The organism is Citrobacter sp. Cf136 (genome assembly GCF_030333815.1).
Lineage (GTDB): Bacteria > Pseudomonadota > Gammaproteobacteria > Enterobacterales > Enterobacteriaceae > Citrobacter > Citrobacter freundii.
The window spans coordinates 1-57671 of record NZ_JAOWFE010000040.1; the positions used below are offsets into that span (position 1 = coordinate 1).

General features: G+C 52.5%; 51 protein-coding genes, 1 rRNA gene and 1 pseudogene (1 of these 53 running past the window's edge). 16 read left to right on the forward strand and 37 right to left on the reverse strand.

Annotated elements, in window-relative coordinates; translation table 11 throughout:
• Positions 1-76, reverse strand: a 16S ribosomal RNA gene (locus tag OGV98_RS19340); the annotation flags it as partial.
• A gap of 366 nt (positions 77-442) precedes the next feature.
• On the reverse strand, positions 443-1009 hold the full coding sequence (gmhB, locus tag OGV98_RS19345; protein WP_003829138.1) for a D-glycero-beta-D-manno-heptose 1,7-bisphosphate 7-phosphatase: 567 nt from the start codon (positions 1007-1009) through the stop codon (positions 443-445).
• 189 nt (positions 1010-1198) lie between these two features.
• Between gmhB and metN the strand changes: the two genes are divergently transcribed.
• The 6 genes from metN to proS all read left to right on the forward strand — a co-directional run bounded on the left by metN (position 1199) and on the right by proS (position 6793).
• Positions 1199-2230 (forward strand): methionine ABC transporter ATP-binding protein MetN, encoded by a 1032-nt coding sequence (gene metN / locus OGV98_RS19350; RefSeq protein WP_003018468.1) that lies wholly within the window; start codon positions 1199-1201, stop codon positions 2228-2230.
• Positions 2223-2876 (forward strand): methionine ABC transporter permease MetI, encoded by a 654-nt coding sequence (locus OGV98_RS19355; protein WP_003018471.1) that lies wholly within the window; start codon positions 2223-2225, stop codon positions 2874-2876. Before metN ends, OGV98_RS19355 begins: the two co-directional genes overlap by 8 nt.
• Before the next feature lie 44 nt (positions 2877-2920).
• On the forward strand, positions 2921-3736 hold the full coding sequence (metQ, locus tag OGV98_RS19360; RefSeq protein ID WP_003018474.1) for a methionine ABC transporter substrate-binding lipoprotein MetQ: 816 nt from the start codon (positions 2921-2923) through the stop codon (positions 3734-3736).
• 116 nt (positions 3737-3852) lie between these two features.
• The gene (gene rcsF, locus OGV98_RS19365) at positions 3853-4257 is read left to right on the forward strand and encodes an envelope stress sensor lipoprotein RcsF (RefSeq protein ID WP_003018477.1); all 405 of its coding nucleotides are present in this window, start codon (positions 3853-3855) and stop codon (positions 4255-4257) included.
• Entirely contained in the window at positions 4254-4961 is a 708-nt protein-coding gene (gene tsaA, locus OGV98_RS19370) for a tRNA (N6-threonylcarbamoyladenosine(37)-N6)-methyltransferase TrmO (RefSeq protein ID WP_139935115.1), read from the forward strand. Before rcsF ends, tsaA begins: the two co-directional genes overlap by 4 nt.
• 113 nt (positions 4962-5074) lie before the next feature.
• Positions 5075-6793 carry a proline--tRNA ligase gene (gene proS / locus OGV98_RS19375; protein ID WP_016149584.1) on the forward strand — a complete coding sequence of 573 codons (1719 nt, stop codon included), beginning with the start codon at positions 5075-5077 and terminating at the stop codon, positions 6791-6793.
• 44 nt (positions 6794-6837) lie between these two features.
• Here the strand turns inward: proS and nlpE are convergent, their stop codons facing one another.
• Genes nlpE through OGV98_RS19390 form a run of 3 tightly spaced genes read right to left on the reverse strand, consistent with a single transcriptional unit; the run spans position 6838 to position 8531 of the window.
• Positions 6838-7536 carry an envelope stress response activation lipoprotein NlpE gene (gene nlpE / locus OGV98_RS19380; protein ID WP_085951559.1) on the reverse strand — a complete coding sequence of 233 codons (699 nt, stop codon included), beginning with the start codon at positions 7534-7536 and terminating at the stop codon, positions 6838-6840.
• Between the two features lie 30 nt (positions 7537-7566).
• Complete coding sequence (gene arfB, locus OGV98_RS19385; RefSeq protein WP_003018489.1) at positions 7567-7989, reverse strand: alternative ribosome rescue aminoacyl-tRNA hydrolase ArfB; 423 nt, start codon at positions 7987-7989, stop codon at positions 7567-7569.
• The gene (locus tag OGV98_RS19390; RefSeq protein ID WP_003018497.1) at positions 7986-8531 is read right to left on the reverse strand and encodes a YaeQ family protein; all 546 of its coding nucleotides are present in this window, start codon (positions 8529-8531) and stop codon (positions 7986-7988) included. Before OGV98_RS19390 ends, arfB begins: the two co-directional genes overlap by 4 nt.
• Positions 8532-8719: 188 nt before the next feature.
• Between OGV98_RS19390 and OGV98_RS19395 the strand changes: the two genes are divergently transcribed.
• Together OGV98_RS19395 and rof are read left to right on the forward strand one after the other, a co-directional pair.
• Entirely contained in the window at positions 8720-8920 is a 201-nt protein-coding gene (locus tag OGV98_RS19395) for a YaeP family protein (RefSeq protein WP_003018499.1), read from the forward strand.
• A complete protein-coding gene (gene rof / locus OGV98_RS19400; protein WP_003018503.1) occupies positions 8907-9167 on the forward strand; it encodes a Rho-binding antiterminator in 261 nt (86 codons plus the stop codon). Before OGV98_RS19395 ends, rof begins: the two co-directional genes overlap by 14 nt.
• A gap of 63 nt (positions 9168-9230) precedes the next feature.
• Here rof and tilS read toward each other — a convergent pair whose 3' ends face one another.
• From tilS to rpsB, 20 genes are all read right to left on the reverse strand, one after another.
• Positions 9231-10523: a tRNA lysidine(34) synthetase TilS gene (gene tilS / locus OGV98_RS19405; protein ID WP_130715152.1), complete on the reverse strand. Its 1293-nt coding sequence runs from the start codon at positions 10521-10523 to the stop codon at positions 9231-9233.
• Between the two features lie 61 nt (positions 10524-10584).
• Complete coding sequence (locus OGV98_RS19410; protein WP_202580760.1) at positions 10585-10974, reverse strand: VOC family protein; 390 nt, start codon at positions 10972-10974, stop codon at positions 10585-10587.
• A gap of 66 nt (positions 10975-11040) precedes the next feature.
• The gene (gene ldcC / locus OGV98_RS19415; protein WP_003018509.1) at positions 11041-13179 is read right to left on the reverse strand and encodes a lysine decarboxylase LdcC; all 2139 of its coding nucleotides are present in this window, start codon (positions 13177-13179) and stop codon (positions 11041-11043) included.
• A gap of 99 nt (positions 13180-13278) precedes the next feature.
• Positions 13279-14238, reverse strand: coding sequence for an acetyl-CoA carboxylase carboxyl transferase subunit alpha (gene accA / locus OGV98_RS19420; RefSeq protein ID WP_003018513.1), 960 nt, complete (start codon positions 14236-14238; stop codon positions 13279-13281).
• 12 nt (positions 14239-14250) lie between these two features.
• Positions 14251-17733, reverse strand: a complete 3483-nt coding sequence (gene dnaE, locus OGV98_RS19425; protein WP_003845818.1) for a DNA polymerase III subunit alpha — start codon at positions 17731-17733, stop codon at positions 14251-14253.
• Between the two features lie 24 nt (positions 17734-17757).
• Complete coding sequence (rnhB, locus tag OGV98_RS19430) at positions 17758-18354, reverse strand: ribonuclease HII (protein WP_003018518.1); 597 nt, start codon at positions 18352-18354, stop codon at positions 17758-17760.
• Entirely contained in the window at positions 18351-19499 is a 1149-nt protein-coding gene (gene lpxB / locus OGV98_RS19435; RefSeq protein ID WP_003018522.1) for a lipid-A-disaccharide synthase, read from the reverse strand. Before lpxB ends, rnhB begins: the two co-directional genes overlap by 4 nt.
• Positions 19499-20287 (reverse strand): acyl-ACP--UDP-N-acetylglucosamine O-acyltransferase, encoded by a 789-nt coding sequence (gene lpxA / locus OGV98_RS19440; protein ID WP_003018525.1) that lies wholly within the window; start codon positions 20285-20287, stop codon positions 19499-19501. The genes lpxB and lpxA overlap by 1 nt, the downstream gene beginning before the upstream one ends.
• Before the next feature lie 3 nt (positions 20288-20290).
• Positions 20291-20746, reverse strand: coding sequence for a 3-hydroxyacyl-ACP dehydratase FabZ (gene fabZ, locus OGV98_RS19445; RefSeq protein WP_003018528.1), 456 nt, complete (start codon positions 20744-20746; stop codon positions 20291-20293).
• Positions 20747-20849: 103 nt separating this feature from the next.
• Positions 20850-21875 carry a UDP-3-O-(3-hydroxymyristoyl)glucosamine N-acyltransferase gene (gene lpxD, locus OGV98_RS19450; protein WP_003018531.1) on the reverse strand — a complete coding sequence of 342 codons (1026 nt, stop codon included), beginning with the start codon at positions 21873-21875 and terminating at the stop codon, positions 20850-20852.
• A gap of 3 nt (positions 21876-21878) precedes the next feature.
• A complete protein-coding gene (gene skp / locus OGV98_RS19455; protein ID WP_003018533.1) occupies positions 21879-22364 on the reverse strand; it encodes a molecular chaperone Skp in 486 nt (161 codons plus the stop codon).
• A gap of 122 nt (positions 22365-22486) precedes the next feature.
• Positions 22487-24910 (reverse strand): outer membrane protein assembly factor BamA, encoded by a 2424-nt coding sequence (gene bamA / locus OGV98_RS19460; protein WP_003018536.1) that lies wholly within the window; start codon positions 24908-24910, stop codon positions 22487-22489.
• A 29-nt stretch (positions 24911-24939) separates the two neighbouring features.
• The gene (rseP, locus tag OGV98_RS19465) at positions 24940-26292 is read right to left on the reverse strand and encodes a sigma E protease regulator RseP (RefSeq protein WP_044714937.1); all 1353 of its coding nucleotides are present in this window, start codon (positions 26290-26292) and stop codon (positions 24940-24942) included.
• An 11-nt stretch (positions 26293-26303) separates the two neighbouring features.
• A complete protein-coding gene (gene cdsA, locus OGV98_RS19470; RefSeq protein WP_006686786.1) occupies positions 26304-27161 on the reverse strand; it encodes a phosphatidate cytidylyltransferase in 858 nt (285 codons plus the stop codon).
• A 12-nt stretch (positions 27162-27173) separates the two neighbouring features.
• A complete protein-coding gene (gene ispU, locus OGV98_RS19475; protein ID WP_003018543.1) occupies positions 27174-27932 on the reverse strand; it encodes a (2E,6E)-farnesyl-diphosphate-specific ditrans,polycis-undecaprenyl-diphosphate synthase in 759 nt (252 codons plus the stop codon).
• A 187-nt stretch (positions 27933-28119) separates the two neighbouring features.
• Positions 28120-29316 carry a 1-deoxy-D-xylulose-5-phosphate reductoisomerase gene (gene ispC / locus OGV98_RS19480; protein WP_003845810.1) on the reverse strand — a complete coding sequence of 399 codons (1197 nt, stop codon included), beginning with the start codon at positions 29314-29316 and terminating at the stop codon, positions 28120-28122.
• A 110-nt stretch (positions 29317-29426) separates the two neighbouring features.
• The gene (gene frr / locus OGV98_RS19485) at positions 29427-29984 is read right to left on the reverse strand and encodes a ribosome recycling factor (RefSeq protein WP_003018547.1); all 558 of its coding nucleotides are present in this window, start codon (positions 29982-29984) and stop codon (positions 29427-29429) included.
• A 139-nt stretch (positions 29985-30123) separates the two neighbouring features.
• Entirely contained in the window at positions 30124-30849 is a 726-nt protein-coding gene (gene pyrH, locus OGV98_RS19490; RefSeq protein WP_003018549.1) for a UMP kinase, read from the reverse strand.
• A gap of 145 nt (positions 30850-30994) precedes the next feature.
• On the reverse strand, positions 30995-31846 hold the full coding sequence (gene tsf / locus OGV98_RS19495) for a translation elongation factor Ts (protein ID WP_003018551.1): 852 nt from the start codon (positions 31844-31846) through the stop codon (positions 30995-30997).
• A 136-nt stretch (positions 31847-31982) separates the two neighbouring features.
• A complete protein-coding gene (rpsB, locus tag OGV98_RS19500; protein ID WP_003018553.1) occupies positions 31983-32708 on the reverse strand; it encodes a 30S ribosomal protein S2 in 726 nt (241 codons plus the stop codon).
• Positions 32709-33032: 324 nt separating this feature from the next.
• Between rpsB and map the strand changes: the two genes are divergently transcribed.
• The 4 genes from map (at position 33033) to OGV98_RS19520 (ending at position 37965) form a co-directional block, all read left to right on the forward strand.
• Positions 33033-33827 carry a type I methionyl aminopeptidase gene (gene map / locus OGV98_RS19505; RefSeq protein ID WP_171862039.1) on the forward strand — a complete coding sequence of 265 codons (795 nt, stop codon included), beginning with the start codon at positions 33033-33035 and terminating at the stop codon, positions 33825-33827.
• 113 nt (positions 33828-33940) lie between these two features.
• Complete coding sequence (glnD, locus tag OGV98_RS19510; protein WP_003837534.1) at positions 33941-36613, forward strand: bifunctional uridylyltransferase/uridylyl-removing protein GlnD; 2673 nt, start codon at positions 33941-33943, stop codon at positions 36611-36613.
• Positions 36614-36644: 31 nt separating this feature from the next.
• Positions 36645-37469, forward strand: coding sequence for a 2,3,4,5-tetrahydropyridine-2,6-dicarboxylate N-succinyltransferase (gene dapD, locus OGV98_RS19515; protein WP_003837532.1), 825 nt, complete (start codon positions 36645-36647; stop codon positions 37467-37469).
• 109 nt (positions 37470-37578) lie between these two features.
• On the forward strand, positions 37579-37965 hold the full coding sequence (locus tag OGV98_RS19520; protein WP_003018562.1) for a DUF3461 family protein: 387 nt from the start codon (positions 37579-37581) through the stop codon (positions 37963-37965).
• 86 nt (positions 37966-38051) lie between these two features.
• Here the strand turns inward: OGV98_RS19520 and cdaR are convergent, their stop codons facing one another.
• From cdaR to dgt, 3 genes are all read right to left on the reverse strand, one after another.
• Entirely contained in the window at positions 38052-39209 is a 1158-nt protein-coding gene (gene cdaR / locus OGV98_RS19525; RefSeq protein ID WP_003018564.1) for a DNA-binding transcriptional regulator CdaR, read from the reverse strand.
• 147 nt (positions 39210-39356) lie between these two features.
• Positions 39357-40790, reverse strand: a complete 1434-nt coding sequence (gene degP / locus OGV98_RS19530; protein ID WP_003018567.1) for a serine endoprotease DegP — start codon at positions 40788-40790, stop codon at positions 39357-39359.
• Positions 40791-40919: 129 nt separating this feature from the next.
• The gene (dgt, locus tag OGV98_RS19535; protein ID WP_057102232.1) at positions 40920-42437 is read right to left on the reverse strand and encodes a dGTPase; all 1518 of its coding nucleotides are present in this window, start codon (positions 42435-42437) and stop codon (positions 40920-40922) included.
• Positions 42438-42520: 83 nt separating this feature from the next.
• On the opposite strand from dgt, the gene mtnN reads away from it, so the two are divergent.
• Genes mtnN through OGV98_RS19550 form a run of 3 tightly spaced genes read left to right on the forward strand, consistent with a single transcriptional unit; the run spans position 42521 to position 44673 of the window.
• Positions 42521-43219 (forward strand): 5'-methylthioadenosine/S-adenosylhomocysteine nucleosidase, encoded by a 699-nt coding sequence (gene mtnN, locus OGV98_RS19540; RefSeq protein ID WP_003018572.1) that lies wholly within the window; start codon positions 42521-42523, stop codon positions 43217-43219.
• Positions 43212-44012: a vitamin B12 ABC transporter substrate-binding protein BtuF gene (gene btuF, locus OGV98_RS19545; RefSeq protein ID WP_032948552.1), complete on the forward strand. Its 801-nt coding sequence runs from the start codon at positions 43212-43214 to the stop codon at positions 44010-44012. Before mtnN ends, btuF begins: the two co-directional genes overlap by 8 nt.
• A gap of 37 nt (positions 44013-44049) precedes the next feature.
• Positions 44050-44673: a TRIC cation channel family protein gene (locus tag OGV98_RS19550; RefSeq protein WP_003018578.1), complete on the forward strand. Its 624-nt coding sequence runs from the start codon at positions 44050-44052 to the stop codon at positions 44671-44673.
• A gap of 119 nt (positions 44674-44792) precedes the next feature.
• Here OGV98_RS19550 and erpA read toward each other — a convergent pair whose 3' ends face one another.
• From erpA to clcA, 3 genes and pseudogenes are all read right to left on the reverse strand, one after another.
• On the reverse strand, positions 44793-45137 hold the full coding sequence (erpA, locus tag OGV98_RS19555; protein ID WP_003018581.1) for an iron-sulfur cluster insertion protein ErpA: 345 nt from the start codon (positions 45135-45137) through the stop codon (positions 44793-44795).
• Positions 45130-45195, reverse strand: a pseudogene (gene yadW, locus OGV98_RS19560) (small protein YadW). The gene erpA and the pseudogene yadW overlap by 8 nt, the downstream one beginning before the upstream one ends.
• 23 nt (positions 45196-45218) lie before the next feature.
• On the reverse strand, positions 45219-46640 hold the full coding sequence (clcA, locus tag OGV98_RS19565) for a H(+)/Cl(-) exchange transporter ClcA (protein WP_202580763.1): 1422 nt from the start codon (positions 46638-46640) through the stop codon (positions 45219-45221).
• 168 nt (positions 46641-46808) lie between these two features.
• Between clcA and hemL the strand changes: the two genes are divergently transcribed.
• A complete protein-coding gene (hemL, locus tag OGV98_RS19570) occupies positions 46809-48089 on the forward strand; it encodes a glutamate-1-semialdehyde 2,1-aminomutase (protein WP_149911368.1) in 1281 nt (426 codons plus the stop codon).
• A gap of 73 nt (positions 48090-48162) precedes the next feature.
• On the opposite strand, the gene fhuB is transcribed toward hemL, so the two are convergent.
• From fhuB to OGV98_RS19600, 6 genes are all read right to left on the reverse strand, one after another.
• Positions 48163-50145, reverse strand: a complete 1983-nt coding sequence (gene fhuB, locus OGV98_RS19575) for a Fe(3+)-hydroxamate ABC transporter permease FhuB (protein ID WP_286551956.1) — start codon at positions 50143-50145, stop codon at positions 48163-48165.
• Positions 50142-51032, reverse strand: a complete 891-nt coding sequence (gene fhuD, locus OGV98_RS19580) for a Fe(3+)-hydroxamate ABC transporter substrate-binding protein FhuD (RefSeq protein ID WP_003837517.1) — start codon at positions 51030-51032, stop codon at positions 50142-50144. Before fhuD ends, fhuB begins: the two co-directional genes overlap by 4 nt.
• Entirely contained in the window at positions 51032-51829 is a 798-nt protein-coding gene (fhuC, locus tag OGV98_RS19585; protein WP_003845793.1) for a Fe3+-hydroxamate ABC transporter ATP-binding protein FhuC, read from the reverse strand. Before fhuC ends, fhuD begins: the two co-directional genes overlap by 1 nt.
• Before the next feature lie 46 nt (positions 51830-51875).
• Positions 51876-54125, reverse strand: a complete 2250-nt coding sequence (gene fhuA, locus OGV98_RS19590; protein WP_044714923.1) for a ferrichrome porin FhuA — start codon at positions 54123-54125, stop codon at positions 51876-51878.
• Positions 54126-54335: 210 nt separating this feature from the next.
• Entirely contained in the window at positions 54336-55337 is a 1002-nt protein-coding gene (locus OGV98_RS19595) for a fimbrial protein (protein WP_226796418.1), read from the reverse strand.
• Positions 55338-55372: 35 nt separating this feature from the next.
• Positions 55373-57671, reverse strand: partial view of a fimbria/pilus outer membrane usher protein gene (locus OGV98_RS19600; RefSeq protein WP_202580765.1) — the 3' portion only. Its footprint extends 185 nt past the window's final position; the window shows 2299 of its 2484 coding nt (coding positions 186-2484); its start codon lies off the right edge, out of view; its stop codon occupies positions 55373-55375.

A 57671-nucleotide genomic window follows, 5' to 3' on the forward strand; every position in this document is an offset into this window, starting at 1 on the left:
TGTGCTACCGTTCGACTTGCATGTGTTAGGCCTGCCGCCAGCGTTCAATCTGAGCCATGATCAAACTCTTCAATTTAAGTTTGATGCTCGTGAATTAAACTTCGTAATGAATTACGTATGTTCACTCAGAGACTTGGTATTCATTTTTCGTCTTGCGACGTTAAGAATCCGTATCTTCGAGTGCCCACACAGATTGTCTGATAAATTGTTAAAGAGCAGTTGCGACGCGCTTTAGCGCTCTGTCGCGAGGTGGCGTATATTACGCTTTCCTCTTTCAGAGTCAACCCTCATTTTCAGGTTTTTCTCTTCAACCTAACCGGCTGTTTGTGTGAAGTGATTCACATCCGCCGTGTCGATGGAGGCGCATTATAGGGAGTCGACTCAGGAAGACAAGCGGAAAAATGCATTTTTGTTTCAACCGCTCACCTTTTACCCACAACGCTTACTTTTGCTGCTTTTTTATCGCCATTGGCAGGTCTGCCAGACTATTTATGACTAAATCTGCCGCATTTTCTGCTTCCGGCGTGACGGGTTTGCCTGTGCGCACCAATACCTTCGTGCCAACATTTGCAGCTGCCGCCGCCTGCATATCTTCAATTTTGTCGCCTACCATATAAGAAGCGGCCATATCGATGTGCAAGAAGTCTCGGGCGGAGATAAACATGCCAGGATGCGGTTTACGACAGTCGCAGACCTGACGATACTCTTCCACGGTGCCCTGTGGGTGATGCGGGCAGTAGTAGATGCCATCCAGCTCAACATCGCGATCGGCCAGCGACCAGTCCATCCATTCGGTCAACGTTTCAAACTGCGCCTCAGTAAATTTACCACGCGCGATACCAGACTGGTTCGTCACAATAATGAGCGCGTAACCCATCTTTTTAAGTTCACGCATGGCATCAATAACGCCGTCGATAAACTCAAACTCGTCGATCTCATGTACATAACCGTGGTCCACATTAATGGTACCGTCACGGTCGAGAAAAATTGCGGGTACAGACTTTGCCACCTTTTATAGCTCCTGAATAAGGCATGTGGCTCTAGTATCGCATGTTTCAGCGGGCAAGAAAGTGCTCATCGCGCAAAGCCTGATTGATTTAGACGTCTGGATGCCTTAACATCCATCTTGTTGACGGCTTCGACCGTACCTGACAGACGAAAATGCCACGGCTAACTTAATTACGATAATAAATAACCAATGATTAAACTTTCGAATATCACCAAAGTGTTCCAGCAGGGGACTCGCACCATTCAGGCGTTAAATAACGTCAGCCTGCATGTTCCTGCCGGGCAGATTTATGGCGTTATTGGCGCCTCCGGTGCCGGTAAAAGTACGCTCATCCGCTGCGTTAACTTACTTGAACGCCCAACCGAAGGCAGCGTTCAGGTCGGCGGTCAGGAACTCACGACGCTTTCTGAGTCAGAGCTGACCAAAGCTCGCCGTCAAATCGGCATGATTTTCCAACACTTTAACCTGCTCTCTTCCCGCACCGTGTTTGGCAACGTCGCGCTGCCGCTGGAACTGGATAACACGCCAAAAGAAGAGATCAAACGCCGTGTAACAGAACTGTTGGATTTGGTTGGTCTTGGTGACAAGCACGATAGCTACCCGGCCAATCTTTCCGGTGGACAAAAACAGCGCGTGGCGATCGCCCGTGCGCTGGCAAGCAATCCCAAAGTGCTGCTGTGTGATGAAGCCACCAGCGCACTCGATCCGGCAACGACCCGCTCGATTCTGGAATTATTGAAAGACATTAACCGTCGTCTGGGACTTACCATTCTGCTGATTACCCATGAGATGGACGTTGTAAAACGTATTTGTGACTGCGTGGCAGTCATCAGTAATGGTGAACTGATTGAGCAAGACACCGTCAGCGAAGTGTTCTCACACCCGAAAACGCCGCTGGCACAGAAATTTATTCAGTCCACGCTGCACCTGGATATCCCGGAAGATTATCTGGAACGGTTAAAAGCCGAGCCAGAAGCAGACAGTGTGCCAATGCTGCGCATGGAATTCACCGGTCATTCCGTTGATGCGCCATTGCTCTCTGAGACGGCCCGTCGCTTTAACGTGAATAACAACATTATTAGCGCGCAGATGGATTACGCCGGCGGTGTGAAATTCGGTATCATGCTGACTGAAATGCACGGCACACAGGAAGATACACAAGCAGCCATCAACTGGTTGCAGGAACACCATGTAAAAGTAGAGGTACTGGGTTATGTCTGAGCCGATGATGTGGCTGCTGGTTCGCGGCGTATGGGAAACGCTGGCAATGACCTTTGTGTCCGGTTTTTTTGGTTTTGTAATCGGTCTGCCGGTTGGCGTGTTGCTGTACGTAACGCGTCCGGGGCAAATCATTGAGAACGCGAAGCTCTACCGTACGCTCTCTGCGCTGGTGAACATTTTCCGTTCCATCCCGTTCATCATCTTATTGGTTTGGATGATTCCGTTTACCCGCATGATCGTAGGCACCTCTATCGGACTGCAGGCCGCTATCGTCCCGCTGACCGTCGGCGCCGCGCCGTTTATCGCCCGTATGGTGGAAAACGCGCTGCTCGAAATCCCGACCGGGCTAATAGAAGCCTCTCGTGCGATGGGCGCCACGCCGCTGCAAATTGTACGTAAGGTATTACTGCCAGAAGCGCTGCCAGGACTGGTCAATGCGGCCACCATCACCCTTATCACGCTGGTTGGTTACTCCGCGATGGGTGGCGCCGTTGGTGCCGGTGGTCTTGGGCAGATTGGCTATCAGTACGGTTACATTGGCTACAACGCTACCGTAATGAATACAGTGCTGGTATTGCTCGTCGTTCTGGTTTATTTAATTCAGTTATCCGGCGATCGCATCGTCCGGGCTGTCACGCACAAATAACGTTGCACACAACACTAAAAACTCATTAAGAAAAGGAAATAAGCATGGCGTTCAAATTCAAAACCTTTGCGGCAGTTGGAGCCCTGATCGGTTCTCTGGCACTTGTGGGTTGCGGTCAGGATGAAAAAGATCCTAATCACATCAAAGTGGGCGTTATTGTTGGCGCAGAGCAGCAGGTTGCAGAAGTCGCGCAGAAAGTAGCTAAAGAAAAATACGGTCTGGACGTTGAGCTGGTCACGTTTAACGATTACGTTCTGCCTAACGAAGCGCTGAGCAAAGGCGATATCGATGCTAACGCCTTCCAGCACAAACCGTACCTGGATCAGCAGATCAAAGATCGCGGTTACAAGCTGGTTGCTGTAGGCAATACTTTTGTTTACCCGATTGCGGGCTATTCCAAAAAAATCAAATCACTGGATGAGCTGCAGGACGGTTCACAGGTCGCGATTCCAAACGACCCGACTAACCTTGGCCGTTCCTTGCTGCTGCTGCAAAAAGTGGGCTTAATCAAGCTGAAAGACGGTGTTGGCCTGCTGCCGACCGCGCTGGACGTGATTGAAAACCCGAAAAACCTGAAGCTGGTTGAACTGGAAGCGCCGCAGCTGCCGCGTTCTCTGGACGATGCTCAAATCGCACTGGCGGTCATCAACACCACCTACGCCAGCCAGATCGGCCTGACCCCGGCAAAAGACGGTATCTTTGTTGAAGATAAAGATTCTCCGTACGTAAACCTGATCGTGACTCGTGAAGACAACAAAGATGCTGAGAACGTGAAGAAATTCGTTCAGGCATACCAGTCTGATGAAGTGTACGAAGCAGCAAACAAAGTCTTCAACGGCGGTGCTGTTAAGGGCTGGTAATTTTAGGCTGTTTACAGAATATGTAATATCATCAGGACGGGCGCTTGCCCGTCTTGTCATTTATGCAAGCACCTGATTCAATATCTGACGTTTAGATCATTCATTGAGGAAATATTATGCGTGCTTTACCGATCTGTTTAGTAGCACTCTTGCTGAGCGGCTGTTCTATGTTAAGCAGATCCCCTGTTGAACCCGTTCAAAGCACCGCAACCCCGCCGAAAGCGGAGCCGGAAAAACCGAAAGCACCGCGCGCGACGCCGGTAAGAATCATTACTAACGCTGAAGATTTAGTAGGCAAGCCGTTCCGCGATCTTGGCGAAGTTAGCGGTGAATCCTGCCAGGCATCCAACCAGGATTCCCCTCCGAGCATTCCAACCGCGCGCAAACGCATGCAGATTAACGCATCAAAAATGAAAGCTAATGCGGTATTGCTGCACAGTTGCGAAGTGACCAGCGGAACGCCGGGTTGCTATCGTCAGGCGGTTTGCATCGGTTCTGCACTGAACATTTCGGCGAAATGAGCCATTTTCAGTTCGAGCAAATAGGCGTTATCCGCTCACCATATAAAGAAAAGTTCGCCGTTCCACGCCAGCCAGGTCTGGTGAAAAGCGCCTGCGGTGAACTGCATTTGCTCGCACCTTACAACCAGGCCGATGCTATTCGTGGCCTGGAAGCCTTCAGTCATTTGTGGGTGATTTTTGTTTTTCACCAGACAATGGAAGGTGGATGGCGTCCGACCGTGCGCCCTCCCCGTCTTGGTGGCAACGCCAGAATGGGTGTCTTTGCCACACGTTCAACGTTTCGTCCTAACCCTGTTGGCATGTCGTTGGTTGAGTTGCGGGGCACCCGCTGCCATAAAGAGCACGTAATCCTCGAACTCGGTGGACTGGACCTTGTTGACGGAACGCCAGTAGTGGATATTAAGCCGTATCTGCCGTTTGCCGAATCGCTGCCTGATGCTCGTGCCAGCTATGCCCAGGACGCCCCTCAGGCCAGCGTCGAGGTGACGTTCAGTGAAGATCTCGCGGAGCAGCTACTGAAGCTCGAACAACGTTACCCGCGTCTTCGTCAGTTTATTACCGAAGTGCTGGCGCAGGATCCGCGTCCTGCCTACCGTAAAAATGAGGAAGAAGGCAAAACCTACGCCGTCTGGCTGCTGGACTTTAACGTCCGCTGGCGCGTCACACCGTCAGGATTTGAGGTCTTTGCTCTGGAGGCCCGCTAATTTGCGTCGCGTACTCTTTTGACATCCCTTTCTCGCTGGTAAACTAAACCACTTTTGTTTTGTGCCAGGCTCGTTTTGAGCCTGTTCGATCGTTCAACTGGAACCGTAACAACATGCGTACTAGCCAATATCTGCTCTCCACTCTGAAGGAGACACCTGCCGACGCCGAAGTCATCAGCCACCAGCTGATGCTGCGCGCCGGGATGATCCGCAAGCTGGCCTCCGGGTTATATACCTGGCTGCCGACCGGCGTGCGCGTCCTGAAAAAAGTCGAAAATATCGTGCGTGAAGAGATGAACAACGCCGGTGCGATCGAGGTGTTGATGCCGGTCGTTCAGCCTTCTGAACTGTGGGAAGAGAGTGGCCGTTGGGAACAATACGGCCCGGAACTGCTGCGTATTGCTGACCGTGGCGATCGTTCGTTCGTCCTCGGCCCAACGCATGAAGAAGTGATCACCGACCTGATCCGTAACGAGCTGAGCTCTTACAAACAGCTGCCGCTGAACTTCTATCAGATCCAGACCAAATTCCGTGACGAAGTCCGTCCGCGCTTCGGCGTGATGCGTTCCCGCGAATTCCTGATGAAAGATGCCTACTCTTTCCACACCTCTCAGGAATCCCTGCAGGAAACCTACGATGCGATGTACGCTGCGTACAGCAAAATTTTCAGCCGTATGGGGCTGGATTTCCGTGCAGTACAAGCGGATACCGGTTCTATTGGCGGCAGCGCCTCTCACGAATTCCAGGTGCTGGCACAGAGCGGCGAAGACGATGTGATCTTCTCCGACTCCTCCGATTATGCGGCGAACATCGAATTCGCCGAAGCCGTTGCGCCGAAAGAGCCGCGCGCAGCAGCAACTCAGGAAATGACGCTGGTTGATACTCCGAACGCCAAAACCATCGCAGAACTGGTTGAGCAGTTCAACCTGCCTATCGAAAAAACCGTGAAAACCCTGCTGGTGAAAGCGGTTGAAGGCAGCAGCTACCCGCTGGTCGCCCTGCTGGTTCGTGGCGATCACGAGCTGAACGAAGTCAAAGCGGAAAAACTGCCGCAGGTTGCCAGCCCGCTGACCTTTGCCACCGAAGAAGAAATTCGTGCGTTGGTAAAAGCAGGTCCAGGCTCGCTCGGTCCGGTGAATATGCCGATTCCGGTGGTTATCGACCGTACCGTCGCAGTAATGAGCGATTTCGCTGCCGGTGCCAACATCGACGGTAAACACTATTTCGGTATCAACTGGGATCGCGACGTAGTTACCCCGGAAGTTGCAGATATCCGTAACGTGGTCGCCGGCGACCCGAGCCCGGACGGCAAAGGTACGCTGATGATCAAACGCGGTATCGAAGTCGGCCACATCTTCCAGTTGGGTACCAAGTACTCTGAAGCGATGAAAGCCGCCGTACAGGGCGAAGATGGTCGTAACCAGATCCTGACCATGGGTTGCTACGGTATCGGGGTCACTCGCGTGGTTGCTGCTGCTATCGAACAGAACTATGACGATCGCGGCATCGTATGGCCAGACGCCATTGCCCCGTTCCAGGTCGCGATTTTGCCGATGAACATGCACAAGTCCTACCGCGTGCAGGAACTGGCTGAAAAACTGTACGCTGAGCTGCGCGCTCAGGGCATTGAAGTGCTGATGGACGACCGTAAAGAGCGTCCGGGCGTGATGTTTGCCGATATGGAACTGATCGGTATTCCGCACACTATCGTGCTGGGCGACCGTAACCTCGACAACGACGATATCGAATACAAATACCGTCGTAACGGCGAGAAAGAGCTGATTAAAACCGGCGACATCGTCGACTTCCTGGTCAAAGCCATTAAAGGCTAATACCAACAAAAAGGCCCTGATTATCAGGGCCTTTTTTCTATCGATTAATTACACGCTTTACCGGGGATAAATTTCGCGTCTTTATCCGCCATCAACGTTTTCACTTTCTCACCCGTATCCGGGTTTGACTCCAGCGTGAAATGCGCCTCAAGCGTCAGCAATACGGACTGTCCGTTTTCTGCACGCGCAGCTAAATAGTCACGTTCAAGCTGAGCATTATTCGCCACCGGCATCCGTTTACCCGTTGCGCAGTCGGTAAAGATTGCCGCGTCAGCCATATAGAAATACATGCCTCGCATCGGCATTGGCGTCACCGGTAAGCTGGCGGAAACTGGCTGGAGTGTGTAGTTAAACTGTGACTCAATCGGGTTACCTTCACGATCGAGCATTTCCAGCGCCTCGCCTTTAGCCCGGTAGTACGACTTTTCACCTTTGCTGTCGGTCAGCACCAGCTTGTCGGCAGTGCGCGCCCATGTGCCATAAGAGGCAAACGAAGACGGTTCATCCCGCACGCCCTGATAACGTTCGTTCATCACCCATGTACCGTCTTTTTCCAGAAACAGAGAGGTTTCAATCCCTTCACAGTCCGCGCAAGGTAAGATGCCACGCCAGCTTTGCTGCATCGGTTTTAATTCTGCCGCTCGCGTCGGCTGTAGTACTTCAACTTCAGTACGGTTATTACAGCCGATCAAGGAAAAAAGCGTGCATGCAGCGACTACGGACAATATTGCTGTTTTCACTATCAATTCCTTATAAATTTTTATTCCCGCTCGTCAGTCTTGCGTTCGACGAACTCTCCCACGCAGTGCTTTCACTGTGGATTTTTGCGCCTTCGATGACAACCTGCGCTCTTTCGAGGCGCGTGTAGGGCGAGTTGCCTGTCGGCTTTTTTGCACTGCGGTTAATTCTTTTATCACCGCTACCAGCCGGGAGATTGCCGCTTCCCGATTAAGTTCCTGGCTACGGTATTCCTGCGCCTTAATGATAATCACGCCATCACCGCTAATCAGATGATGGCTGGCGGCAAGCAAGCGTTCCTTGTAATACTCTGGCAGGCCAGAGGCCCGAATGTCAAAGCGCAAATGGATAGCCGTCGAGGTCTTGTTAACGTGCTGACCGCCCGCGCCCTGCGCCCGAATCGCCGTGATTTCCAGCTCATTATCAGGGATAGAGACGTTTCGGGAGATAACAATCATGAACGCGGCTGCCACGCGGTCAGATGAATTTCCAGATTGTTCTGAGAGTCAGACAGCCAGATAGCACCATCCTGGATAGTTGCCTGCAGCGCCATTGTACGACCTGCGAAATCACTCAGTTGCGCCAGTTGCTCATCATCCAGATACCACACGGTCAGATTTTTAAACTGCGCGCACTTGTTCTGATTTTGCTGCCACCAGATCTGAGCCGCACGGCTGTTGTAAGCAAACAGGGCAACCTCTCCAGACTGGGTACAGGCTTTTTTAATACGGCGCTCATCCGGCAGACCCAGCTCAATCCAGAGATCGATACCCAGATGGTCGTTACGCAGCCATGCTTCAGGCTCGTCTTCCGCACTCAGACCACGCGTGAACTGCAGCCGTTCATCGGCATATTTGATCCAGGCCAGCAGGCGCAACATCATGCGCTCCTGGGTTTCAGAGGGGTGACGCGCCAGCGTCAAGGCCGCGTCAAGGAACTGGTTGCGGTCAAGATCCGCTACGTTGACGACGGCTTTATAAATTGTCGCTTTAAGCGCCATGAGAGAACTCCTTTCGATTCAGGCGCACATTGTAGCGAAAACTGCGGCAAAAGGCTGCTAACTGCTCCTCTATCAAGGCGCTGATATTGCTTGAATGAGTATGGTATAGTCACCTTGCTAAACAGAGTTTATCTTCGTAGGCTTAGACTTGCATCCACGGTTAAGTCAGAGTGCTGACAGGAGGGCATGTGGAAAAATATTGTGAGTTAATACGCAAGCGGTACGCGGAAATCGCCAGCGGAGACTTAGGGTATATCCCGGATGCGCTGGGTTGCGTATTGAAGGTGCTTAATGAAGTGGCGGCAGACAGCGCCCTTCCAGAGTCGGTCAGGGAAAAAGCGGCGTATGCTGCCGCGAACTTACTGGTGAGCGATTATGTCAATGAATGAAACGTATCAACCCATCAACTGCGATGATTACGACAATCTTGAACTCGCCTGCCAGCACCATTTGTTACTGACGCTGGCGCTAAAAGATGGCGAAGTTTTGCAGGCGAAAGCGAACGACCTGGTTTCACGCAAAAACGTGGAGTATCTGGTCGCAGATGTCGCAGGTGAAACCCGGGAGCTTCGTCTCGACAAAATTGCCAGCTTCAGCCACCCGCAGATCGGTACCGTGGTGGTCAGCGAATCTTAACTTTTTTTCGCCTTATCCGGCCTACTTTCCATGTGAAACGTAGGCCTGATAAGCGCAGCACCATCAGGCATGCCATACCAGCCTCACGCCTTCTTCACCTTCCGCCGTCCCCTCACGCGTCACGAAAACACCCGCAGCCGCAATCAACGTTTCGCCGTAAAACAGCAGCGGTGTGGTATCTCGTCGCCAGGGCGGGATCCCCTGCTCCTGCCAGATTTTTTTTAATTTCCGTCCGCCGTTACGCCCGACAATATGCAATAACCCTGGCGCTTTAAAACGGATACTGACGACTTCATCCGCTTGCGGCAAGCGCAAATCACCCGCAGAGATTAACTGAACCGAACCCAATCCGGCAGGCAGCGTCAACGGTGTTTTCCACTCTAACCACGGGATAATAGTTTCGCTTTGCCCATCGACTGACTTCACCCACCACAGCTGTGACTGATAACGACGGACCTCGAACTCCCCGAGGCGAAAACTTGGTGACGCGTCTTCCCGCGCCAGCGCCACTTCCTGCCAGATACGTTCCAGCCCATCACGGGAAGGCATCGGCGCATTTAACCCCGCCAGCCAGCGACGAAGCAGCGCGGCACGACGCACGCCGCTCATCATCATTAATGGCGTCAGTAACAGTGTTCCGCGGGATGTGATGCAATCGGCTAAATCGCTGGCCAGCAGTTCATCCAATAAACTCTCCTGCTCAGCGCACAGCGCAGCGCTGCGAGCAACGGCTTGCGCGAAGTGCGGCCAGCGCTGTTGGAGCAATGGGGTAACGCGCAATCTGAGGAAATTGCGATCGTAGGTATCATCCTGATTGCTTTCATCTTCAATCCAGCATAATTCATGCTGCCGTGCCCATGCTTCAAGCGCCTCTCGCGTTTGCGCCAGCAGCGGTCGAATCAGCTGGGTTCCGGCAAACGGAGAGCTTTCCCCCATGGCGGAAAGTCCGGCAGGACCACTGCCGCGTTTAAGCGCCAGCAGAAAGGTTTCACACTGGTCATCGAGATGCTGTGCGGTCATCAGCACCTCGCCCGGTAGTAAGGTCTGCGCAAACGCCTGATAGCGCGCGCGTCGCGCCTGGGCTTCGATGCCCAGACCATCATCCTCAAGGTGTACCCGCTCAACCACCAGCGACACCTGCCACTGCGCGCATACCGACTCACAGTGCTGTACCCAACTGTCTGCGTGTGGGCTTAATCCGTGATGAATGTGGATTGCGCGTAAAGCAACATCAGGATGCAGCGCTCGCCACTGCACCAACTGATGCAGCAATACGGTGGAATCCAGCCCGCCGCTAAAGGCGACCAGAATCGATTGAGAATTCAGCAGCGAAGTGTTCAGCGTGAGTGTCGTCATGATGGTTACTTACAATGGCATTGCCCGGCACGTTACCGGGCTAACGCCACAATGACAAGCCTTACAGCTCGTACAGTTCGAGGGGTAATCCGTCCGGATCGTTAAAAAACGTAAAACGTTTGCCGGTAAACGGATCGATTCGTACCGGCTCGCATTTCACATCATGGCTTTCCAGAATAATTATCGCCTTTTCCACGTCATCTACGCTGAACGCCAGATGACGCAAACCACAGGCTTCCGGTCGGCTCGGACGGTAAGGTGGAAACGGGAAAGAAAAAAGCTCAATCACATACTGGCCGTTCAATGCCAGATCGCCTTTCCACGAGTCTCTCTCTTCCCGATAGGCTTCGCTCATCAGTGTAAAGCCAAGCACATCGCAGTAAAATGCCTTACTCGCCGCGTAGTCTGTCGCAATAATGGCAATATGGTGAACCTGTTTTAATCCCAGCATAGCGTCATCGCCTCTTTCATTTTTCTGTCAGAACGTTACTCGAACGTCTTGGGGTCAGGCAAGTCGTTATGCCATTTTTAAGACTCTCACGCGATACAGGCCATCCTCGCCCAGTTTAGCGCCATGGATATCGGTTTCAAATCCAGGGTAGCGCTGCCCTACCGAGCACAGCATCAGAAGAAAATCGAGGACAGCCCGGCTTTTGGCAGTGATCATTTCCCCGGGCATCAAAAGCGGCACACCGGGAGGATAAGGCAGGATCATATTGGCAGAAACGCGCCCCACCAGTTGATCAAGTGCTACCGTTTCGACCTCACCTTTGATCTGCCGCTGCCAGGCCTGGTGCGGCGTCATTTTCATTTCCGGCAAGGTATCAAATGCCCGCAGCATCAACCCGGAGAGATCATGCTGGCGGATCAACTGATGGATCCCTTGCGCCAGATCCTGAATACGCATATTGCGATAGAAATCGGGATCTTCAGCATATAGATCCGGCAGCATATTTTTCACACGTAAATTCAGATCGTACGAGCGCTTAAATTCCGTCAGGCCACGTAGCAGCCCCATCGCCCGGGTTTTATCAATACCAATGCTGAACAGGAACAACAGGTTATACGGTCCCGTCTTCTCGACTACGACGCCGCGTTCATCAAGGAATTTCGCCACCAGCGCCGCGGGGATCCCCTCTTCGCTCATATTTCCCTGTTCATCCATTCCCGGCGTCAAAATCGTGACCTTCACCGGGTCAAGGAACATGTGGTCGGCATCAGCATCAACAAATCCGTGCCAGTCTTCACCTGGCGCTACCGGCCAGCACTCTGCTTCATCTACCTTTTCCGGCTGCCAGATATCAAAGAACCAACCATCCGACTCTTCACGCAGACGCTGCACTTCTTTACGGAAATGCAGCGCCCGTTCCACCGAACGATTGATTAACCGCTTGCCTGAATTGCCACGCAGCATTGCCGCCGCCGTTTCTATCGACGCCACTATCGGATAGCTCGGAGACGTAGAGGTGTGCATCATAAAGGCTTCGTTGAACGTGTCTTCATCATAGTCGCCCTTAATGTGGATCAGCGAAGCCTGTGACAACGCCGCCAGCATCTTGTGGGTAGACTGGGTTTCAAAAATCACCTTTCCCGGTACCCGTTCGCCGCTCATCCCGCTTTTCCCCTGATAGATCGGATGAAAATGGGTATACGGCACCCAGGCTGAATCAAAATGGATGGAGGGCACATCCAGGGTTTGTTTGATCCAGTTGGTGTTATACAACAGGCCATCATAGGTGGAGTTGGTGATCACCGCGTGGACCGGCCATTGCGCCTGATTGGTTTCCTCAACTTTGCGTTCAATGCTTGCGTGGGTAAATTCCCGACGGGGTATACCGCCGAGGATCCCCAGCGCGTTACGCGTAGGCTTCAGCCAGATTGGCACCACATCACTCATCATCAGCAAATGCGCCAGTGACTTATGGCAGTTGCGGTCAATCAGGAGCGTACTGCCTGCAGGTGCAGCATACATACCGACAATCTTGTTCGATGTCGAGGTGCCGTTGGTCACCATATAGCTCTGCTCGGCACCAAAAGTACGCGCGATATACTCCTCCGCTTCCAGGTGCGGACCGGTATGATCAAGCAATGAGCCCAGTTCGGTTACGGAAATGGACACGTCGGCTTTCAGCGTATTGCCGCCAAAGAAATCATAGAACAGGCAGCCGACCGGACTTTTCTGGTACGCCGTTCCCGCCATGTGCCCAGGCGTGCAGAAGGTATACTTCCCTTCCTTCACATAGGTAAACAGCGCTTTGGTAAAAGGAGGCGTGATGTTATCGAGGTATTCGCTGGTGTACTGGCGGATACGGGTGGCAATGTCTTCAGACTGACCCAGCGCATACTCAAAAAACCACAGCGCCATGCGCAGGTCGTGCGCACTGACATCCATCGTCGAATGGGTATTAATAAAGGCGTAGAGCGGGAGATACTCGTTGAGCTGGTTGATGTCGCTGCACAGTTCCAGACTGTATTCATCCCAGTCAAAAATGACGCCGCAAATTCGCGGGTTATGTTCGATAAACTTCAGCAGGTCGACGCTATTCTGCGGCCAGATAATCTGAAACCCCTGCTGCTGCAGCGCACGTTCAAGTTCCTTGATGGGCTCATCTTTATAAAAGACGCCATGCGGTCCCATGATGGCAATGATATTCATGCGTTCCTCCTGGAAAAACCTTAGTTAATCATAGCCTGGCCAAACCACAGGTAAAAAAAAGGGCCACAGCATTGTGGCCCTTTTCAGAATTAATGCAGTTTACGCGTAACCGTAGCTCATCAGACGCTGGTAACGACGGTTTTTCAGATCATCTTTGCTTAACACGTCGAGATCGGCGAGATCGGCCAGCAGCTGTGCCTTCAGGGACGCAGCCATTACTTCAGGGTTGCGGTGCGCGCCGCCCAGCGGTTCCGGGATGATAGAGTCAATCAGCTTCAGCTCTTTCAGACGCGGCGCGATAATTCCCATTGCTTCTGCGGCCAGTGGCGCTTTGTCGGCGCTTTTCCACAGAATGGAAGCACAACCTTCCGGGGAGATAACGGAATAGGTGCTGTATTGCAGCATATTCACTTTATCGCCTACGCCGATCGCCAGCGCGCCGCCGGAACCACCTTCACCGATAACGGTGCAGATTACCGGTACGCTCAGACGCGACATTTCACGCAGGTTGCGCGCAATCGCTTCTGACTGACCACGTTCTTCCGCGCCCACGCCCGGGTAAGCCCCTGGGGTGTCGATGAAGGTAATGATCGGCATGTTGAAGCGCTCGGCCATTTCCATCAGGCGCAGCGCTTTGCGATAGCCTTCCGGCGCTGGCATGCCGAAATTACGGCGAATCTTTTCTTTGGTCTCACGGCCTTTCTGATGACCAATGATCATCACCGGACGGCCATCCAGACGCGCGATACCGCCGACAATAGCTTTATCATCCGCGTAGGCTCGATCGCCCGCCAGCTCATCAAATTCATCAAACGCCAGGCGGACATAATCCAGGGTGTACGGACGCTGTGGATGGCGCGCCAGTTGGGCTACCTGCCATGCGCCAAGATCGGCGAAGATTTTACGCGTCAGTTCTACGCTTTTTTCACGCAGACGATGCACTTCTTCATCGATGTTAATATCCAGTTTCTCATCCTGACGGCTAACCGCAGTCAAAGAATCGATTTTTGCTTCCAGCTCTGCAATCGGCTGTTCAAAATCAAGGAAATTCAGACTCATAGTATTCCTGTATTAGTCAAACTCCAGTTCCACCTGCTCCGAACCAATAAGGCCACGGAGATCGTTTAGCAAACGATCGCTCGGAGAGACACGCCACGTCGCGCCAAAACGCAACCGCGCACGTGCATCCGCCCTCTGATAGTAGAGATGTACTGGAATTGTCCCCGAGCGGTGGGGTTCCAGAGACTGACGGAGTCGGTTTAAAAGCTGGTCATCAATTTGCCTGTCCGTCAGCGAGATAGCAAGCCCGCGAGCATATTTTTCCCGGGCTTCGTCAATATCCATGACTTCACGGGCCATCATTTTAAGCCCGCCACTGAAGTCATCAAAGCTGACCTGTCCGCTGACGATAAGTATGCGGTCTTTTTCCAGCAATTGCTGGTATTTATCCAGAGCATCGGTAAACAACATAACCTCCAGACGTCCGGAACGGTCATCCAGTGTACAGATGCCGATACGATTGCCGCGCTTGGTGACCATTACCCGCGCAGCAATGACGAGCCCCGCAGCCGTGGTGACTTTACCACGTTCTGTCGGATGCATGTCTTTCAGCCTGTAGCCTCCGACATAGCGCTCAATTTCTTTTAAATACTGGTTGATGGGGTGTCCCGTCAGGTAAAGCCCCAACGTTTCACGCTCACCGTCTAATACCACCTGCTCCGGCCACGGTTGGCAGCTGGCATAGGATTGTTCAATTTGCTCCGGTTCTTCCGCCAGCACGCCAAACATATCGGCCTGACCAATAGCTTCGGCTTTTGCATGCTGATCGGCGGCTTTTAGTGCGTCGTTGAGCGAATTCATCAACGCCGCACGATGCGGGCCAAGGCGATCAAACGCCCCGGACATGATTAGCTTTTCCAGCACCCGGCGGTTAAGTTTTTTGATATCCGTGCGCGCGCAGAGATCAAACAGCTCACGGAAGTAGCCGCCTTCGTTACGCGCCTCAATAATAGCTTCAATTGGCCCTTCACCCACGCCTTTTATCGCGCCGATGCCATAAACAATCTCGCCATCGTCATTCACGTGAAAATGGTAAAGCCCGGAGTTGATATCCGGCGGCAGGATTTTGAGCCCCATGCGCCAGCATTCATCCACCAGTCCGACGACTTTCTCGGTGTTATCCATATCGGCGGTCATTACCGCCGCCATAAACTCGGCAGGATAATGCGCCTTCAGCCACAGAGTCTGGTAAGAAACCAGCGCATAGGCAGCGGAGTGCGATTTGTTAAATCCGTAACCGGCGAATTTCTCCACCAGGTCAAAGATTTTCATCGCCAGTTCGCCGTCTACGCCGCGCTTTTTCGCCCCTTCTTCAAAGGTGCCGCGCTGCTTGGCCATTTCTTCCGGCTTTTTCTTACCCATCGCACGACGCAGCATATCCGCGCCGCCAAGGGTGTACCCGGACAACTCCTGGGCAATCTGCATAACCTGTTCCTGATACAGGATAATGCCGTAGGTCGGCTCCAGTACCGGTTTCAGACACTCATGCTGCCATTGTACATCCGGATAGGAAATCTCTTCGCGACCATGCTTACGGTCGATAAAGTTATCTACCATTCCCGACTGTAGCGGGCCAGGGCGGAACAAAGCCACCAGTGCGATCATATCTTCGAAGCAGTCAGGCTGCAGACGTTTGATCAGGTCTTTCATGCCGCGGGATTCAAGCTGGAATACCGCCGTGGTCTCCGAGCGTTGCAGCATATCGAAGCTTTTCTTGTCATCCAGCGGGATAGCCGCAATATCCAGCGGTGGCTCACCGTTCTTTTCACGGCGCGCGTTGATCATTTCCAGCGCCCAGTTGATGATGGTGAGCGTACGCAGACCGAGGAAGTCGAACTTCACAAGACCGGCATATTCCACATCGTTCTTATCAAACTGAGTAACCGGGTGCAGCCCCTGTTCATCGCAGTACAGCGGAGCAAAATCAGTAATTTTGGTCGGTGCGATAACCACACCACCGGCGTGCTTACCGGCGTTACGCGTGACGCCTTCCAGCTTACGCGCCATATCGATCAGCGCTTTAACCTCTTCATCTGCCTCATAAATTTCCGGCAGTTGGGGTTCGGCTTCAAAGGCTTTTGCCAGCGTCATGCCCGGATCGGGCGGCACCAGCTTCGAAATACGGTCAACGAAGCCGTACGGATGCCCCAGTACGCGGCCCACGTCGCGGATAACCGCTTTTGCTGCCATCGTACCGAAGGTAATAATCTGCGAAACCGCATCACGACCGTACATTTCCGCCACGTGCTCGATGACCTGGTCGCGTTTCTCCATACAGAAGTCAACGTCGAAGTCGGGCATTGAGACACGTTCCGGGTTAAGGAAACGTTCGAACAGCAGGTCAAATTCCAGCGGGTCGAGATCGGTAATTTTCAGCGCATAGGCAACAAGTGAGCCAGCACCGGAACCACGTCCCGGGCCTACCGGTACGCCGTTATCTTTCGACCACTGGATAAATTCCATAACGATCAGGAAGTAGCCCGGGAATCCCATCTGGTTGATAACTTTAAGTTCAACTTCCAGACGTTCATCGTAAGGTGGGCGCTTCTGCGCACGAACTTCAGGGTCAGGGAACAAAAATTCGAGACGTTCTTCCAGCCCTTCGCGTGATTTCGCCACAAGGAAATCTTCGGTGGTCATATCGCCGGTCGGGAACTGCGGCAGGAAATATTCGCCCAGACGCACCGTCACGTTGCAGCGTTTAGCTATCTCGACGGTGTTTTGCAGTGCTTCCGGAATATCGGAGAACAGCTCGCACATCTCATCTTCGCTGCGCATGTACTGCTGCGGCGAATAGTTACGCGGGCGTTTCGGGTCATCAAGGGTAAAGCCGTCGTGGATCGCTACGCGGATTTCATGCGCATCGAAATCTCCGGTTTCAAGGAAGCGGACATCGTTAGTCGCCACCACCGGTAGGCCACGCGTTTCGGCCAGTGCTACGGCTGCGTGCAGATAATTTTCTTCATCTTGCCTGCCGGTGCGAATCAGTTCGAGGAAATAGCAATTGGGAAAATGTTCTTCGTAAAACGCCACGCACTCGTCAACCAGTGCGTTATTGCCGCGCAGCAGACTTCGTCCGACATCGCCCATGCGACCGCCGGAGAGCAAAATCAAACCTTCTTTTAGTTCGATCAGCCAGTCCCGGTCGATAACCGGTCCTTCTGCGCCATAGCCGCGCTGATAGGCTTTCGAAATCAACAACGTCAGGTTCTGATAGCCGGTATTATTTGCGGCCAGCACGGTAAGCTGCGTGAGTTCATCGCCCAACAGCTCACTGCGGACATGAAAATCTGCGCCAACTATCGGCTTGATACCCGCGCCATGGCCCGCTCCGTAAAACTTCACCAGACCACACAGGTTGGTAAAATCGGTGATCGCCAGCGCAGGCATGCCTAACGCGGCCGCCTTTTTTACCAGCGGTCCGGTTTTCGCCAGCCCATCGATCATGGAGTAGTCGCTGTGCACCCGTAGGTGGACGAAACGTGGTTCAGACATCTTCAGATTCCTTCGACACAAGAATCAGGACGAGAGTCCCAGTGCGCGTTTGACGGGGCCAAAGCTGCGGCGATGGTGCTCAGTCGCACCATGCAGTGCCAATTTTTCCAGATGAAATGCGGTTGGATAACCTTTGTGCTGTGCAAAACCATACTGTGGAAAAACCGTATCCAGCGCCGCCATTTCAGCGTCACGGGTCACTTTTGCCAGAATCGATGCGGCGCTAATCTCCGCCACGCGGCTATCACCTTTGACCACCGCCATCGACGGTACCGGTAATGCCGGGCAACGATTGCCGTCAATCAGCACGTATTCAGGCGCAATATGCAGACCCGCAACTGCACGCTGCATGGCCAGCATGGTAGCATGCAAAATGTTCAGTTCGTCGATTTCATGCGGTTCCGCCCGACCCAGGCTCCAGCTTAACGCTTTTTCTTTAATTTCATCAAACAGCGCCAGGCGACGTTTTTCTGACAGTTTTTTTGAGTCGTTAAGACCGATAATAGGGCGAGCCGGATCCAGAATGACGGCAGCAGTGACGACCGCGCCGACCAAAGGGCCGCGTCCGACTTCATCCACACCCGCTACTAAATGCGTATGCGGATACACAAATTCAATCATTGCGCTAACTCCAGGACCGCATCCGCTGCCTGCTCATCAGCATTGCAACGGATCTGCTGGTGCAGTTCACGGAATGTGTCGTGCATCGCATGGCTGGTTTTACCCTTTGCCAGCAACGGCAACAGCGCTTGCGACAGCGCCTGCGGTTCACACTCTTCCTGCAACAGCTCTTTAACCAGTTCTCTTCCCGCCAACAGGTTAGGTAGCGAAACGTAATCAGTCTTCACCAGACGCTTCGCCAGCCAGAAGGTGAAGGGTTTCATACGGTAGCCAACCACCATCGGGCATTTTGCCAGCATACATTCCAGCGCGGCGGTACCTGAAGCCAGCAGTGCGGCGTCGCTGGCCACCATTGCTTCACGTCCCATACCATTGAGCAGATGTACGGAAAGCTCCGGTGCAACTTCCGCTTTAATGCGTTCAAACTGCTCACGACGTTTGGCATTCACCAACGGCACCACCACTTCGAGATCCGGATAATGCTGGCGTAATAGCTGCGCCGTTTTCAGAAAATCGGCGCTGAGCATCTCCACTTCTGCACCACGGCTTCCTGGCAGTAGCGCCAGGCAGTGAGCGTCATGAGGAATGCCCAGAATATCACGTGCCGCGTTTTTATCCGGGTCCAACGGCATGGCATCCGCCATGGTATGACCTATAAAGCGGCACGGGACGTTAAATTTGTCATAAAACGCTTTTTCGAAAGGCAGAAAGGCCAGCACCATGTTGGTGGATCTGCCTATTTTGAAAACGCGTTTCTGTCGCCACGCCCAGACGGACGGACTGACATAATGAATGGTTTTAATGCCCTGTTTTTTCAAGTTCCCTTCGAGGGTAATGTTGAAATCAGGTGCATCAATGCCAACGAAAACATCCGGCTTTAAGTCGGTGAATCGGCGAGTGAGGTCGGCACGAATATGCAGTAAACGGCGCAGACGTCCGAGCACTTCAACAATGCCCATGACCGCCAGCTCTTCCATTTCGTACCAGGCTTCACAGCCTTCGGCCTGCATCAGCGGACCCGCCACACCAACAAAACGCGCATTGGGAACGCGAGCCTTGAGTGCACGGATTAACCCTGCACCAAGAATATCGCCGGAGGTTTCTCCGGCGACGAGGGCAATCGTTAAAGGACGCTGTTCAGTCATTAACGAATCAGGCCACGCGTTGAGCGCTCAAAGAAGTCGCTGAAAGCCTGAACTTCGGGGTACTGTTTCGCCAGTTCCGCGATTTCTGGTTTCACTTCTTCCAGCGTTTTACCACTACGGTACAACGCTTTGTAGGCGTTACGAATCGCGGTAATCGCTTCGCGGGTGAATCCACGACGCTTCAGACCTTCGATATTGACGCCAAACGGCGTCGCGTGGTTGCCCTGGGCGATAACGTACGGAGGCACGTCCTGGGCTACACCAGAACAGCCACCAACCATCACATGAGCACCGATGATGCAGAACTGATGCACCGCAGTCATGCCGCCGATGATAACAAAATCATCCAGCGAAACATGTCCGGCAAGCGTGGCGTTATTCGCCAGAATACAGCGGTTTCCTACCGTACAATCATGCGCGACGTGCGCATTAATCATCAGTAAGTTATCGCTGCCCACCTTCGTCACTCCACCGCCCTGCACTGTGCCACGATGAATGGTGACGCTTTCGCGGATGCGGTTGCGATCGCCAATTTCCACACGGGTCGGTTCGCCAGCATATTTAAGATCCTGGTTAACTTCACCGATGGAGGCAAACTGATAGATCTCGTTATCGCGACCAATTTTTGTATGGCCATTCACGACAACGTGAGACTTCAGTACGGTACCCTCACCAATTTCAACATGGGGTCCAACAATACAAAATGGGCCAATGTGAGCATTGGCACCAATGCTGGCGCCCTCTTCTACAATGGCGGTCGGGTGAATAAAGGCGGATTTATCAATCACGTATCAGGCCTCCCGGCTACGGGCACACATCATCGTTGCTTCGCACACAACTTTACCGTCGACCAGCGCAACCCCTTTAAAACGGGTCAGGCCACGGCGCGTTTTCTCGAAAGTCACTTCCATGATCATCTGATCGCCAGGCACGACAGGACGCTTAAAGCGTGCTTCGTCAATACCCGCGAAATAATACAGTTCGCCTGGTTCCAGTTTTCCTACGCTTTTAAACGCAAGGATACCGGTAGCCTGTGCCATCGCTTCCAGAATCAATACGCCAGGGAAAATAGGTTTACCCGGGAAGTGGCCCTGAAAGAAAGGCTCGTTAACGGATACATTTTTCACTGCGCGCAGAAAACGACCTTCTTCAAAATCCAGCACGCGATCAACCAGCAGAAACGGAAAACGGTGCGGCAGAAGTTCTAAAATCTCTTCAATATGCAGAGTATGAGTGTTAGTAGTCAAAATACTCTTCCTGTCAAAATATACTAAAAGGCAATAATAACACGGCCTGTCGCAATCGTATGAATGGGACAGGCCGAAAAGTCAGACATGCAAAAACGGTGCTTTAGTCTTGTTGATTAACCTTGCGCTCAATCGCTTTGAGGCGCTTGCTCATATCATCAATATTCATCACCAGTGCAGCTGTTTTACGCCATACCTTATTGGGTTGTAGCGGAATGCCTGAGGAATAGACGCCAGGTTCGGTGATAGGACGCATCACCATACCCATGCCAGTCACCGTGACTTTGTCGCATATTTCCATATGCCCATTGATCACGCTGGCGCCGCCAATCATGCAGTAACGGCCAATCTTCAGGCTTCCCGCCATAATGACGCCACCGGCTACTGCCGTATTGTCGCCAATCACAACGTTATGCGCAATCTGGCACTGGTTATCAATGATAACACCATTACCGATCACAGTATCGTCCAGAGCACCACGGTCAATGGTGGTACAAGCGCCGATCTCGACGCGATCGCCGATAATCACGCGACCAAGCTGCGGGATCTTTACCCAGTTACCGCGATCGTTCGCGTAACCAAATCCATCAGATCCAACGACAGTGCTTGACTGGATCAGGCAATTCTCACCGATCTGAATGTCGTGGTAAATCGTCACATTCGCCCACAAGCGTGAACCTGCACCGATTTTAGTATTTTTTCCGACGAAGCAGCCTGCGCCGATAACGACGTTATCACCCAGTTCTACGCCAGACTCAATGACCGCATTTGCGCCCACAGAGACATTATTACCCAGCTTCGCCGTTGCATCGATCACTGCACTCGGTGCAATGTTCTGTGCAGGCTGAGGCGTGGTATCTAAAATTTGCGCCATACGTGCATAGGTCAGGTAGGGATTCTTCACTACCAACGCGGCACTTTTAGCAAAAGGAAGATCGTCCTGCGTCATTACTACGGCAGAAGCCTGGCATACGCCTAAGTGTTCACGGTACTTAGGATTCACCATGAACGTGATATTGCCAGTTTGCGCAGATTGCATGGACGCTACGCCGGTGATGACGATATCGCCATCACCGTGTAATTCTGCATCCAACTGCTCTGCTAAATCAGCCAGTCGAATTGAAGGCATTACTTATTTAACCTGTTTCAGTACGTCAGCGGTGATGTCTTTTACATCGCTGCTGTTGTATGCAACGGTGTTTGCGTCAACGACCAGATCGATGCTCTGGCTGCTGGCAACAGATTTCACAGCAGTCTGGATACGAGTAACCAGTTTGCCACGTTCTTCGTTGGAGCGACGCGCACGATCCTGCTCAAAAGCCTGAGCTTTCTGAGAGAAAGTCTGGCGCTGAGCCATAACGTCTTTTTCCAGCTTGGTACGATCGCTACCTGCTTTCATTGATTGCAGACGCTGCATCTTAGATTGCAGATCGGATTCCATACGCTGCAGTTCGCTGGCACGGCCTTTGAACTCGTTTTCCAGCGTAGCAGAAACGCCTGTCTTCTGTGCAACCTGTTGGAACAGGCTACCCATGTTGACGATTGCAATTTTGTCAGCCGCTTGTGCGGACGTTGCCATCGCTAAACCGAGACCTGCAGCTAATAACCACTTTTTCACAATTAACTCCTTACCATCCCATTTGCACCCGAAGGTGCAGTTCTTTGCGTGGCCAGGCGATCCCATGCAAGATCGCCTAAAGTCATCGCTACACTACCACTACATTCCTTTGCGAAGAACAATTACCAGGTTTTACCAATGTTAAACTGGAACTGTTCCGCTTTGTCTCCATCGTACTTCTTGAACGGCTGGGCGTAGGAGAAAACCAACGGCCCCAATGGGGACATCCATTGTAAAGCGATACCCGCTGACATACGGATATTACTTGGATCACTGTAGTCCGGCACACCTATAGCACGTGTTTGAGCGCTATCCTGCCAGTTAGTATCCCAAACGGTACCCATATCCCAGAAGAACGAGGTACGAACCGAGTTGGCATACTTGTCGCTAATGAACGGCGTTGGGGTAATAAACTCCAGGCTGGCGACAGCCATGGCGTTACCGCCCACTGCGTCATCCGATTTACAGTCCTTACCGTCTGCGTTGGAACACTCTTCGTAGTCACTATTATCAGAACCACTGGCGTAAGCACCGTTTTTGTAGACTGCTTTTGGACCGATAGTATTCGACTGGAAGCCACGCACGGTGCTGGAACCACCTGCATAGAAGTTCTCATAGAACGGCATTTCTTTGCTGCCAATGCCGTCGCCATAGCCTACCTTCGTACGTCCTAAAACCACCCACTTGTGATCGTCATCGATCGGCACATAGGTCGCGGTATCCATCGACACTTTGTAGTATTCGTTATCAGAACCCGGAATGGTCACTTTACCGTTCAGGTTGACGCGTGTACCGTCCGTTGGGAAATACCCACGGTCCAGTTTGTTGTACGTCCAACCGTAGTTAAAGGTGAAGTCATCAGCGGCAAAGCTGTTGGTATTGGTCTCGCCCATTGACTCAAGATAACGATCCATCGCAACCTGCGGCTGCATGTTGGACAGTTTGTTATGTACATAACCCAGGCCGGCACGCAACGTGTTGTATTCGTTTACCGGGAAGCCAAGCGTTACGTCTGTACCATAACTTTTGTTGGTATAGTCGGACAGATCCGCATCATTCGCTTCAAAGTCGTTATAGAAGACACGGCCACCCAGGCTCACACCATCAACGGTGAAGTACGGGTTAGTCACAGACAACTCAGTATAGGTCTGGTAGTCGTTTTTGGTGCCGTTGATGCCAACAGAATAACCGGTACCTAACCAGTTATCTTGCTGAACGCCAGCCTGGAAGCTCACACCGCTCTCGGTACCGTAACCGACGCCGAAGTTAAAGCTACCGGTGTTACGCTCTTTGACCTTGTAGACTACATCAACCTGATCCGGTCTGCCCGGAACACGCTGAGTATCGGTATCAACTGTTTCAAAGTAACCCAGACGGTTCAGACGCTCTTTACCCTGGTCGACCAGATCGCTGCCCAACCATGCACCTTCCATCTGACGCATTTCGCGACGCAGAACGGAATCTTTAGAGGTGTCGTTACCTTCAAAACGAATCTTACGCACATAGAAACGGTTACCCGCATCCACGTTTACGCGTAATTTAACGGTTTTGTCAGCGTCGTTGATTTCAGGCTGCGACTGTACGCGCGGATAGGCATAGCCATAGCGACCCAGGAGCTTCTTGATATCATCTTCCATTTTGGTCACTTTGGTGCCGTTATAGAGTTCACCTGGCTCGATCTTCGTCAGGGTCTCAATTTCGGCGGAGTGCCCGGCCAGGTTACCGCTCACCTGAACACCAGAAAGCTTGTACTGCTCGCCTTCTGTGATGTTAACGGTGATGTAGATACCTTTTTTATCCGGCGTCAGGCTGACCTGAGTGGAATCGATATTGAAGCGGGCATAACCGCGATCCAGATAGTAACTGCGCAGGGTTTCAAGGTCGCCCGCCAGTTTCTGTTTCTGGTATTTGCGATCGCCCACCACGTTCCACCACGGCACTTCGTCACGCAACTGGAAGTGAGAGATAAGTTCGTCAGTCGTGAAGGCATGGTTGCCGACGATATTGATCTGTTGGATCTTCGCCGAAACACCTTCCTGGAAGACCAGTTTGAGGTCAACGCGGTTACGCGGCAACGGCGTCACCACCGCTTTCACACTGGCGCTGTACTTACCGACGCTATAGTAGAAATCTTCCAGGCCTTTTTCGATATCGGCAAGCGTGGTGCGATCCAGAGACTCGCCAACACGCACACCAGACGCCTCGAGGTTTTGCTTGAGCATGTCATCTTTCACCGATTTATTACCGGAGAAAGTGATGCTGGCAATCGTCGGACGCTCTTTTACCTGAACCAGAAGGGTATCACCATCGCGCAGGACGCGGACATCCTCAAAGTTACCGGTGGCGAACAGAGCACGAATGGTATTACTGATGTCTTCATCATTAACCGTGTCGCCTGTGCGCACCGGCATACTGAGGAGAGCCGCACCAACGGCGACTCGCTGTAGGCCTTCGAAATGAATGTCCTTCACTACGAACCCTTCAGCACCGTATACGGTGGCGCTGCTAAACAGCAGCGACGCTATGAGCAACTTTTTCATCGCCATCGTTATTATGCGTTCTTCCTAACACTCTCTTACAACCGAGAGAAATCATTGAAAAGTGCAAGCCCCATTAACAACACCAGCAAGATAGAGCCAATGCGATAACTAAAGTCTTGAACCCGCTCGGATACCGGACCGCCCTTCAGCTTTTCAATCGCCAGGAACAGCAGATGCCCCCCGTCAAGAACGGGCAACGGAAACAGATTGATTATCCCTAAGTTCACGCTGATAAGCGCAAGGAACATCAGGTAATAAATAATCCCGAATTCCGCTGACATCCCAGCCCCCTGGGCGATAGAAATCGGCCCACTGAGGTTGTTCAGTTTTACATCACCGGTAATCAATTTTCCCAGCATACTGACCGTCAGCTTCATCAACTGCCACGTTTTATCCGAGGCTTCGAGGACGGCGCTGAATGGCCCATACTGGCGTACAGTCTTATACTCATCAGGCAGAGGAATAACTTTAGGCACCACGCCCGCAAAACCTTCTGCCTTCCCGTTAACCTGTTTTGAATCTGGGGTTAACGTTAAAGACAAGGAACTTCCTTGTCTTTCAATATCTAGCGCTAACGGCTTATCCGGATTATCGCGCACCAGCGTCACAAACGTCATCCATTGCGTCAGCGGCTGACCATTGACTTTAACGATCCTGTCGCCTGCTTGCAAACCTGCCTTACTTGCAGCGGAGTTAACCTGCACTTCTGACAGCACCGGTTCAATCTGCGGACCGCGCGGACGAATCCCTAAACTGGAGACGGGATCCTCTTTGTCTGGCTCAAATGCCCACTGACGTAAATCCAGCGTTTTGTCCTGACGCTGGTTACTGCCAAACTGCGCTACGCTGAGAGTCGTATGCTCATCGCCAATTTTGGCTACCAGTTGCAATCTCACGGCATCCCAATCAGGGGTTTCGATACCATCAACCGCTTTTAGTTCCGTACCCGGCTGAATTTGCGCCTGCGCGGCAATCGAGTTGGGTGTTATTTCACCAACAACCGGACGAACGCCAGGGACACCGATGATAAACACCAGCCAGTAAGCGAAAATAGCAAAAAGGAAGTTTGCAATCGGACCTGCGGCGATGATGGCTGCGCGTTGTCCAACCGTTTTATTGTTGAAGGCGTAATGGCGCAACTCCGGTGCGACTGGTTCAGCGCGCTCATCCAGCATTTTGACGTAACCGCCGAGGGGAATCAGGGCGATAACGTATTCCGTACCTAATTTATCGGTACGCCGCCAAAGCGCTTTTCCAAAACCAATGGAAAAGCGTTCGACGCGGACTCCGCAGCGCCGCGCAACCCAGAAATGACCAAATTCATGCACGGTGATAAGCACACCAAGTGCGACAATGAATGCAGCCAGATTCCAGAGAATACTCAGCATAAGACCATCCGTTAGAGCGTCCTGAATACCAGTAACAACAGGCAGGCAAAGACCGGTACCGCAGCCGTCAGGCTATCAATACGGTCCAGAATACCGCCGTGTCCTGGAATTAAGTGACCACTGTCCTTAATACCTGCTTCACGCTTAAACATACTCTCGGTCAGGTCACCCAGCACGGAGGCCAGGGCTGCAACGATGGAGCAAATGAGCAAGGTGACAGGCGCAACTTCAAGATTCGCCCACATGCCATAACCCCATGAGATTACGGCCGCAGTGGCGAGTCCGCCAATAAAACCCTGCCAGGTTTTACCAGGAGAAACCTTCGGTGCCAGCTTATGTTTGCCAAACAGCTTACCAAACATATACGCACCCGAGTCCGCTCCCCAAACGAGGATCATGACATACAGCAGCCATAGCGCGCCACTATAATGATTCTCATCATAATGCCATGCACGTAGCGCCAGCATTCCCCAAAAGAACGGAACAATGGTTAACACGCCGAAAATTATGCGTAATGTTTTGGAATTACGCCAGACCGACGCAGAGCCGGGATAAAACAATACCAGCAACAGCGCCACGGCCCACCAGCCCAGCGACGCCCACAGCGATACTTCAACCAGCGGCTGATGAATATTGCGATGGTATTCCGGCAGTAAGAACAGCATTAGCGCCAGCAATAGCCCGCACAAAACCGCCAGCCAGACTCGCTGTGTACGCGTGGTAAAACCGCTTAACTGTCCCCATTCCCAGGCGGCCAGCATACAAACGACCAGCGTGACAATGGCGAACCCCACCGGCGGCAGCAAAAACAGCGCCGCGATGACAACGGGTATTAAAACAAAAGCAGAAATCAGGCGATACTTCAGCAAAAGCGACCCCCATCAGGCTTTTTCATCACCGGGCTCGGTGCCGCCGAAACGACGCTCACGATTAGCAAAGGCATGCAGCGCACCTTCAAAGTCTTGTTCATCGAAATCGGGCCAGAGAACATCCGTAAAGTAAAGTTCGGCATAGGCAATTTGCCACAACAGAAAATTACTAATTCGATGCTCTCCCCCAGTCCTTATCACTAAATCCACAGGAGCCAGTTCATGCATACAAATTTGCTGCCCAAGCATCTCTTCATCGATTTGCTCTGGACGCAGCAGACCATCCTGCACCTGTTGTGCCAGTTGCCTGACACCCTGGACTATATCCCACCGTCCACCGTAATTCGCTGCAATATTCAGCGTCAACCCGGTATTCTGGGCAGTAATCGCTTCTGATTTGCGAATCCGTTCTTGCAAACGAGAGTTAAATCGACTGATATCCCCGATAATACGCAGACGTACGTTATGGCGGTGCAGGTTTTTCACTTCACTATCAAGTGCCCACACAAACAGTTCCATTAACGCGCTCACTTCCTGCGCAGGTCGGTTCCAGTTCTCACTGCTAAAGGCATACAGCGTTAACGCATCAATACCGTTATTGGCAGCAAAAGAGACAGCCCGGCGGACGGATTTTGCTCCGGCCTTATGCCCAAAGGCGCGAATCTTCCCTTGCTTTTTCGCCCAGCGGCCATTGCCATCCATGATAATTGCGACATGGCGACAACCATGTGCTGGCAAATTTTCGCTTAATGGTTTAGTTGCAGACAACATAACGCGTTATTAGTCCCTGAAAGGATTTACGGTACTCAGGAATACTGAAGCCCATCCACAAAAAAGCCGTGTCAAACCACGGCTTACCCGACCGAAAAAAAGCAAATACCCGCGATCGGGTGGCGCAGACTATATCACTGAAGCCCAACGCTAACAAATAGCACGATTCTCCGTAGAGGGATTATCATCAGCTTGAGAGTCGCATCACTTCTTTTCTGGCGACGTCCCGCGCGATGGCATCAACCTTCAGCACGTCATCAACGCTCTGCGGCTCCTGCAAATCCATCTTATCCAGCACGGATAAATTCAGGTCAGCAATATCGGTAAATCGGATCTGCTGCGCCAGAAACGCGGCAACCGTAATTTCATTCGCGGCATTAAGTGCAGTCGTCGCCGCCTGCCCTTGCTCAAACGCGTCCATCGCCAGCTTCAGGCACGGATAACGCTGGTAATCAGGTGCTGAAAACGTCAGCGCACTGAGTTTGCAAAAATCGACAGGCTTAACACCGGACGTCACTCGTTCTGGCCATGCCATGGTATGGGCAATAGGTGTACGCATGTCCGGTTCACCCAACTGCGCCAGAACACTACCATCCTGATAACGGACCATCGAATGAATAACCGACTGCGGGTGAATCAGCACTTCCATCTGGCTTGCACTGGCATTAAATAACCAACGCGCTTCAATGTATTCCAGACCTTTGTTCATCATGGTGGCGGAATCGACAGAGATTTTTCGTCCCATCGACCAATTCGGATGACGACATGCCTGATCGGGGGTCATAGAGACCAGATCGCGCAATGGCGTTTCACGGAATGGGCCACCAGACCCGGTAAGCAGAACTGACATAACGCCGTTTTGCTCAAGGTCAGCGTATCCCAGATTGTGTTGGATAGGTTGCGGTAAACTCTGAAAAATCGCGTTATGCTCGCTATCTACCGGCAAAAGCTGCGCTTTGTGGCGTTTCACGTCGTCCATAAACAGACGACCGCAGGTCACCAGAGACTCTTTGTTCGCCAGTAAAATACTTTTGCTCGCACGAATTGCCGCCAGCGTTGGCAATAAGCCCGCTGCGCCGACAATTGCCGCCATGACCTGATCAACATCATCCAGCGCAGCCATATCACAGGCAGCCTGCTGACCGCTCATGACCTCAGTGCGACTGCCCTGCTCCAGCAGAGCTGCTTTTACCAACGCAGCGCTTTTTTCATCGTCCATTACCGCATAGCGAGGAGAAAACTCCAGGCATTGCTCTACCATGCGGGCGACATTTTTACCCGCCACCAACGCAGCAACACGAAATTTTTCCGGGTTATGGCGTACTACATCCAGCGTACTGCAACCAATGGAACCGGTTGATCCCAGGATGGTTAATTGCTTCATGAGACATCCAGAAGAATTTTACCCTTTAAGGTATATAGACAGAAAAAAGCAAAACGCCGCCATCCAGCCTTCTCAGGCCTTCTAAGCGGCGTTTTTAGCGTACAGGCGAATCAGAACTGCATCAGTTCCGCTTCTTTCTCTGCCAGCGCCGCATCAACTTTCTTGATTGCAGCGTCAGTCAGTTTCTGTACGTCGTCCTGAGAACGGCGATCGTCATCTTCGCTGATCTCTTTTTCTTTCAACAACGCTTTCACTTTGTCGTTTGCATCGCGGCGTACATTACGTACCGCAACACGCGCGCCTTCAGCTTCGCCACGCACGATCTTGGTCAGATCTTTACGACGTTCTTCGGTCAGCGGCGGCAGCGGAACGCGGATGTCGGAACCCGCAGAGCTTGGATTCAGACCGAGGTCGGAAGCCATGATGGCTTTCTCAACGGCTGGCCCCATAGAACGGTCGAACACGTTGATTTTCAGGGTACGGGAATCTTCAACCGTTACGCTTGCCAGCTGGCGCAGCGGAGTCGGTGTGCCGTAATATTCCACGACAATACCATCCAGCAGGCTAGGAGAAGCACGACCCGTGCGAATTTTGCTGATTTGGTTTTTGAACGCTTCGACGCATTTGTCCATGCGTACTTCAGCATCTTTTCTGATATCGTTGATCACGTTACGAATCCTTGAAAGCTTGTTTCAGTCAGACCATACCCGCCGCGCAAGATGTGACAAGTATAGTCTTGATTAATTTTGAGGGACGTATCCCGCGACATTAAAGCGGAATATTACCTGCATTTAGCCGCAACGGGAATTATTCCGTGATTAACGTGCCTTCTTTTTCACCCATAACAACACGGCGCAGTGCACCTGGTTTGTTCATATTAAAGACACGAATCGGTAATTTGTGGTCACGAGCCAGCGTGAACGCAGCCAGATCCATGACTTTCAGCTCTTTATCCAGTACTTCAGTGTAGGTCAACTGTTCGTACATGGTCGCCGTTGGATCTTTAGCCGGGTCGGCAGTAAATACGCCATCGACTTTGGTGGCTTTCAGTACCACATCCGCTTCAATTTCAATACCACGCAGGCAGGCTGCTGAATCGGTGGTGAAGAACGGATTACCGGTACCCGCAGACAAAATAACAACGCGGTTGTTACGCAGCAGGCTAATAGCTTCAGCCCAACTGTAGTTATCACACACGCCGTTCAGAGGAATTGCGGACATCAAGCGAGCGTTCACATAGGCGCGGTGAAGCGCATCGCGCATCGCCAGACCGTTCATTACGGTGGCTAACATGCCCATGTGGTCGCCCACAACGCGGTTCATCCCTGCTTTCGCCAGACCAGCGCCACGGAACAGGTTACCACCACCAATCACTACGCCAACCTGAATACCCAGCTCAACCAGCTCTTTGATTTCCTGAGCCATGCGGTCAAGGATGCTTGCATCAATACCGAAGCCTTCTGAACCTTGCAGAGCTTCGCCACTTAACTTAAGCAGAATACGTTTGTAGACGGGTTTTGCATTGGTAGCCATGTTTCTTTCCTGAGACTGTCAACGAATGAGATGAGTTAATTCCAGCGACATTGTATGTCGCTTTTCAGCAGGACCACTATAGCGGTTCGCTGAATTTACAAGCCAGACACAAAAAGAAGCCGCCCTCAGGCGGCTCCTTTCAAAATTAAGACTGCTTGGACATCGCAGCAACTTCTGCTGCAAAGTCAGTCTCAACTTTCTCGATGCCTTCACCCACTTCAAAGCGGATGAAGCCTGTTACGTCAGCGTTATGCTCTTTCAGCAGCTGACCAACAGATTTGCTCGGTTCCATGACGAAAGGCTGACCGGTCAGAGAAACTTCGCCGGTGAATTTCTTCATGCGGCCTTCAACCATTTTCTCTGCGATTTCTTTCGGCTTGCCAGACTGCATAGCGATGTCCAGCTGAACCTGGTATTCTTTTTCTACCACTTCAGCGGAAACGTCTTCCGGCTTAACGAATTCTGGTTTGCTTGCAGCAACGTGCATTGCCAGCTGTTTAACCAGTTCTTCGTCAGCGCCAGTTGCAGCAACCAGAACACCGATACGAGCACCATGCTGGTAGTTACCCAGAACTTCGCCTTCCAGGGAAGCAACGCGACGGATGTTGATGTTCTCACCGATTTTAGCAACCAGAGCAACACGTTCTTCTTCGAACTGTGCTTTCAGAACTTCAACGTCAGTGATTTTGCCAGCAACGGCAGCGTCCAGTACTTTGTCAGCAAATGCCTGGAAACCAGCATCTTTAGCAACGAAGTCAGTCTGGCAGTTAACTTCCAGAATGAAAGCGATGTTGCCGTCGATTTTGGTTTTGATTACGCCGTCAGCAGCAACGTTGCCTGCTTTTTTCGCCGCTTTGATTGCACCGGACTTACGCATGTTTTCGATTGCCAGCTCGATGTCGCCATTAGCTTCAGTCAGTGCTTTTTTGCAATCCATCATGCCTGCGCCAGTACGCTCACGCAGCTCTTTTACCAGGGATGCGGTAATTTCAGCCATTCTAAAATCCTCGGAAGATTTGATCTGCCCGGCATGAAACCGCACAGATTTAAAAGTGAAAAAGGGGGCCATATACAGGCCCCCTAACCAAACGTGATACTACCTGGTCTATAAGGGCTCTAACGAGCGTGCCTTATTATTCAGCTTCTACGAAGCTTTCTTCCGCCTGGGAAGCCAGATCCTGAGAACGGCCTTCACGAACGGTAGTAGCTACAGCGCCCAGGTACAGGGTCACAGCACGGATTGCGTCGTCGTTACCCGGGATAACGAAGTCAACACCGTCCGGATCAGAGTTGGTATCAACGATAGCAAATACTGGGATACCCAGGTTGTTTGCTTCTTTGATAGCAATGTGCTCGTGGTCAGCATCGATTACGAACAGAGCGTCCGGCAGACCGCCCATGTCTTTGATACCGCCCAGGCTGTTTTCCAGTTTCTCAAGCTCACGAGTACGCATCAGCGCTTCTTTCTTGGTCAGCTTTTCGAAAGTACCGTCCTGAGACTGAGTTTCCAGATCTTTCAGACGTTTGATGGACTGACGAACGGTTTTCCAGTTAGTCAGCATACCGCCCAGCCAGCGATGGTTCACGAAGAACTGGTCGCAGCTGTTAGCAGCTTCTTTCACCGCTTCGCTTGCAGCGCGTTTAGTACCAACGAAAAGGATTTTACCTTTACGAGCAGAGATCTTGTTCAGTTCAGCCAGAGCTTCGTTGAACATCGGTACAGTTTTCTCAAGGTTGATGATGTGAACTTTGTTACGCGCACCGAAGATGAACGGCTTCATTTTCGGGTTCCAGTAACGGGTCTGGTGACCGAAGTGAACACCAGCCTTGAGCATGTCGCGCATGGAAACAGTTGCCATGATTAAAACCTCTATATATAAAAGTTGGGGTTAAGCCTCCACGCATCCCATATTACCGACCCCAAAGGGCACCCCGGAATATGTGCCGATACGTGTGTGTTGTTACACAAAGTGAGATTTGTCGCTCCCGTCCATCGTGTGTAGTCTTCGAATGGATCGGAAGTCCGGCGCGCTTTATACCACAAATACGCCATAGACACCAATAATTGTTGGCACTGTGTGCTGTTAATGATTCTCAATTTGGCAGCACGTATGCGGGACTGATACCATTGGCAGCACTTAAACAATTATTGCCGATATCATCGGCACTGATGGACAGAATTCATGGCTATCTCAATCAAGACCCCTGAAGAAATCAAAAAAATGCGCGTCGCTGGCCGCCTGGCCGCTGATGTACTGGAAATGATCGAACCGTTTGTTAAACCGGGCGTCAGCACCGGCGAACTGGATCGTATCTGTAATGACTATATCGTGAATGAGCAGCAGGCCATTTCCGCCTGCCTGGGTTACCACGGCTATCCGAAGTCCGTGTGTATCTCTATTAATGAAGTAGTGTGCCACGGGATCCCGGACGACGCCAAACTTCTGAAAGACGGCGATATCGTCAACATCGATGTGACTGTGATTAAAGACGAGTACCACGGCGACACCTCGAAAATGTTTATCGTCGGCAAACCTACTATTCTGGGCGAGCGTCTGTGCCGCGTCACGCAGGAAAGCCTGTATCTGGCGCTGCGGATGGTGAAACCGGGCATTCGCCTGCGCACGCTGGGCGCTGCAATTCAGAAATACGCGGAAGGTGAAGGTTTCTCTGTCGTTCGTGAATACTGCGGTCACGGTATCGGTCGCGGCTTCCATGAAGAGCCGCAGGTTCTGCACTACGATGCAGACGACGGCGGTGTGGTACTGCAGCCGGGCATGACGTTCACCGTAGAACCGATGCTGAATGCCGGTGATTACCGCATCCGCACCATGAAAGACGGCTGGACGGTGAAAACCAAAGACCGGAGCTTGTCTGCACAGTACGAGCATACTATTGTAGTGACGGAAAACGGCTGTGAGATTCTGACGTTACGCAAGGATGACACCATCCCGGCGATCATCACACACGGCGAATAATGTTTTGCCTGATGGCGATGCATTCGCATCTTATCAGGCCTACAAATTGTACTACTTAGTAGGCCGGGTAAGGCGTTCACGCCATCATCCGGCTTTTTAATGGGTGGCGCATAATGAATACTCTTCCTGAACAGCACGCAAATACTGCCCTCCCCACCCTGCCTGGCCAGCCACAAAACCCAGGGACATGGCCACAACACGACCTCAACTGCACCGGTATTAAAGCGCATATCGACACCTTCCAGAGCTGGTTAGGCGAAGCGTTTGACAGTGGAATTTCCGCAGAACAGCTCATTGAGGCCCGCACCGAATTTATTGATCAGTTGCTTCAGCGCCTGTGGATTGAAGCCGGTTTCGGTCAAATTGCCGACCTGGCGCTGGTTGCCGTTGGCGGCTACGGGCGCGGCGAACTGCATCCGCTCTCCGATATTGACCTGCTGATCCTCAGTCGTAAAAAGCTACCTGATTCGCAGGCAGAAAAAGTCGGTGAGCTGTTAACGCTGCTATGGGACGTGAGGCTGGAGGTTGGGCACAGCGTGCGTACGCTGGAAGAGTGTCTGCTGGAAGGATTGTCAGATTTAACCGTCGCCACTAACCTGATTGAAACACGCCTGCTTATCGGCGATGTCGCGCTGTTTCTTGAGCTGCAAAAGCATATTTTTAGCGAAGGTTTCTGGCCGTCCGATAAATTTTACGCCGCCAAAGTGGAAGAGCAAAATCAGCGCCACCAGCGTTATCACGGCACCAGCTACAACCTGGAGCCGGATATCAAAAGCAGTCCCGGCGGCCTGCGCGATATCCATACTCTGCAATGGGTGGCCCGTCGCCATTTTGGCGCCACCTCGCTGGACGAAATGGTCGGCTTCGGTTTTTTGACGCTGGCAGAACGCGCCGAACTGAATGAATGTTTGCATATCCTGTGGCGGATTCGCTTCGCCCTGCATCTGGTCGTTAGTCGTTACGACAACCGCCTGCTGTTTGACCGCCAGCTCAGCGTGGCGCAACGGCTAAACTACGGCGGCGAAGGCAACGAGCCTATCGAGCGGATGATGAAAGACTATTTCCGGGTCACGCGACGGGTCAGCGAACTGAACCATATGCTGTTGCAACTGTTCGACGAGGCGATCCTCGCCCTGCCAGCCGATGAAAAACCGCGCCCGATTGATGACGACTTTCAACTGCGCGGCACATTGATCGATCTGCGCAACGACGACCTGTTTATCCGTAAGCCCGAAGCGATACTGCGGATGTTTTACATCATGGTGCGTAACAGCGCGATCAGCGGGATTTACTCCACCACGCTGCGCCATTTGCGTCATGCCCGCCGTCATTTAACCCAGCCGCTATGCTACATTCCGGAAGCGCGTTCGCTGTTTCTCAGTATGTTGCGCCATCCGGGCGCGGTGAGTCGCGGCCTGCTGCCGATGCATCGGCACAGCGTTTTGTGGGCCTATATGCCGCAATGGTCGCACATTGTCGGCCAAATGCAGTTTGACCTGTTTCATGCCTATACGGTGGATGAGCACACTATCCGTGTGATGCTCAAGCTGGAGAGTTTTGCTAACGAAGAGACCCGCCCGCGCCATCCGCTGTGCGTGGATCTGTGGCCGCGCTTGCGACAGCCGGAGCTAATTCTGATTGCCGCGCTGTTCCACGATATCGCCAAAGGTCGCGGCGGCGATCACTCGGTTCTCGGTGCCCAGGACGTGCTCAAATTCGCCGAACTGCACGGTCTGAACTCACGTGAAACGCAGCTGATCGTCTGGCTGGTGCGTCAGCATTTGCTGATGTCGGTGACCGCTCAGCGCCGTGATATTCAGGATCCGGAAGTGATCAAGCAATTCGCTGAAGAAGTACAAACGGAACATCGTCTGCGCTTTTTAGTGTGCCTGACCGTCGCGGATATTTGCGCTACTAACGAAACGCTGTGGAATAGCTGGAAGCAAAGTCTGCTGCGCGAGCTGTACTTTGCGACGGAAAAACAACTACGTCGTGGGATGCAAAACACGCCAGATATGCGCGAACGCGTTCGCCATCATCAGCTTCAGGCACTGGCGCTACTGCGTATGGACAACATTGATGAAGAAGCGCTGCACCACATCTGGTCGCGCTGTCGCGCCAACTATTTCGTGCGCCACAGCCCAAATCAACTGGCCTGGCATGCGCGTCATCTGCTGCAGCACGATCTCAGTAAGCCGCTAATCCTGCTCAGCCCGCAGGCCACGCGCGGCGGAACGGAAATTTTTATCTGGAGCCCCGATCGCCCTTACCTGTTTGCCGCCGTCTGCGCCGAACTGGACAGGCGCAATCTAAGCGTCCACGATGCGCAGATTTTCACTACCCGCGATGGGATGGCGATGGATACGTTCATCGTGCTGGAACCGGACGGCAGCCCGCTGTCTTCAGACCGACACGAAGCGATCCGTTTTGGACTGGAACAGGCGATCACGCAGCGCAGCTGGCAGCCACCGCAACCACGTCGTCAGCCGGCAAAATTACGCCACTTTACCGTCGATACCGAGGTTACTTTCCTGCCGACCCACACCGACCGAAAATCATTCCTTGAGCTTATCGCTCTCGACCAGCCTGGACTGCTGGCGCGGGTCGGGCAGATTTTTGCCGATCTGGGAATTTCGCTGCATGGCGCCCGAATTACAACCATTGGCGAGCGAGTAGAAGATTTATTCATAATCGCCACCGCCGACCGGCGCGCCCTTAATAATGAGCTGCAGCAGGAAGTGCATCAACGGTTGACAGAGGCCCTCAATCCAAACGATAAAGGGTGATGTTTTTATTTATTATGGAAAGAGTTTAACAATGCAGCAGTTACAGAACGTTATTGAATCCGCTTTCGAGCGCCGTGCCGACATTACTCCGGCAAATGTAGATACCGTAACCCGCGAAGCGGTGAATCAGGTTATTGCTTTACTGGATTCCGGTGCACTGCGCGTCGCAGAAAAGATTGAGGGTCAGTGGGTCACGCATCAGTGGCTGAAAAAGGCGGTCCTGCTCTCTTTCCGTATTAACGATAATCAGGTTATCGAGGGTGCAGAAAGCCGTTACTTCGATAAAGTGCCGATGAAATTCGCCAACTACGACGAAGCACGCTTCCAGAAAGAAGGTTTCCGCGTGGTTCCGCCAGCGGCCGTACGCCAGGGTGCGTTTATCGCCCGTAACACCGTGCTGATGCCGTCTTACGTGAACATCGGCGCTTATGTGGATGAAGGTACGATGGTTGATACCTGGGCGACCGTGGGTTCCTGCGCGCAAATTGGTAAAAACGTTCACCTGTCCGGCGGCGTTGGCATCGGTGGCGTACTGGAGCCGTTACAGGCTAACCCGACCATCATCGAAGACAACTGCTTCATCGGCGCACGTTCTGAAGTGGTTGAAGGCGTGATCGTCGAAGAAGGCTCTGTTATCTCTATGGGCGTGTACATTGGTCAGAGCACCCGTATTTACGATCGTGAAACCGGCGAAGTGCATTATGGCCGCGTTCCGGCGGGCTCTGTGGTTGTCTCCGGCAACCTGCCGTCGAAAGATGGCAAATACAGCCTGTACTGCGCGGTGATTGTGAAGAAAGTCGATGCCAAAACGCGTGGCAAAGTAGGAATCAACGAACTGTTACGCACCATCGACTAACAGTGATTTGAAAAAGCGGGCTTAGCCCGCTTTTTTTACATCTGCGAGTGGCATAAACAAGGCTTTTCGTTAATTATTCAATGGTTATGGTGAGCTTAAGGGTACCGCTATGTATGACAATCTGAAAAGTCTGGGCATTACTAATCCTGAAGAAATCGATCGTTACAGCCTGCGGCAAGAAGCCAACAACGATATCCTGAAAATCTATTTCCAGAAGGATAAAGGCGAGTTTTTTGCCAAGAGCGTGAAGTTCAAATATCCCCGTCAGCGTAAAACGGTTGTCGCCGATGGCGTCGGCCAGGGTTACAAAGAAGTGCAGGAGATCAGTCCCAACCTGCGCTATGTGATCGACGAACTGGATCAGATCTGCCAGCGCGATCGCAGCGAAGTCGATCTTAAACGCAAGATCCTTGATGATTTACGTCATCTGGAAAGCGTCGTGACCAACAAGATCAGCGAAATTGAAGCCGATCTGGAAAAACTAACGCGTAAATAACCGCGAGTGAATGTGTTCGTATGCCGGGTAAGGCGAAGCCGCCCCCGGCATTTTGCCTGATAAGCGTAGCGCCAACAGGCAAGAAATTAATGCTGCTCATCCAGTTGTAGCGCGACATACAGCAGCAGTCGGTCGTCAAAATTCCCTAAATCCAGCCCGGTCAGCTCTGAAATTCGGTTCAGGCGATATTCCAGCGTATTACGGTGGATAAATAACGCTTTTGAGGTCGCCAGCGGCTGAACGTTATGCCGAAACCACGCCGCTAATGTTCGACGCAGTAAGCCGTTGTTATCCATTGCTTTCAGCCGTACCAGCGGACGCGCCAGCTCGTTGGCCTGCCAGCCGCCGCGCAGGCTGTCCAGCAGAACTGGCAGCATCAAATCCTGGTAGAAATAGCTACGGCTTTCCGGCATCCGTTGCTTGCCGACCATCATGGTCGTGCGCGCCGTACGATACGAACGGGCAATACTGCCTGGCCCGGTAAAATAGTTGCCCAGCGACACGCGAAAACGCAGCTGTCCGTTCTCTTTCATGCGAGCAATGAGCTGCTCAACACGCTTGCGGTGATCTTCCGCGTCCCAGCGACCAAACTGATTGAGCGCCGGTTTCAGCACCACCATCTCGGTCAGGGAAACAATCGCAATCAGATTATTACGTTCAGGCGTAGTCAACGCGTTCTGCAATTGCTGTAGCTCCGCCATCGCGCTGTCAACGCCAAGCTGGCCACTATCAACCTCTACCACTGCCACCACGCGCGGCTGGTTCAAATCAATGCCTAAACGTTGCGCCCACTCCATCAGCGCCGGGGTATTCTCTTCCGCCTGAATCAGATTCATCACCAGCTCTTCACGCAGGCGGCTATCCTGCGCTAACAGATGCATCAGGCGCGACTGCTCCAGCATCATTTCGGCTGTCATGCACACCAGCTCGCCGTATTTACGCAGATGTTCCGGTTCACCGGTAAGCCCGATAACGCCAACGATTTCGCCTTCCAGACGCAACGGCAGGTTTATCCCCTGACGCACACCGTGCAAATGCCTCGCCACTGCATCGTCAATGTCCACCACCCGGCCCTGCGAAAGTACCAACAGCGCACCTTCGTGCAATTCACCAATGCGTTCGCGATCGCCACTGCCAATGATCCGCCCACGGGCATCCATTACGTTGATATTGGTATCAATGATGCGCATGGTTCGCGCCACGATATCCTGCGCCATTTTGGTATCAAGATGCCAGCCAGCCATAAACCCCTCCTGTGAGCAGAGCTCAAGCATAGGGAAGATAATAAGCGGCGACATTGTGCAAATGCACAAAGCGGAAGGGAGAAATATGGAGTTGTGGGAGGTATCACAAAAAGAACCCCTTCCTGTACAGGAAGGGGTTGAGGGAGATTACTGCATCAACAGATAGATGGAGCTGTCGCCACGCTGAATGTTCAGCGCCAGTACAGCGGGTTTGCTGTCGAGGATTTTGCGCAATTCGGCGATGTTTTTCACCGGCTGCTGATTCGCACCGATAATCACATCCCCTTTCTTCAGGCCGATCTGCGCAGCCGGAGAATTCGGTTTCACGTCGCTTACCACGACACCTTTATCCTGGCCTTTGTTGCTCATATCGGCACCTTCAATGCCTTTGAAGATAGAGCTGGAATCAACCTGAGTCTGGCTGCTCTGCTGCAATTCCAGGTTCACGGTGACCGGCTTACCGTCACGCAGCAGACCCAGGGTGATTTTGCTGCCGACCGGCATCGTCCCCACCTGCGCACGCAGAGCGGCGAAGCTGCTGATAGGTTTGCCGTTCAGGGAGGTAATCACATCCCCGGCTTTAATACCGGCTTTCGCTGCGGAAGAGTTCGGCATTACCTGGCTGACGAATGCGCCACGCTGAGCGTCAACTTTCATCGCTTTCGCCAACTCAGAGCTCAGTTCGGTCCCCATAATACCCAGCTCACCACGTTTAACCTGACCAAACTCAACCATCTGCGAAGTCAGGTTTTTCACCATGTTGCTTGGGATTGCAAAACCGATACCGATGTTACCGCCGTCCGGCGCGAGGATCGCGGTGTTAATGCCGATCAGCTCACCGTTCAGATTGACCAGCGCGCCACCGGAGTTACCCCGGTTGATCGCAGCATCCGTCTGAATAAAGTTTTCATAGTTCTCCGCATTCAGGCCGCTACGGCCCAGAGCAGAAACGATGCCGGAGGTCACGGTCTCACCGAGGCCAAACGGGTTACCGATTGCTACGGTGTAATCACCCACGCGCAGCGCGTCGGAGTCTGCCAGCTTAATCGCCGTCAGGTTTTTCGGATCCTGAATTTGGATCAGCGCGATATCGGAGCGTGGATCTTTGCCCACGATCTTCGCGTCAAATTTACGGCCATCGCTCAACTGAACCTTAATTACCGTAGCGTTATCCACCACGTGGTTGTTGGTCACGACATACCCTTTCGCAGCATCAATAATTACGCCGGAACCCAGCGCCATAAATTTCTGCTGCTGGCCGCCGCCGTTACCAGCGCCCGGTGCGCCGCCCTGGCAGAACGGTGAACTCTGGAACGGAGATCCGTCCTGGCAGAACGGTGAATTATCACCAAAGAACTGCTGGAAATTACGCGGCATACGCGGCGTATTCACCGTCGTGCTCCCCTCGACGTTAATACTTACCACCGATGGCATCACTTTTTCGAGCATCGGGGCCAGGCTTGGCATCTGTTGGGCGGTCATTGCTGAAGACGACGTCTCAGCCGCAGTTGCAGACAGGGGGGACAACGCCAAACCTAAACTCAGAGCCAGTGCACTCATTGCTAATGTGGTTTTTTTCATGTGTTTCGTTCTCGATTAACAGGTAACGCAAAATTGCTGTATACGTCAGATTCGTTTTATAACGCTAAGTTCCAGAATTGAGTTTAAGGAAAAAGTAAAATTTTATTGGCCGTCTTTACAAATGAGTATTTATTGTTCTACGGCCATCAAGCGACGATATTCATCCCAGGCATACAAATCTGTCATCCCGCTGATATAATCCTGGATCAACCGGCAGCGATAATAATATTCCAGAACCGAATACTCAGCGCACTCAGTCGATATTTTACTAACCGCCTCAACATACGCAAGACGATGGCGGGTAGACAACTTCTGAAATAAACGGGACTCGATAGGAAAACGTTTTACTCTTTCATTGTCGACCAGTTCAGTAAAATCTGACTGAGACATTTTCAATAACGGTTGATAGATCTCCAGCAACCCGGTGATCACCCGATAGCCCTGTAATTCCAGTTGCTCAACATCCGGATGGCTAAACACATGTTTTACCGCCACATTCTTATAAACGCCCAGTAACTGGCTGAAGCTACTGGCATCTTCTAACAGCGCATGATTAAAGCTGCCTTCATAAATCTGCGGCAAATTATCAATAAATCGCTGGGCCGCATACGGAACCAGTTTATTCAGCGTATTGACGCGTAAATACATAAAGAACTGATCTTCGGTGCTGCGGCTTAATGTATTTGAACGTGATTTTTCCCAGGCGTTTTCAACAACCTGACTAAACAGAGAGCCTTTTTCGTGATGCCCCCACGCTTCATACAGATGGTGATAAAGTTGCTCGACGCTAAAGATTCTTTTCTCAACGGCATCTTCCAGATCGGCCACGCAATATGAGATATCATCGGCAGCTTCCATAATCCAGGTTAATGGAAAACGACTGTAAGGTGCTAATGATAATTCTTTACGTAACCGCTCAATATACGGTTCCTCGGAAAGGTAATAACCAGGCTTCTTCATTAAATAGTTGTGCGTCTCGGGTGCACTGCCGCGCCACCATGCCGGACGGGTATATTTTAGAATACCGCCGACCTGCGCCCAGGTAAGGTTCATACGCATCAAAGTATGCACCAGACGAATACCCTGCGCATTGCCTTCAAAATGACACAAGTCCTGGCGCACCTTGCGGCGAATATCATTCAGCGACTCTTCACCTTCACGCAAACGTAATGCCGTCACCTGGCAGCGGTCATCACTCAGGGGCTGACTTTCCGCGTCGGCGGGATACAACCGCTGGCGAAACCAGTCATTAATCGCCGCTTCCCCAAAATGGCCAAACGGAGGATTACCAATGTCATGCATCAGGCACGACATTTCGACGATACTCTCAAACGGTCCCGTCAGTTCCTCCAGACCATACTGCTCCAGCAGCTTTAGCTCTTTCAGCCGACTGAGGATCTCTTTCGCGATATAGCGCCCAACCTGCTGCACTTCCATCGAGTGCGTCAGACGCGTACGCACCGCTGCATTACGCTCCAGCGGAAAGACCTGGGTTTTTTGTTGCAGCCGGCGAATAGCCGGAGAATTGATAATACGTCCACGATCGCTTTCAAAAATTCGCAGGATCTCATGCTCCGTCTTCACGCCCTGCGGCGAACGGTAACGGCGATGCCAGTTTATTTTTTTTCGGAAATCGATCTGTACCATATCCTCTCCCGCCTGAGAAATGCGCTACCCCTTAAGCGCATGATAGACTATGCCCTCAAATCTGGCTTATCGCGAGTAAATCTATGAAAATCGGCATCATTGGTGCAATGGAAGAAGAAGTTACGCTGCTGCGTGACAAAATCGAAAACCGTCAGACCATCACGCTCGGCGGTTGTGAAATTTACACCGGCCAACTGAACGGTACTGAGGTTGCGCTTCTGAAATCAGGTATCGGTAAAGTAGCTGCGGCGCTCGGCGCTACGCTGCTGCTTGAACGCTGCAAGCCGGACGCCATCATTAATACGGGTTCCGCGGGCGGCCTGGCCTCTACGCTGAAAGTCGGCGATATCGTAGTTTCTGATGAAGCGCGCTATCACGACGCCGACGTCACTGCCTTTGGTTATGAATTTGGTCAGCTACCGGGTTGCCCGGCTGGTTTTAAAGCCGATCCTGCGTTGATTGCAGCCGCAGAATCTTGCATCGCCGAACTCAATCTGAACGCTGTTCGCGGACTTATCGTCAGCGGCGATGCATTCATTAATGGTTCCGTGGGGCTGGCTAAAATTAAGCATAACTTCCCGCAGGCGATTGCCGTTGAGATGGAAGCGACCGCAATTGCGCACGTTTGCCACAACTTTAAGGTGCCATTTGTCGTGGTTCGCGCTATCTCTGACGTTGCCGATCAGCAGTCCCATCTCAGCTTTGACGAATTCCTGGTGGTTGCCGCGAAGCAGTCAAGCCTGATGGTTGAAACGCTGGTGCAGAAACTGGCGCATGGCTAAATTATTCTCCAGGGCGCTGGTCGCCCTGCTTTTCACTCTCCCGGCGTTCCTTTACGCCGCACCGCGTGTTGTAACGCTTTCTCCTGCCAATACCGAACTCGCTTTTGCCGCAGGCATTACCCCAGTTGGCGTCAGCAGCTACTCAAACTACCCGCCAGAAGCCAAAAATATTGAAGAGGTCTCAACATGGCAAGGTATGAATCTTGAGCGTATTGTGGCGCTGAAACCTGATTTAGTCGTCGCCTGGCGCGGGGGAAATGCTGAGCGGCAGGTGAATCAACTGACCTCCCTGGGAATTAAGGTCATCTGGGTGGACGCCGTTACCATTGAGCAGGTTGCCGATGCGCTACGCCAGTTGGCTGCGTGGAGCCCCAAGCCTGAACAAGCTAAACAGGCGGCGCAAACCATGCTTGATGACTATGCTTTACTTAAATCTCAGTATGCCAACAAACCGAAAAAACGCGTGTTTCTCCAGTTTGGTGCCAATCCTCTGTTTACCAGTGGAAAAGGTTCTATTCAGCACGAAGTTCTTGAGGTATGCGGCGGAGAAAACATCTTTGCCGGTAGTCGGGTTCCCTGGCCGCAGGTTAGCCGTGAGCAGGTCCTGGCACGAGCTCCCCAGGCTATTGTTGCAACCGGCGGTCCGGGCGAAACTCTGAAAATTGAGCAATACTGGGGAAACCAGCTAAAAATACCCGTTATTACACTTAATAGTGACTGGTTCGAACGCGCGAGCCCGCGTATTATCCTCGCCGCAAAACAACTCTGTAATGCGCTTTCACAGATAAATTAGCGCCTGCCCCCACCAGGTCTGTTGTGAGGATTTAAAAATGCTCGTCTATTGGCTTGATATTGTCGGCACCGCGGTATTTGCAATCTCTGGCGTATTACTAGCCGGGAAATTACGTATGGATCCGTTTGGCGTCCTGGTCCTCGGCGTGGTTACCGCCGTCGGTGGTGGTACGATCCGCGATATGGCGCTGGATAATGGACCGGTTTTTTGGGTTAAAGATCCAACCGATCTGGTCGTGGCGATGATCACCAGCATGCTGACGATCCTATTGGTACGGCAGCCAAGACGCCTGCCGAAATGGATCCTTCCGGTGCTGGATGCCGTTGGCCTGGCGGTGTTCGTGGGTATTGGCGTCAACAAGGCCTTTCTCGCAGGAACAGGCCCCTTGGTGGCGATTTGTATGGGGGTGATTACCGGCGTCGGCGGTGGGATCATTCGCGATGTATTAGCACGTGAAGTCCCGATGATTTTGCGCACCGAGATCTACGCCACAGCCTGTATTATCGGCGGGATCGTGCATGCGACGGCGTTTTATACCTTTGATGTTTCACTGGAAAACGCCAGTATGATGGGGATGATTGTCACCCTGCTGATTCGGCTTGCCGCCATTCGCTGGCATTTGAAATTACCGACGTTTGCGCTGGATGATAACGGACGTTGACATGATGATGCAGAATATGTAGGCCGGATAAGGCGTTTACGCCGCCATCCGGCACATTGCCCGGTGGCGCTACGCTTACCGGGCCTACACCATCAGACCACTGGTATTACAGACAGCAATCAGATGCTGAAAGAAGAACCACACCCGCAGGTGCTTTTCGCATTCGGGTTAGTCACAACGAAGCGGGAACCTTCCAGACCTTCGGTATAGTCAACCGCGCCGCCCACCAGATATTGCAGACTCATCGGGTCAACTACCAGACCAACACCTTGTTTCTCAATGGTCATATCACCATCGTTCACCTGATCGTCAAAGGTGAAACCGTACTGGAAACCGCTGCAACCACCGCCGGTGATATACACACGTAATTTCAGATTCGGGTTATCTTCGTCAGCGATCAGGCTTTTTACTTTATTGGCTGCTGCTTCAGTAAATTGCAGTGGCAGCGCTACGTCATCACTCATATTTTGCTCCAAACGACATTGGCAATTGGGCAAATTATAACCCAATGGTTAAGGCCATTATCTAATACCCTGGTATTTCGTTCAAGTATTCTCGCCAGCTGCTGTACCCTGGCTTTTAGCCGCCTGCTCCGCTTCCTGTTTTGCCAGCGTACGGGCAAGGATAGTCGAGTATAGCGGCTTTCCGCCCATAAATTGGGCTAATAGTGTTGCGCCAAGACAGGTAATAATCATTGGCAAAATGAGCTGATAGTTATCGGTCATTTCCAGTACCAGTATAATGCCCGTTAACGGCGCGCGCACCGAGGCCGCCAACAATGCTCCCATTCCGGCGATGGCGAAGGTCCCGGCCTCCAGATGATAATGCGGAAAAGAGGCCGCTGCCGCCATACCGAACGCGGTGCCAAGCAACGTGCCTAATGCCAGCATCGGGGCAAATATCCCGCCGGGCGCGCCGGACGAGAAGCACAGCAGCGTGGTAATGACGCGGGCAATAAAGATAAACAGCAGTAAACCAACGCTGAAATTCCCTGCCGCAGCGATAGGTATCAGGTTAAACCCGCCTCCAGCCGCTTCAGGTGTAATTAAGCCAAGGATCCCGCACAGACCGCCGATCGCACCGCCCATCAGCACCCATTTTTTGAGATCGCCTCCGTGGAAACGCTGGAACATATCCTGAGTCCGCAACACCATGGTGTTGAACAACGGTCCGACACAGCCAAAAATAATCCCCAGGACCAGATACAACCACAGCGTGTTCACCGGCGCATTGGAGAGCTTCCCAACTTCAATAAGCGGTGCCTCGCCGTTGAAAACACGAAACACAATGCTCGACATGATGACGCCGGTAAACACGGCTTTGATCGAGACAAGGTTATAGCGAAACTGCGGGCGCATCTCTTCAATAATGAACAGGATCCCCGCCAGAGGGGCGTTAAACGCCGCCGAAAGGCCCGCTGCCGCACCGGTAGCCAATAAGGTATGTCGCGCTTCTGCGCTACGCATGCGGAAAATATCCAGCACCATGCGCCCGAGGTTACCACCGATCTGCACGGTCGGTCCTTCTCGCCCGAGCACCATACCGGCACCCAGCGTGCCCATACCGCCGAAAAATTTCACCGGCAGTACGCGCCACCAGCGCACAGGCCGCAGCTCTTCCAGCGCGCCTTCAATCTCTGGGATCCCCGAACCACCGGCTTCCGGCGCAAATTTACGCACCAGAAAGTAGCCAACCATCGCCAGCAACGCAGAGAGAATAAATGCCAGCGGCCACAGCAGAATGGCATGGTCCGCAACCTGAGCCAGCGCGCCAATGCGCTGATTCTGCACCCAGGCCACCGCTTTCTCAAATGCCACGCCAACAAGCCCTGTCACTGTACCCACTACGGCAGCCATCAACAGGATCGCCAACGGCGTTTTGTCTCGTTCCAGGAGTCGACGGATTTGATCCCTGCGGCGTAAACGCACAATTTGTTGTGCTTCAAAAGAGGGAGTGTCTGTCTTCATCAGATGATCATTAATTGGTAATACAAATACGGAATCGGCATTCTACTCGCACATTTCACGAAAATCCCCTGCAAATCGTATTGTTTCAAATGCGTAAAACTTTCATAACCTTCTCTGAATAACTAGAATAGCGGGCATTTACTTTTTCTACGAACCAGGACCCCATCCATGAGTAAGTCTGAAAATCTCTACAGCGCAGCACGCGAACTTATCCCTGGCGGCGTTAACTCCCCCGTTCGCGCCTTTACTGGCGTGGGTGGTACTCCGCTGTTTATCGAAAAAGCCGACGGCGCGTATCTGTACGATGTCGATGGTAAAGCCTATGTTGACTACGTCGGTTCCTGGGGACCGATGGTGCTGGGCCATAATCACCCGGCAATCCGTAATGCGGTGATTGAAGCTGCGGAGCGCGGTTTAAGCTTTGGCGCACCGACCGAAATGGAAGTGAAAATGGCGGAGCTGGTCACTGAACTCGTGCCGACCATGGACATGGTGCGCATGGTGAACTCCGGCACGGAAGCGACTATGAGCGCAATCCGTCTGGCGCGCGGTTTCACCGGTCGCGATAAGATCATCAAATTTGAAGGCTGCTACCACGGTCATGCCGACTGTCTGCTGGTCAAAGCGGGTTCCGGCGCGTTAACGCTGGGTCAGCCGAACTCCCCGGGCGTTCCGGCTGATTTCGCGAAACACACCCTAACCTGCACCTATAACGATCTCGCTTCAGTACGTGCGGCATTTGAACAATATCCGCAGGAGATCGCCTGCATCATCGTTGAACCGGTCGCAGGCAACATGAACTGCATCCCGCCGCTGCCGGAATTCCTGCCGGGCCTGCGTGCACTGTGCGATGAGTTTGGCGCACTGTTGATCATCGATGAAGTGATGACCGGTTTCCGCGTGGCGCTGGCCGGTGCACAGGATTATTACGGCGTCGTGCCGGATCTGACTTGTCTTGGCAAAATCATCGGTGGCGGAATGCCCGTTGGCGCATTCGGTGGACGTCGCGATGTGATGGACGCACTGGCGCCGACTGGACCAGTTTACCAGGCGGGGACGCTTTCCGGTAACCCAATCGCGATGGCGGCAGGTTATGCCTGTCTGACCGAAGTCGCCCAGCCGGGTATTCATGAAACGCTGAACGAACTGACGACGCGTCTGGCGGAAGGCCTGCTGGAAGCTGCTGAAGAAGCGAATATTCAGCTGGTAGTTAATCATGTAGGCGGGATGTTCGGGATTTTCTTCACCGATGCAGAAACCGTAACCTGCTATCAGGATGTGATGGCATGCGACGTTGAACGCTTCAAGCGTTTCTTCCACATGATGCTGGATGAAGGAATTTATCTGGCGCCGTCCGCGTTCGAAGCAGGCTTTATGTCCGTGGCGCACAGTGAAGAAGATATCAATAACACCATCGACGCCGCGCGCCGGGTGTTTGCGAAACTGTAAAGGATGAATTGCCGGGTGGCGCTTACGCTTACCCGGCCTACATTCTACGCCGTAGGCCGGATGGCGGCATAACTTACCGGCTCTGCTTACGTAGCAGATAGATAAAGTACGGCACGCCAATAAACGTCGACAGTAATCCCGCCGGGATCTGATACGGAAACAACACCATCCTGCCGCACCAGTCAGCAAAGACCAGCAACACGCCACCCGCCAGCGCTGAAATCAGCATATGCGGCATCGCCCGACGAAACCCCATCATCCGGGCAATGTGCGGCGCCATCAGCCCGACAAAGCTCAACGGTCCAATGGTCATGGTGGCTGTCGCCGTCAGCCCTGCCGCCAGCAGCAGTAACCCCACGCGTGATGGCGTAATAGCCATACCGACAGCCCGCGCCGTATCGCCGCCAAGCGGTAAAATTGTCAGCCAACGGCGGCACAGCGGCGTCATCGCCAGCAGGATGACCATTACAATCCCGGTGCGCAGCACCTGTTCGCCACTCGCGTTATAAGTTGAGCCGGAGATCCAGGTTAGCACCCCCGCCATACGCGGATCGCCGCTGGCCTGCAGCATCATCAGCAGCATTGTAAACGCCGTGCTGAGCGCCATCCCTGCCAGCAACATGCGGTGCGGTGAAAAGCCCCCGCGCCCGGCGGCAATCATAATGATAAGCAAGGTGGCTGCCGCACCGAGGCTCCCGGCCGGCAGCAGCCAGCCAAAGGCATTGCCGGGGACCAGAAATAACATTAGCACCACGCCAAATGCCGCCCCGGAGCTAATTCCTAATACTTCCGGACTGGCCATTGGATTTCCGGTCAGACGCTGAATAATACAGCCAGCTACCGCTAACATTACCCCGGCAATCAGCGCTGCCAGAACACGCGGCCAGCGCCAGGGCATGAGCTCATCCAGCATCGCGCCGCTGGCCCATGTCCAGCCGTGCGCATCGCGGCCAAACGCGAGCGCCACAATAACGGTAAGCAGCAATATCGCCCCGCCCGCCAAGGCAAACATCAGTACATTCTGGCGCTCAGCAGCGATGCGGTTACTGGCATTCATATCCGGCGCGCTCATACTTCTAAGGCGCGGCAACAGCCACAGCAGCAATGGCGCGCCAATCAGCGCCGTCACCGAACCAGTGGAAACTTCCATCCATACGCGGGTCAGCAACAGAATGATTTGGTCGGAGAGCCAGAGGATCAACGCACCAATCAGCGGGGCCAACATCAGACGCGCCAGCAGACGACGCGCGCCGAGCATTTTCGCCAACAGCGGTGCAAACAGGCCAATAAAGCCGATAATCCCAACCGCGTTAACCAGTAAGGCGCTGATAACAATGGCCAGCGATAACGCCGCCAGACGTGCCAGCGACAGCGCCAGACCGAGGTTACGCGCCACACCGTCATCCAGTCCCATCAGCGTCATTGGGCGTAATAACAACAGCGTCAGCATCACACCGCCCAGCAGTTGCGGCCACAGACGCTGTACGCCGCTCCAGTCGGTCTGCGTTAGCGTACCGCTGCTCCATAAAAACATGCTTTGCAGTTGATCGTGATGGAAGATAACCATCAACTGGTTAATTGCCCCGCAGTACAGGCTGACCACCAGCCCGGCAAGGATTAACGTCACCGGAGAAAGACGTTTGCCCCAGGCAACGCCAAACACCAGTGCCCCAACAACACATGCTCCCGCCAGCGCCGCAAATTGCGTGGTCAGCGCACCGGGAATAGCCCACAGCGTGGTAACCGTAATGCCCAACTGCGCCCCGGTTGCGACACCTAACGTAGTGGGTTCTGCCAGTGGGTTACGCAGCACCTGCTGAAACAAGACACCGACCAGCCCCAGCCCGGCACCGACCAACAGCGAAATCGCCAGCCTCGGCAGCAGACTGTAGTGGAAAACCATCTGCTCAATAGCATTGATATCCGGTGACCAGATAGCCTGTTGCCACTGACTGCGCGGTAGCGCAACAGAGAAGTTTACCCAGGTCAGCCAACAGGCAGCGACAAACAGAACCACCAGAAGAAGGGTCGGGAATAGCGCAATTCGTTTACTCACGCTTTGCCTCCCAGCGCATTATCCAGAATGCGGGCAAAATGCATCGCCGAGAGCGTGGCGCCATAGAACCAGACGGCAGGCACACGCTGAAAACGTCCGCTGCGGACAAACGGCATCGCCTGCCACAACGGCGTAGACATTAGCGCAGCCATCTCTTTATCGTTGCCGTGATCAAAACACAGCACATCGACATCCTTATAAGCAGCCAGACGGTCAATACTCACGGCAGTGCTGCCCCAAAAGTTTGTCTCGCCCTGCCAGGCGTTGGGGATCCCATAATCATCCAGCACGTCCTGAAACAGGCTGTTTGGGCCAAACACCAGCATATGTCGCGAATCAAGCAAGGAAGTGAGAAGTACAGGGCGTGCGCCGCGTTGAATGAAGCGCGGTTTCAGGCTGGCGATAAAACGATCGTACTCGGTCAGATGGCGTTCAGCAGAGGCTTGCAGATTGAACAATTGCGCCATTTCCTGCAGCGATTGTCGCGCAACGGCCAGCGGCTTTTTACCGTCACTGAAGTTAAATCCCCGGCCAGGTGCAATCCGCGCCAGCTTTTCAGGGGAAGGACCATAGCCTGCCGACCACAGCAAAAACGAGGGTTTCATTTCGGTCAACAGTTCGAGATTGGGCTCCGTACGTAGCCCGACATCAATCACAGAATCCGGCAACGGGGGCTCACTGACCCACAGCTTGTAGTTAGGGATATCGGCAATGCCATACGGCGTAATACCCAGCGCCAGCAATAGCTCTACCGGTAGCCATTCCAGCGCCACAATGCGCTGCGTATCAACCGCCGCAGCGTGCGCCGTATTCATCCGCCACAGCAGCGGCGACAGCGCCATCGCCGCAAGCAGCCGCCGACGGGTAATATGATGTAATTCAATCATTAATAGACAAAACTCACGGGTGCGGCACCGGCCGGATGCGGCAAAATGCCCATCGGGATACCGTAAATCTGTTCCAGAGTTTCACTGCGCATCAGTTCAGCAGGCGTCCCTTGTGCAATCATTTCACCACCGCGCAGCGCAACTAAGTAATCACAGTAGCGGGCCGCCATGTTGATATCATGCAGCACCGCAATCACCGTCAGCCCGCGCTGCTGACTTAAGCGATGCACCAGTGCCAGTACGTCAACCTGATGAGCGATATCCAGCGCGGAAGTCGGTTCATCAAGCAGCAGACAGCGGCTGTCCTGCGCTACCAGCATGGCAATCCACGCGCGCTGGCGTTCTCCGCCGGACAGACTATCAACCAAACGGTGCGCCAGCGGTTTTAAGCCAACCAGCGAAATCGCCTCTTCTACTTTCTCTCTGTCGGCAACGCCAAAACGTCCCAGCGCTCCGTGCCACGGATAGCGGCCAATCGCCACCAGTTCGCGCACAGTCATCCCTTCGGCCTGCGGCAACTGCTGCGGCAGATAGGCGACCTTGCGGGCAAACGCTTTACTGCTCCAGTTCTCCAGCGGCTGTTCGTCGAGCAGGATTTCACCTTCTGACGGCGGCTGATGACGTCCCAGCATTTTCAATAACGTCGATTTTCCGGAACCGTTGTGGCCGATAAGGCCGGTCACTTTACCCACAGGAAAAGTTAATGAGAGAGGATGCAAAAGCGTGCGGCCAGGCACACGAAAGGAGACATTACGCAACGCAAAAGTAGTGTCGGGATGGGATCTGTTTTCCTGCATAGCAGCCAACTTGTAAAACGGGCACGCAAAGCGTGCCCAATAGAAATTAGAAACGGAAGGTTGCGGTTGCAACGACCTGACGTTCTGCGCCCCAGAAGCAGCCATAGGTATTGAAGCAGCTGGCGACGTATTCACGGTCAAACAGGTTGTTCACATGCAGCGCCACGTTGGAGCCCGCCATGCCGACGCGCGCCAGATCGTAACGTACTAACGCATCCACCAGCGTATAGCTCCCCACTTTAAAGGAGTTTGCCGGATCGCCATAACTGGAACCCGTATAACGAACGCCAGTACCCAACGTCAGCCCAGAAAGCGCGCCGTCATAAAGGGTGTAATCGCCCCACAATGATGCCATGTGTTTTGGCACCTGCGCAGGCGTATTGCCCTTGTAGTTGGTGTCGGTGGTGTATTCCGCGTCGGTGTAGGTATAAGAACCCACTACGTTGACGCTGGCAGACAGCGCCGCTTTCGCTTCAATTTCCACTCCGCGAGAACGAATTTCACCGCCTTCAACTGACCAGAACGATCCGTTCGGATCGGCCATCAGATTGTTGGTTTTGGTCAACTGATAGACAGCACCGGTGATCACGATTGGACGATCGTTCGGCACGTACTTCACGCCAGCTTCGTACTGCTTACCTTTAGATGGCGCAAAGATATTACCGCTTGCCCCCGTCTGGGAAGCCGGTTCAAACGACTCGCTGTAGCTGAAATATGGGGTTACGCCGTTGTCGAACAGATAGTTAACCCCACCGCGCCAGGTGAATTGCTTATCATCGCGGGAATCCGTTACGCCAGAAACACGGTTCAGAGAGTCCTGTTTAGCCCAGTCGTAACGACCGCCCAGAGTAACCAGCACCTTATCCCATTGCGCCTGATCCTGAACATACAAGCCAGTCTGCTTCTGTTTGTTCAGCACTTTGTAAGGACCTGAAGGGCCTGGGTGTGAGCCAAAATCGAAGTCGCTGCGGTCGAGGTTATAGATATCGGACGGCGCAACAGAACCCGCATAGCCAAACCAGGAGTTGATATCATTACGCATACGCATAAAGTCAACGCCAGTCAGCAGCGTGTGATCTACGTCGGCTGTCGCGAACTTGCTTTGCAGCTGAGTATCGACGGAGAAGTTCTGCAATTTCTCATTATCGATAACATACTGACGCGTCAGCGTATGATCCCAGTCGGCCTGAGGAACGCTGGCACAAGGGCTGTTAGCCGGATCCTTGGTATAGAGCGGATCGGAGCACATACCGTAGCCATACACGCTGTTCTGCGAGACTTTATTTTGCGCGTAACGCAGGTTCTGACGCACGGTAAAGGTGTCGTTAAATTCGTGATCGAAGCTGTAGCCCACCATCTTCTCGTTACGAGAATAGGTATTGTTGTTCGCCCCTTCGTTGAAATCGGTAGGCAGACGCTTGCCATTCGGCAACTCAGTCACCGTCCCTTCTTTCGGCAACCAGCCGTAATAACCGGTTTCCGGCTCGTTCTGGAAGTAGGAGAGGAAGGTGAAGTTTGTCTTATCGTCCGGACGCCATGAGAAAGATGGCGCGATGGCATAGCGTTGTTCTTCTGCGCCCTGCTGCTGCGCATTCGCGGAACGCGCCAGGCCAGTTAAGCGGTAAGAGTATACACCGTCATCATCCAGCGCATCGCTGAAATCAAAACCTGTCTGGAACAGGCTGTCAGTGCCCATCTTGAACTGAATTTCTTTTAACGGCTCTGTGGTCGGGCGTTTGCTGACCATATTCAACAACCCACCCGGGTTGCTCTTTCCGTACAGAACGGAAACCGGACCGCGCATCACTTCGGCACGCTCCAGCATATAAGGGTCTATGACCGCATCGTTGTAGAAGTTGCCCTGCATCTTCAGGCCATTCAGATAGTTATTCTGACTTTGGCCGTCGGCGGCAAATCCGCGAATAATCAAGTAGTCATAGGTATTGGACGCACCACGCGTACCCACGGCAACGCCCGGGGTGTAGCTAAGCGCCTCTTTGACCGATTTTGGCTGATGCAACGCCATCTCTTCGGCGGTGACCACAGAAATAGACTGAGGAACTTTTTGAATTGGAGTGTCGGTTTTGGTCGCCGTAGCAGACTGTCGTGCGGCGATGGTTGCCGCAGGCCCCCATGCGCTTTCCTGCGGAGCAGGAGCTGCAGTTACGGTGATGGTTTCTTCTTTCGGGTCAACCGCCGCCTGTGCATAGACAGACATGCCGCTAACCGCTGTGGCTACCACTACTGCGATTTTACGCAGTGATGAACTTGGCTGAGCAGTTTTAAGACGCGCCATTGGTATTTCTCTGATGAAAGTGAATGATAACGTAAACGAGAATTATTATTATAACGGCAGCATAATATTCGAAACTCTGGCGAGATAGCAAGCAATACGCGCCCCTACTAAAACTGAGGGGTTAAGAAATAACCAGATGAAAAGAAAGGGTTAATAAATTAGGCTGGAATGTTAGAGCGCTGCCAACCCGCCGCAGCGGGTCGCAAGGCGTTAGCGGTAAAAGACCTCAAAAGTCGCGACGGCGTCCACTTTCCCGGCTTTGACATTGCCGGTTTTGGCATAGCGTGCCTTCAGCGGAATTTCTGCCACTTCGTTAGCGCTAGTGCTGCTCACAGCGGTATAGGTTTGATCAAAACTCAGCACATTATTGTTCGTGTCCAGAATCTGGATACCGACACCGCTGGCAGAGCTGTCTCCACTGGCGATAGCCAAAATATTGCCATCCGTAACGCCTGTCGAACCAGCACTGTTGAACTTATAATCGATTTGGGTACCTGCCCGACAATCAGAAATCTCGATTTTGAAACTGTTATCGGTGAGTACTTCTGAAAATTGACTGTCAAAGTTATCGACATTAATCGTCTTCAGCGGCACGTAGATATTTTTATCCTCCAGGTTACAGGTATTAGTCTGGATATGAATGCTGGTGGGAGATACCAATATCTGAGCTATCACATCATTACCCCACTTCTCTTGCGCTGTCAGCCGGGAGGTATCAAGATAACCATCCTCGACGTCGCCCGTCACAACCAACTGCATTGACGCATGGTACTTTGTATGAATACTGTTCCATCCGCTTGCTCCATAGCTATAAAAATGCATGGGTGTGACGATATCCTCAGAGGTAAAGGTAGGTGTTCGTTCTTCCGCTTCAGCCATGCGGATACCTATACCTGGAACGCTAGTCTGATAAACGCCTTCCAGCACTCCATTGCGGGCATCGGCATCCGTTAACACTGCGTAACCTTTGTATTTGTTGCCAGTATCCTGGCAATCCATATCGATTTGGCCGCTCTCAATGCTTCCCTCATAAATAACCGTACCAACTGATACGTCAGGCTCCACAGTGATGCTTGCCGGTAGCTGAAAGGTCATTGCGCCATTTTCCGGGTAATTTCCGGTACATGTGGCGGCATAAACAGGTGCTGCCGATCCAGCTAAAATCAATATGATCAACATAGCCCTGAAAATGTTTTTGTTCCTTTTACTCATATCTGACAATTTCCGTATTCATAAGCCATCTTCCATTATTGGCAATTAACCGTAGCTGAGAGAATTCCCGTACCCATGTTCTCAGGCACGCTTACGCTGCCCGTACATTTCGTCTGTGCGGTATTTCCCCATTGCACCTCAATGCGCTGTGTTCCTTTTAGCCCAGTGACATACACTTCACCGTCGTCACCCACGATCGATGTCGTACCGTCCATACTTAACAGAGCACCAAAAGGAACCACGCTCTGACCATGTTTTAAGGTAAGTAATGCACGCTTACCTGAACGCGCCGTGAAGTCAGCTTTCAGGACGGCCCCTTTTGTCGGAACCACATCCAGAGAAGCATCCTGAATATCAATATCATCACGTCCCTGAGTATTCACAGTAATAGTATTACGGCGATAATTGGTTAAAGTTGGCACAATGGCATTGCCCCAATAATCGGTGTAAACCCCCCGGGAATTTTGTATTTTTACATTATCGCCATCGGTAATGTGCACAATGGCAAAAGCATCCTGAATGGATTGTCCAAGCGTTATTCCCTGCGAATGCGCAACAACGGAACCCTGGGCGCCATAGCCCCACTGTTTACTGTCTTTTTGATAACTGTAATTGGCGCTGAACTCGCCAACCGATGTCCGATACCGGGAAGAGAGATAGGCACCATAACCGACATCGTTATCGGTGTAGGTTTGCTGAAGGTTATAATTTAAATTGTTATCTTCCAGTAACGTTCCACTGACGCCAACCTGATGTGCACTATTACCATTTTTTGAACTTGTCAGAGTATATGTTCCCCAGGCATTAGCCAGCCAACGCGAAAGAGGGACATTCATTGAGATAGAAAACTGCTGATCGTTAGTGGTTGATGGCGTTTTTGTCAGGCTGTAATTCAGCGACCAGTTAACGCCCTGCCAACTGCTGCTGTAACCGAGACTCACGCTTCGTTCATGGCCTTCCATTCCCCAGTAATCTTGCTGATAAGCGTTGGCGTATACCGAACCCCAGCTCTGTAACGACTGAGAAAGATTAAGTTGCAGGCGGCTGCGACGGTTATAGCTATCGCGATAGCTATAGATGCTGTCATCGTCGTAGTTGTTATTACGCTGATCGAGAGCCTCCTGAAAGGTATAAAACCCGGAGGTGGAATAACGATAGCTGGCCAGCGTGACCGTGGTATTGGTTAACGGAAAATCTTTTGCGTACTGCGCGCGCCACGACTGGCCATTCGCATCCGCGCGTTCGTCGTCAAACGCGGTTCTCGCCGCCGTCAGATCCATCGACAGCGAACCAAAATCGCGTAAATCAGCTCCGATGCCGACCAGTCCGGCGCGATACATCGACGCGCCCTGCAGACCGCCGTAAGCGGTAATTCCGAAAGGTAAGCCATAAATTGCCGTAGCCTGGCTGAATTCCGGCTCCTCACCGTTATCAACATCGCGATATTTCCCGGCTGCCAGGCTGTACTTCAGCGCGCCTTCACGTTGCATAATCGGCACCGAGGAGCTGGCCTGAATAAAGCTGCGCTCTGTACCGTCGGCCTCCGTCACGGTGACTTCCAGATCCGCTCCTGCCGTCACCTGCGTTAAATCACGAATTTCAAACGGGCCAGGCGAGACGTTGGTCTGGTAGATGGTGTAACCGTTTTGCTTAATGGTGACTTTGGCATCGCTATTAGCAATCCCACGAACGACCGGGGCAAAGCCCTGTAATCCACTGGGCTGCATACTGGTATCGGTCTCCAGCTTAACGCCCGTCATCTGCACGCTATCGAACAGTTCGCCGTTAGTGTAGGTTTGCCCTATCTGAAGCTGGCTACGCAATGCTTTGACATCGCGTCCAAGCGTCGTATTAATAGATTGCCAACCATTATCATTCCCCCAATTGCTGGTGTTACGCAAACGCCAGGGGCCGATATTCATCCCTGAATTCAAACTTGCCCAGTTCGAAGCATTATTTTGACCTCCGGATTGTTGGTGCGATCCCGAAATATAGTAACTGGTCCACAGAGCCGGAATGCCGTCATCCCAGAAAGTGGGATTGCTTTCGCCCGAAATTTTGCGGTCGCGGTAGATCTGCGGAATACGTAATTGCAGCACCTGTGTTTCCGGATTGAAGTCATAGCGTCCATCCGCGATATATTCGCTAATATCACCCAGCAACGTATCTTCGTTAACATTATTTAATGCCGGAACCGTATCAACTTTAACGCCCAGTTCGCGCAGCTCCGCTTTAGTAAATTGCGGAATCAGTTTGCTGTTATCTTTTGAAAGGAGGTAATTTAAATTTCGTTTATCAATGCGATCCTGATCCCAAACAATCGACGTTAAATAA

Bases quoted from the DNA above. Each gene is read 5' to 3' on its own strand.
- ispU (WP_003018543.1), bottom strand. From the start codon at position 27,932: ATGTTGTCTGCAACTAAACCATTAAGCGAAAATTTGCCAGCACATGGT.
- OGV98_RS19595 (WP_226796418.1), bottom strand. From the start codon at position 55,337: ATGAGTAAAAGGAACAAAAACATTTTCAGGGCTATGTTGATCATATTG.
- cdaR (WP_003018564.1), bottom strand. From the start codon at position 39,209: ATGGCTGGCTGGCATCTTGATACCAAAATGGCGCAGGATATCGTGGCG.
- pyrH (WP_003018549.1), bottom strand. From the start codon at position 30,849: ATGGCTACCAATGCAAAACCCGTCTACAAACGTATTCTGCTTAAGTTA.
- dnaE (WP_003845818.1), bottom strand. From the start codon at position 17,733: ATGTCTGAACCACGTTTCGTCCACCTACGGGTGCACAGCGACTACTCC.
- mtnN (WP_003018572.1), top strand. From the start codon at position 42,521: ATGAAAATCGGCATCATTGGTGCAATGGAAGAAGAAGTTACGCTGCTG.
- arfB (WP_003018489.1), bottom strand. From the start codon at position 7,989: ATGATTGTTATCTCCCGAAACGTCTCTATCCCTGATAATGAGCTGGAA.
- ispC (WP_003845810.1), bottom strand. From the start codon at position 29,316: ATGAAGCAATTAACCATCCTGGGATCAACCGGTTCCATTGGTTGCAGT.
- tilS (WP_130715152.1), bottom strand. From the start codon at position 10,523: ATGACGACACTCACGCTGAACACTTCGCTGCTGAATTCTCAATCGATT.
- tsaA (WP_139935115.1), top strand. From the start codon at position 4,254: ATGAGCCATTTTCAGTTCGAGCAAATAGGCGTTATCCGCTCACCATAT.
- metQ (WP_003018474.1), top strand. From the start codon at position 2,921: ATGGCGTTCAAATTCAAAACCTTTGCGGCAGTTGGAGCCCTGATCGGT.
- rnhB (WP_003018518.1), bottom strand. From the start codon at position 18,354: ATGATTGAATTTGTGTATCCGCATACGCATTTAGTAGCGGGTGTGGAT.
- glnD (WP_003837534.1), top strand. From the start codon at position 33,941: ATGAATACTCTTCCTGAACAGCACGCAAATACTGCCCTCCCCACCCTG.
- fhuC (WP_003845793.1), bottom strand. From the start codon at position 51,829: ATGCAGGAAAACAGATCCCATCCCGACACTACTTTTGCGTTGCGTAAT.
- rof (WP_003018503.1), top strand. From the start codon at position 8,907: ATGTCAATGAATGAAACGTATCAACCCATCAACTGCGATGATTACGAC.
- fhuA (WP_044714923.1), bottom strand. From the start codon at position 54,125: ATGGCGCGTCTTAAAACTGCTCAGCCAAGTTCATCACTGCGTAAAATC.
- rpsB (WP_003018553.1), bottom strand. From the start codon at position 32,708: ATGGCAACTGTTTCCATGCGCGACATGCTCAAGGCTGGTGTTCACTTC.
- btuF (WP_032948552.1), top strand. From the start codon at position 43,212: ATGGCTAAATTATTCTCCAGGGCGCTGGTCGCCCTGCTTTTCACTCTC.
- erpA (WP_003018581.1), bottom strand. From the start codon at position 45,137: ATGAGTGATGACGTAGCGCTGCCACTGCAATTTACTGAAGCAGCAGCC.
- proS (WP_016149584.1), top strand. From the start codon at position 5,075: ATGCGTACTAGCCAATATCTGCTCTCCACTCTGAAGGAGACACCTGCC.
- OGV98_RS19390 (WP_003018497.1), bottom strand. From the start codon at position 8,531: ATGGCGCTTAAAGCGACAATTTATAAAGCCGTCGTCAACGTAGCGGAT.
- OGV98_RS19355 (WP_003018471.1), top strand. From the start codon at position 2,223: ATGTCTGAGCCGATGATGTGGCTGCTGGTTCGCGGCGTATGGGAAACG.
- OGV98_RS19520 (WP_003018562.1), top strand. From the start codon at position 37,579: ATGTATGACAATCTGAAAAGTCTGGGCATTACTAATCCTGAAGAAATC.
- lpxB (WP_003018522.1), bottom strand. From the start codon at position 19,499: ATGACTGAACAGCGTCCTTTAACGATTGCCCTCGTCGCCGGAGAAACC.
- degP (WP_003018567.1), bottom strand. From the start codon at position 40,790: ATGAAAAAAACCACATTAGCAATGAGTGCACTGGCTCTGAGTTTAGGT.
- tsf (WP_003018551.1), bottom strand. From the start codon at position 31,846: ATGGCTGAAATTACCGCATCCCTGGTAAAAGAGCTGCGTGAGCGTACT.
- dapD (WP_003837532.1), top strand. From the start codon at position 36,645: ATGCAGCAGTTACAGAACGTTATTGAATCCGCTTTCGAGCGCCGTGCC.
- OGV98_RS19410 (WP_202580760.1), bottom strand. From the start codon at position 10,974: ATGCTGGGATTAAAACAGGTTCACCATATTGCCATTATTGCGACAGAC.
- fhuD (WP_003837517.1), bottom strand. From the start codon at position 51,032: ATGATTGAATTACATCATATTACCCGTCGGCGGCTGCTTGCGGCGATG.
- accA (WP_003018513.1), bottom strand. From the start codon at position 14,238: ATGAGTCTGAATTTCCTTGATTTTGAACAGCCGATTGCAGAGCTGGAA.
- lpxD (WP_003018531.1), bottom strand. From the start codon at position 21,875: ATGCCTTCAATTCGACTGGCTGATTTAGCAGAGCAGTTGGATGCAGAA.
- dgt (WP_057102232.1), bottom strand. From the start codon at position 42,437: ATGGTACAGATCGATTTCCGAAAAAAAATAAACTGGCATCGCCGTTAC.
- bamA (WP_003018536.1), bottom strand. From the start codon at position 24,910: ATGGCGATGAAAAAGTTGCTCATAGCGTCGCTGCTGTTTAGCAGCGCC.
- hemL (WP_149911368.1), top strand. From the start codon at position 46,809: ATGAGTAAGTCTGAAAATCTCTACAGCGCAGCACGCGAACTTATCCCT.
- rcsF (WP_003018477.1), top strand. From the start codon at position 3,853: ATGCGTGCTTTACCGATCTGTTTAGTAGCACTCTTGCTGAGCGGCTGT.
- clcA (WP_202580763.1), bottom strand. From the start codon at position 46,640: ATGAAGACAGACACTCCCTCTTTTGAAGCACAACAAATTGTGCGTTTA.
- ldcC (WP_003018509.1), bottom strand. From the start codon at position 13,179: ATGAATATCATTGCCATCATGGGACCGCATGGCGTCTTTTATAAAGAT.
- metN (WP_003018468.1), top strand. From the start codon at position 1,199: ATGATTAAACTTTCGAATATCACCAAAGTGTTCCAGCAGGGGACTCGC.
- map (WP_171862039.1), top strand. From the start codon at position 33,033: ATGGCTATCTCAATCAAGACCCCTGAAGAAATCAAAAAAATGCGCGTC.
- OGV98_RS19550 (WP_003018578.1), top strand. From the start codon at position 44,050: ATGCTCGTCTATTGGCTTGATATTGTCGGCACCGCGGTATTTGCAATC.
- rseP (WP_044714937.1), bottom strand. From the start codon at position 26,292: ATGCTGAGTATTCTCTGGAATCTGGCTGCATTCATTGTCGCACTTGGT.